Below are 55,280 nucleotides of genomic sequence, written 5' to 3'. Positions count from 1 at the left end.
CCAGGAACTGGTGGACCTCCGGGGCCTACTGGGCCTACCGGCATAACCGGAGCAACCGGGCCTTCTGGTGGACCTCCGGGGCCTACTGGACCTACCGGAATAACAGGAGCAACCGGACCTTCTGGTGGACCTCCAGGACCTACTGGACCTACCGGACCTACCGGATTTCCAGGAACTGCTGGAGCTACTGGGCCTACCGGACTTACAGTATCTGGGTTATCTCATTATGCTTATGTTTTCAATACATCAGCTCAAGTTGTTGCCTTAGAAGCACCTATTCTTTTTAATTCACATGGTAGAATGACATCTGGTTTTACTCATACGCTGGGAACTTCTCAATTAATGGTTCTTAATGCAGGAGATTATAAAATTTCTTTTTCTGTATCAGGAGTTGAGCCTAATCAATTCACACTTTTTTTAAATGGCGCTCCGGTTACCAACGCAGTTTATGGATCAGGTGCAGGAACTCAACCAAACAACGGCCAAACAATCCTCGCTTTAGCTGCAGGTGATATTATTACCCTTAATAATCATACTTCCGCTGCTGCAGTTACTTTGCAGACTTTGGCAGGTGGAACACAAACAAATATAAATGCTTCGATTGTAATTGAAAAATTAAATTAATTTAATCATTTATTTCTTGAAACTCTGGCAGTAAATAACCTAGAGTGGATTCTTTTTTAACAAGCAGTTAGCTTTTGCTAGCTGCTCTTTTAATTAAAATAACGATTTTATTTGAACCCATTCACCAATTTCATACTTTTACATACTATAAATACTACCTTTCTATATAATGCGCGCTCGTCATTTTCATTATGATTAGGCATAAAGAGTGCTCTCAATCAGCGCTCTTTTTTATTACTTTGAATACATTATTACCAATCCATGGAATACACAGGTTTCTCTGGACCAGTTACCTTGTATTCCTTGTATTCCTTGTATTCCTTGTACACAGAACCCGTTATAACTAGCGGGTTCTGTTTATTTTTATCTATACAATAACTATTTTGTTTAATTTATAAAATACAAGCGCTTGTCCATTTCATTTTGTTCTACCCCTACATTTACTATTAGTAATAAGAACTGAACTTTTCAGAGGTGAAAATATAATGGACGAGTTTTTATCTTCTACTTCAATAAACCCTAATTTAGTTGGACCTACTTTACCACCCGTTCCACCATTCACACTACCGACTGGACCAACTGGACCCTCTGGATCACTATCAGTAGCTTATGGAACTTTTTAGCAAACAGAAATCATTACAGTCCCTTTCGAATCCCCTTTTTCTTTTAATCAGGCTGACCCTATGGTGGGGGAATTTCTCTGTTAAATCCAACCACAATTAATATCACCCAAGCTGGGGATTATCGAATTTCTTTCATTTCCTCGATTAACTTGACTGTAGCCCTTTCATTTCCTTATTCGCCTACCATTTCTATACTATTAAATAACAGTCTGATTCCAAATTTCAAAGCTACTATGCTGAACTTAAGGAAAAAGGACTATCAAATGGTACAATCAGCAATATCCATCGCTCCCTAAGATGCATTTTCAAACATGCTGTAGAATGGGAAATCATACATGATAATATAATGAATAAAGTAAAAAAACCACGTGAAGAGCAAGGTGAGATGAAAACATGGTCGAGCGAAGAATGTAATCGATTCCTCCAGTATCTAAAAGAAAAAAATATTAAGTACCATATGTTCTTCTTACTTGCAATCTATACAGGTATGAGACGTGGAGAATTACTTGCACTAACATGGAAAGATATTGACTTTGATAATAAACGTATCCTGGTTAATAAATCACTTGTAAAAACAGAAAAAGGACTATTTAAAGCTGCTACAAAAACTAAATCTTCAAATAGAAGCGTTAGTATCTCTTCTTTTGTTATAGGGAAGTTACAATCCTACTACTCTTATAAAAAGAAAGAATTTTTCCGCTGGGGTATACACTTGAATGAAGAAGCCTTTATTTTCACCGACAATACGATACATTCACCCTTACATATAGATGCTCCTCATCGCTTTTTGAATGATCACTATAAAAAAGCTGGTGTTCCTCGAATTCGTATACACGACTTACGACATACTCACGCTACACTCATGCTTCAGGCTGGAGAACACCCTAAAATCGTACAAGATCGCTTAGGGCATTCCTCTATTCAAATGACTTTAGACAAGTATAGTCACATCACACAGAACATGCAGCAACAAGCAGCAGAAAACTTCGAGAGTATAATAAAATCTAATGAAAACACCTGATAAAAAATGAAAATACTTAATGTGAGCAAAATGTGAGCATCCAGGAAAATCACCACTTAGAAACCCTGATATAATAAGGTTTTCCATACTATCTCGTTGAATCTTGGGAGAAGAATGAGCAGTTTTAGAATTGTTGATTTTAAAAAACATAAAAACCTCAAAAATGCCAAATCCCTTATGTCACAAAGGATTTGGCATTTTTAAGTTTCTAGAAAAACCCGCTAAATATAAAGAGGAATTAAAAGTCATAAATCCGGTACAATACTGTATCCACGCCCAAGAAACTGTCAAATGAAATAACGTGTCTAACTTTTTGGAGTTTATTGACCTTTTCAAATCCCCTTATATTAATGCTCGCTATTAAGACCTTCTCCTTCTAGGACCTACAATTAATTTGATTGCTGTTCTTTCTTGATTATCGATAGTAACCTCTTGAAACGCTGGAACAAGAACCAAGTCAATGCCACTTGGAGCTACAAAACCTCTTGCAATCGCAATTGCTTTAATCGCTTGATTTAAAGAACCAGCTCCAATCACTTGGATTTCTACTTTGCCACTTGCTCTTAGTACGCCCGCTATTGCACCTGCCACTGAATTCGGACTTGATTTTGAGGATACCTTTAATATATTTTCCATGTAAGTTGCTCCCTCTATTATTTAATCTCTCTTTTCTTACTGTTTGAAATATAACTAACGTATCTTTAACTACTATTCGAAATAAATACAAACAATTCTGTATAATTACATTTATTCGATATTTTTTGCCTTCTTCCTGCACAACTACATAAATAAAAAGCGACGACTAAGTTAAAAACTTAATCATCGCTTTATCCATTTCTCTGTTTCACTAAAATGCTGTCCTTTAAATACTTCTCTTCTTTACTTTGGCGATATACTATCTTAAAGTTTAAATACTTCAACATTTTAAAACCTTGGATAGAGTTATCTGCTAAATATTCATCCTTTTTCTTCTCCAAAATTCATTACATAGAATATTCTAACTCCATTTTTTTGAAAACTATATTTCCTCATTAGAGCACTTTATATTATGCCAGCTTTTTATCCCAAATCTATTACCTTATATATGGACAAGTATACACGCCAATTGCTTTTCGATTGCATAAACTACTATGTGTTATACATTTATTAATAATAGGAGGTAATATATTGGGTTCATACTATCATTCTTCAAGTTCATATAAAAGATCTTCATGCCACTCTTCTTCTAGTTCATATAAAAAATGTTCGTGTCATCAATCTTCCAGTTCGTATAAAAAATGTTCATGCGACCATTCACATAAATCATCTAAGCCTGCTTACGGCACTTTTTGGCAAACTGAGTTTATAACTGTTCCTTTTGGCGGTTCTTTTCCGTTTAATCACGTTGGCCCTTTGGCAGGAGGAGTTTCCTTATTAAATCCGACTACTATACAATTTAGTAAAGCTGGTGATTATAGAATTTCTTTCATTTCAAGTATTAACACTACGTTAAATCCTGTATTTCCCCATATTCCAGTCATCACTATATTTTTAAATAATAATCCACTTGCTAATAGTCAAGGTGATTTCGCTTTTCAAATGAATACTTCATCAAATAACGAATGCCTTCAACTAGTTGGCGAAACTATTGTTACGGTGCCTGCTAATTCAACTCTTCAACTTAGAAATAATAGTGGTTTCAATCATCAAAGTATTGTAACTTGTGATAATGGTATAAATTCAGTTGAATTAACAGTTACAAAACTAAGTTAATACTATTCCCTCACATTCAGATGCTAATTCAGCATCTTTTTTATTGCATAACGTTTTTTTGATTCCTATCGTCCTCTTATAGAACATAAACTCCTATTTCACTTTTCTATTCATCTAATAAACATGAAAAAGTGCCGAAATCCTTCTTCCACAAGAATTCGGCACTTTTTTTATTAAAATCGATTCATTCTTTCCTACTTCTCCACATAAACCGATTTAACTATCGTACGATTATAAGGTTGTCCTTCCTTATTCATTCCTTTCATATCAATTGTAACGTTATATACACCTGGCTGTTCTATATTTTTCAAAGCACCTGTAAATGTAGTTGTATTAATATTTTTCGATTCATTTGATTCAGAAACTAATTTTCCATCTTTATTAATTACTCGTACTGTTACTGAAAGATCGCCTTTCATTTCTGGAGCTACAGGTGATTTTTTGAGTTTATACTCTGCTTTATTTACTTTAACCTTTGCCGGCATTTGAAGGACGAACTGAGCATCTTTTTTGTAATCGGTCACGATTAAATATGCATCTTTCGGCTGCTTCGCCATCATTTTAACTTGCCATTCTCCTGCTTCCATTTTATCAAATTTAAATGTTCTTATAGTGGCTCCTTTAAAGAGAGATTCACCTTCACCAGTAGATACAGCACTATCTTTATTTGTATAAACTTTTCCTTTTGGAGATATTAGTTGTATTTCTACATCTGAAGAAGCTGTTAAAATAGAAACTACCCCTTCTGCTTTTTTATCAACTGCGACAGTTTGTCCTACCCACTCATTTTGTGACAACTCTCCTCCTAAAATAGCTTGATTAGAAGTTGTGTTTAATTGTTCTACCTTATCCTCTGAACTATTACTCGGGGCTAATAAAGCTGGTACTGGCACATTTACTGTCCGTAAATATGGTTCAATTCGTGCGAAAACGGCTGAACCTTTTCGTATATTATCATGATCAAATCGTGAATCTGTAAATAAATGTGTTCCATATGGTAACTTAGCACTCCATTCGTTCACCAATCCATCATTAGAACCGTATGATGACAAATACAACCCGCCCATAGATAGTGCTGAAAAAACAGGTCCCCAGCTTGTCCCAGTAGCCGTATAGTAACGGTTTAATTTAGCTGCAGGATTATTATCTATTGTAGAACGAAACTTTGCCATTTCACCTATTTGCAATGAATATGTCCCATCATCTTTTTGACCTAATATAGAGGCAAGCCATCCTGCCCACCAACTATATGATAAATCCGCTAAATTGGATCCGTAATGTGGAGTGGCAAGAGTAATAACATTTCCAACAAATCGATTCGCTCCATATCCAACTAACGCAGCTTGTGTATCAATACCACCTTTACTGTGAGCTACAATATTTACTTTTTTGCCAAAATGATTATAAATCTCTTCAAGCTTTTGTGCTAACAATTTTCCATTGTCCCATTGGCTAGCTGATCCTTTGCCCGCGGCATCATATAATTGAATAAATACAGTTTGATAGCCTGCTTTCAAAGCATAATCGTACATATCATTCATCTCATGATATACTGTCTTTCCATACCAACTATCCGCATTACCATTTCTTCCTTGTACAAAGAGAATTGGTGTTTTATTCTCATCATAATTAGCAGGTTTCTGACCTAAAAACCATTCTCCAGGAGTAAATACTTCTTGATCTGGAAAGCCAGTCTTAAGTTCTGTTACAACCTCCGCGTGTACATTTGCACTAAAAACCAGCGGACTCATAAAACAAAGTACAATAAATAATGCGATACTCCTTTTCATAATTCCCATTAACATCCCCCTTTTTCTCCTGAAAGAAAACGCTGCCATTCCGTTGAACACCAATTGTTTTAAATCCCATTTAATCAATTACTTTTACGTTACAATATAATAAGAAATTAATAGCCGCATTCCTTTCTTATCAAACGTTATTCTCTCAACATTTCTTCATTCCTTTTTACAATAAGCGTTTTGAATATTTCTCAATAAAACTTTCTCTTTACAAAAAAACTGCGTATAAAAGGTCTCTTTAATAACCTTTTATACGCAGCTTCTTTGTTTAAAACTCGATGATGTACTCATCATCATATTTATCGTATTGCAAACCCGCTCCTATTTTGAATTCTGTAACTTGATCTCTTAGAAATGGTGCATCTTCTATTTTACTAGTTGCTATTTCAATCCCATATTTTTTTGTTAAATGCGCTAATTCTATTAAAAACCATTCTCTTCGTAATACGACTGGAATATCATACGTTCGTCTTTTCATATATACTAGCACCTCTTCTATTTTCATTATTGAAAAGAATATCACTTCTACTTTCGATACACTTTTTAAAACTATCGTTCATCATCAAAGGCCAATGAAACATTATAGTATATGCATGTCCGTTTTAAACGTGCTATGGCAAAAATAATATTAAAAAACTTAAAAAGTCTTATTTAGTTTACATAAAAAAATTATGTAATAGTAAAAGGGGAAGGCTTGTCCCTCATCCTTTTACTATCAAAAGCTAAATTAAGAACATCTTGGTACACCTAAAGCTAAGAATAAACCTGCTACTCCCGCAGTAATCGGTACTTTTAACGTAATAACATCGTCTACTTTCGTTACTAAAAAGAAAGCATTACCTTCTTGTAATATACAAGTTACCAATAATTGAAATTCCATTTAAACCCCCCCTCCTTTTAATCGATATATTATACTTTATGAATTCTACTTAAAAATGTAATAGGAAATATATCTATTTTTCCTTATATATAAAATAAATGTTTATAAGTCTATTAAAAATACTAATTTTCTAAATTTATATAAATCGTGTAATATCCAATAAGTTCCTATATAATCAATAGTGAAAATCTTACAAATGGAGGTATAAAAATGGCGATTTTGAGTAATATTGGTGCAGCTTTATTTTTTATTGCTTTTATTCTTTTAATACTATGTATTATTTCATTCTTTAAGAAAACTGGAAAAACAAAACAATATGGTCGTCCTACTGTTATTCTTTTTATGATTTCAATTCTCTTAATAGGAATGGGCACTACAAAATCTGAACACCCAGTCATCGATTTTTTTGCTACTTTAAGTTTAATTTTATTTATTTTTTTCCTTGTTCTAGCAATCTTATCCGTAATTAAAAAGACAGGTGTAGCAAAAAAACAATTTATTATCACTGCTATTTTATTTGTCATTTTTGTTGCATTATCAAGTATTTCAGCTCCTTCTTCTGAAAAGACGGCAGCCACTAGTAAAAAAGTTGCTTCTAACAATGCAGAACAAAAAGAGAGCGAGAAGAAAAAAGAATTAGAAAAGAAAGAAGCGGAAGAACAAGCTCTTAAGCAAGAAGATGAAAAGCGTCTAGCTGATGAACAAGCTCGTAAACAACAAGAAGAGCAAAAACGTCTAGCTGATGAACAGGCTCGTAAACAACAAGAAGAGCAAAAACGTCTAGCTGATGAACAGGAAAGGACACGCCGAGGAACAGGCTCGTAAACAACAAGAAAACGCCAGGCTGATGAACAAGCTCGCAAACAACAAGAAGAGCAAAAACGCCAAGCTGATGAACAAGCTCGCAAACAACAAGAGGATCAGCAAAAAGCACAGCAAGCTCAAACACAACCAGCTGCAAGTAACAATAGTAATGTAACTTACAAAAATTGTACTGAAGTTAAAAATGCTGGAAAAGCTCCATTATATAGAGATCAACCAGGTTATAGCTCTAAACTTGATCGTGATGGCGATGGAGTTGCATGTGAAAAATAGTAGTAAAAAAGAAGCTTCTAGTAAGCTTCTTTTTTTATTATCAGAAACTATTGCGACGAATTACCCTCCCTCTCCCTTTTATAAAACTCATTTTATTATTCTCAAAAATGACAAATAATAAGTGATTTAAATCACCACATTGATTTTAATTTATCGCTATTCTTGATTTAGATATTACATTTAAATTTTATGGAGGCATTCATATGAAGCATACATTTACTGAAACTTCAATTATCGGTGAGATTGTAACACAATTCCCGAAAGCTAGTGATCTTTTTAAATCATATAGAATAGACTTTTGTTGTGGTGGTAGTAGACCACTTATTGATGCAATTAATGAAAGAAATTTATCAGTAACAGAGGTAATCACAGAGTTAAATACGCTTTATAATAATACGAAACTATTAAACGAATCTGAAATTGATTGGAAAAATGCTTCTTATCAAGAATTGATTGATTATGTTGTAAATAAGCATCATCGCTATTTAAATGAAGAATTGCCACAGTTAAGTCCATATGTGACGAAAGTATTACGCGTTCATGGGGTAAGTCAGCATCATTTAGCTCAAATTCATAAACTATTTCATGAACTTAAAATTGAATTAGAACAACATTTAATTAAAGAAGAAACGGAAGATTTCCCATTAATTTTAGAATTCGAGCAAAATCCAACTGATGAAAACTATGCAAAGTTACGTAAAGTAGTAGATGAGTTGGAGAATGAACATAACCACGCTGGCAATATTATTAAAGAACTTCGTAAGGTGACAAATGACTTTACTCCACCAGAAGGAGCTTGCGGCACTTATCGCCTTGTTTACCAGCGCCTTGAAGCCATTGAATCTGATTTATTTGAGCATATTCATTTAGAAAATAATATTTTATTTCCGCGTGCAATTTCAAGAGCATAAATAAAGTGCAGGACATGAGTATAAATGCTCATGTCCTGCTTTTTCATTGTGTGAAAAATATTCACGCTTCCCCCGCCTTTTCACTGAGTAGCTTGATATAATCTAATTTATTGAAGGAATATGTTAGATTGCATTAAGGAGTTGTATTTATGAAAGAAAAAATGATTAAACAACATTTACGAGAGGTCTTCCTCTTTTAAGAGATTTCAGAAGAAGAACTACATCCTGCCTCTCTTCTTTAATCCCACTAAAAAACAAGTCCTCTCATAAAGTAAAACTTCTAATCAAATGTTCACTCCTTTAATACGTCTCTCTTACATACCCTTACTATAAGGGGGGGGAAAATACAGATGTGACATTTCGCACAGTTCAAGAGATTGTCAAAAATTCAGTAGAAAATAAGTTTGAGAGAAATTATTCGGAAACAAAGGTTTCTTTGTTCGGTTGTGAAGTTTTAGGATCACCCGTGATTATTAGGAGAATAGGAATTAGAGGCTACACCTATTTTGCAAAAGAAAAAACGCAGGAGACATTCCTACGTTTTTCTTTATAAATATAAAAAAAGTTTTGATATTATTTCAAAAATGCTATAAGAAAAAGATTATAAATTGTATGTAAGGAATTTATTTTTTTCAACGCTCCTATTTTATATCAAGACATACTTTACACAAAACTACAAATCATTATTTACTTTATTGCTCTTAGTTACGGAAACAATTATACTAGATGTAATCTGATTAATAATCTGAATATTCTTTTAATTCAGAGTGAGATTTCCTTTGAGGGCATAGAAATTGTAGAGTATATCACCATGATTTTTTAACATTTAAGTTTTTCCTATTTATATAAGTTCTCAATATGAACTTATATAAACCATTCCTACTTACCTCTTAGATTACTATTATACTGCATTAAAATGAAGGAACTCCTTTTCTTTAACATAAAAATGAATTAGAAGCGATAATAAAATTAGGAGGATTACGATGCCCCAGCTTGATTCATTACATCCCATAGTAGAAAAAATAATCACCAATATTGAAAAATTAATGGTCGGAAAACGAAAAGAAACGATCTTAGCTTTGACAGCTCTCTTAGCTGAAGGTCATGTACTATTAGAAGATGTTCCTGGCGTTGGGAAAACAATGCTAGTACGTGCTCTTTCTAAATCCATTGATGCCGATTACAAGCGTATTCAATTCACACCTGATTTACTGCCGTCAGATGTAACAGGTGTTTCTATTTATAATCCAAAAGAACTCCAATTTGAGTTCAAGCCTGGACCGATTATGGGGAATTTTGTACTTGCTGATGAAATTAATCGTACATCTCCAAAGACACAATCTGCCTTACTTGAAAGTATGGAAGAAGGCACTATCACAATAGATGGCATTACAAGATCGTTACCAAAACCTTTCTTTGTAATGGCTACACAAAATCCGGTCGAATATGAGGGAACATATCCTTTACCAGAAGCTCAGCTCGATCGTTTCTTGTTGAAGCTAAGAATGGGATATCCTACACCAGAAGAAGAATTTGAAATTTTAAACCGGATGGAAAAAACAAATCCACTCTCTCATTTACAAGCTATTACTACAATAAAAGAATTACTTTATTTACAACAAAGCGTACGGGAAGTAAGCATGGACAAAGCAATCAAGCATTACATTGTAAAGCTTGTTAGTCAGACTCGTTCTTATAGTTCTATACAGCTAGGTGCAAGTCCACGCGGCTCAATCGCTTTAATGAAAGCTTCACAAGCTTATGCATTCATCCATGGCAGAAATTATGTTATTCCAGACGATGTTAAATTTTTAGCGCCTTACGTTTTAGCTCACAGACTGATTCTAAAAATGGAAGCAAAATTTGAAGGAATAACAGGAGAACAAGTTATCGCCAAAATCGTTGCACGAACTACCGTGCCGACTCAAAGGACGAAAAACCTTTGATGAAACGACTACTACGAGCACTATATCACGTTACGAAGTTATTGCTAATACCTCTATGCCTATTCTTAACATTTGTATACGCTATGCTTCAAGGAGGATTTGTAAGTTGGTTTTTGTTTTACAGTACGATTCCTATTGGCCTTTATTCACTACTACTTCCCTTCTACGCTTTACGAGACGCTGAAGTAAAACGAATAACAAACCAAAATGAATATGCAGCAGGAGAACAATTTTTAAGCACTATTACAATAAAAAGAAGATTTCCTTTTCCCTTACTTTATTTAATTATAGAAGATGAACTGCCATCACAATTTACAAATTGTAGACAAACGAAGGTGAATAAGGTAATACTCTTTCCAGGATTCAAAAGGAATATTTCGTTTCAATATGTTATTGACACAATCCCTAGAGGAGAGCACACTTTTTCAAGTGTACGTGTCAAAACTGGTGATCTATTCGGTATGATGGAGAAAGAAGTAACTTTTTCAGTTCCAGATACATTTTTAATCTATCCCCAGTACGTAGATATAACATATCGACAATTGGAAAATCATTTCGAACAAGGAGCGCTTTCAGCAAATATAAATTTAGCAAAAGACTCTACAATCTCTGTCGGTGTCAGAGACTATAAACCTGGTGACCGCTTTTCATGGATTGACTGGAAAGCAACTGCCCGAACAAACAATATTATGACGAAAGAGTTTGAACAACAGCGCAGCCATAATATCATGATATTCATGGACAGAACTGAGTCCCCTCTATTCGAATCAGTCGTAACGTTTACTGCCTCTATTGTGAGGGCTGTCTTGAAGCAAAATTCACCAGCGTCATTCGTGTCTGTCGGAAAAGAACAAACTATTTTCCCTTTAAACAATGGAGATACTCAGTTGCAACAAATCTTTTGTCATTTAGCGAAAGTGCAAGCAGACAGTATATTCCCGCTCTCTCGAAGTGTAGAAATGGAATTAAGAAAAATTTATGAGCCCGTAACAATTATACTCGTGACAAGCGATCTTTCTCCCGATATTCAAAAGGCGGCTAATTTTGCTGCTATAAAAAACAGAAAATTAATGGTGTTTGTCGTGAAAGAAAAAGCAAATCAACTCTCCCATCGAGAACTAAGTATTCTAGAAACTCTACAAAAACGAAAAATATTTGTAAATGTGGTTTATGGGAACCGGTATACAAACGCGTTTTTTGAGGTGAGCAAATGATAACATTACAAACAAAATACAAATGGGATATGAGCAGATTTTTCATGCATGCATGCGCATTTTTACTTTTACTAGAATGGCTAAGACCCCTTATAGGTATTACAAACGTAGGTAGATTAGATATTTTTGTAATATTTATAGGAATTTGCTTCACTCTCTCTTTTTTTCAAACAAGGTGGCAGATTCCAATAAAGATCGTCACGATCTTATTCATCATTCATTTCCTGTATTATAAAAATGCTTTTATAAATCCATCTTGGCTAACAAAATTTTTTGCTGATATTTCTCGAAATTCCTCTCTGTTTTTCCAGGGGGATTTGCTAGATATTTCTCCAGTTTTTCCAACATTATTATTTTTTCTATCATTTTGGTTTTTGAGTTCTTTCAGCTCTTTTTGGGTTATTCATAAAAAACGTGGGTTGTTATTTCTTGCATTGACTATTATTTATATCACAACTTTTCATAACTTACATTTATACAATGCAAACTACGCTATTATTCGTACTGTTGTCATCGGCTTTTTTATACTTAGTCTTCTTCAAATAGAACGAATAAAAAAGATGGAACACTTACAAAATTATGCTAGAGCAATCTCAAAATTACTTAGACCTCTTACAATATTTATTGTATTGTCAGCAACCATCGCATACTGTGCTCCAAAATTTGGCCCTCAATGGCCAAACCCAATGGATTTTTTGAAATTCAACACATCTGAAGCAAGTAAAGAACAAGCAGTTTCTAAAATTGGATATGGTCTAGATGACTCGCAATTAGGCGGTCCTTTTAAGCCGGATAATACAATTATTTTTACAGCACAAACGCAAAACAAACAATATTGGAGAGTAGAAACAAAAGATTTTTATACAGGAAAAGGTTGGGATGTTTCTGAAAATCGAAAAAAAGTTTCTTTTAAAAATAAAAACGACGTCGTGAGCTGGTACGAACCAAATACAAAAACGGAGATAACTGAGGCAACAATCACCATGCAAAAAAGTTATCCTCACCTTACCTATCCAGCAGGATTAGTATCAGTTGAGGCTTCTTCTGATGTATCATACAGCGTTGACCCATTTTCAGAAAAAATCTATACGATGCACGGAGACTCTTCTACTACTTTAAATTCGTATAAAGTAACATATGAGGTTCCGGAGTTTTCCATAGAAAATTTGAAATCTGTAAAAACGAATGAAGGTCATGAAACAAGTCCTTATTTCATGACAAAGTACACACAACTTCCCGAATCATTACCGCAGCGAGTAAAAGACTTGGCTGTCAATCTTACAAATGATAAAGACAACCGATATGATAAAGTATTAGCTATTGAAAATTACTTTACAGACAATTCTTTTGTATACGAAACAATGAATGTCTTATACCCTGCCAAAAACCAAGACTATGTAGATCAATTCCTTTTCGATACAAAAAGCGGTTACTGCAATAATTTTTCGACATCTATGATCGTGTTACTTCGTTCTGCTGGGATTCCTGCTCGCTGGGTAAAAGGATTTACAGAAGGAACTCTGGAGAATACACTTGCCTCTGCAGAAGGTGAGAATGTTTATACAATCGCGAACAATAACGCACACTCTTGGGTCGAAGTATATTTCCCAGGATACGGATGGATTCCATTCGAACCAACAAAAGGATTTACCAATCCCTATAATTTTACAAATAATACTCCTGCTTCTACTTCACAAAATAACGAAGTAAATAATTCTAATAACGAGCCAATACACCAACGGAACAATGAAGCAAAGCTCAAAAGTTTAATAGAAAATACAGAAGAAGCCTCTACTAAAAAGATTACAAATTCCAAAAATGATTTTTCTTGGTGGTACGTATTCCTCTCTACGATACCGATTAGTATCATCGGATACATTCTCTTCACCACTAGAATGAAATGGATTACATTTTTTATTATTCTTTTCTATAAATACCGAAAAGATGATGCTGTTTATCAAAAAGCTTACGGTGCACTTTTAAAACAATTTGCGAGAATCGGCATACCACGGGGTGAAAGTCAAACATTCCGAGAATACGCTCTCCACATCGATACACTTTACAATTCGGCCGATATGCAACAACTTACTTTCAGTTATGAGAACGCTATGTATCAAAAGGAACAGGCCGCAGCCGCATGGAAGACATCCGTACACTTATGGGAAGTGCTTATGAAAAAAGCAGCTTCTCTGCCTAAATCAAACGACTACGATAGAGTGATTTAATCTTGATAATGTGAGTTTAAAGAAAACACCTCAAAGAACTACATTGTTCTTTGAGGCGTTTTTTAATAAAGTGAAACTCCTAATTATTCCCCAAGCACCTTCTCAATCTCAACCTCTAAATCCATCGGCTTCGTCTGTGGTGCAAAACGGCCTACTATTTTCCCGTCTTTTCCAATTAGAAACTTAGTAAAGTTCCATTTCACTGCTTTCATACCGAGTAAACCTGGTGCTTGTTCTGTCATGTATGTATAAAGTGGATGAGCCTTGTCACCTTTTACATCAACCTTTGCAAACATCGGGAAGTTTACACCGTAGTTTAATTCACAAAAACTAGTAATATCAGCTTCCGTTCCCGGTTCTTGTCCTCCAAATTGATTACAAGGAAAACCGAGTATTTCTAGTCCTTGGTCTTTATATTTATCATATACTTCCTGTAACCCTTTATATTGTGGTGTAAATCCACATTTACTAGCTACATTTACAATAAGAAGTGCTTTTCCTTCGTAATCTTTTAACGATTTTTCTTCTCCTGTTATTGTTTTAGCTGAAAAATCATAAACTGTCATTGTTCATACCCCTCTCTTCACTATCATTCTATGTTTATACTATACTACATTCGTGAATATACAGCTCTTATTACGTACTCACATACCGAAATGATAGCGCTTTATTTCCGTTCGAAAATTCGACACAATATACTAGACTTTTATGATGGAAAGTTTTACAATTAATTTGTGAACAAAATGTGACAGTTTATATTTCCATTATAATAGAAAAGGATGGTGTTCATTATGAAAACTGCACAACATGAAACGATTTCAAATCGCGAGTTTTATTTCGTACTATATATGATGTTATTGTATGTTATTGGCTGGGTAATCGATGTAAATGGTTTATTTTTAAGCTCCTACTTTAATTTAGCAGGAGAAATTATGCTTCCGATCGTTGGCGGCATTGTTGGACTGTTCGTTATGTCTATCAATAAAGAACAAACAAAATAACTACATTACAAAAGGGCAGAAGACGAGCTTTCGTTTTCTGTCTTTTTCTATTTTTAGCGTATAATAGATACATACCGTATATAAGGAGTGGTAAGTATGAAAAAAGTAGAACAACTATCTTCTCATCTATATCTTATTGATGATTATGACTTACAACATGATGAACGCACCGGTACATACGTTTTATTAGGTGACGATATTACTTTAATTGAAACTTGTGCGGCCCCTTCTCTTCCCTATATTTTAGACGGCTTACAGCAATTACATATTAATTTAAATGATGTAAAAAACATTATCGTTACACATGTTCATTTAGATCACGCAGGCGCAGCAGGGTTAATGATGGAAAAGTGCCCAAATGCTACTCTATTTGTGCATCCGCGCGGGGCTCGTCATATGATTGATCCAACAAAACTAATTCTTGGTGCAAAAGCTGTGTACAAAGAAGATTTTGATAAACTTTTTGATCCAATTCTTCCAATTGAAGAAGAACGTGTTCATATTGTACAAAATGGTGATACATTAAAAATTGCAGAAGACCGTACACTCACATTTTATGATACACCGGGACATGCGAAGCACCATATTAGCATTCACGATTCATTAACAAACGGCATTTTTACTGGCGATACAATAGGAATTTATTATAGAGAACTCGCAGACCTTGATGTAGAACTATATCTACCATCAACGTCTCCTTCACAATTCCAGCCAGATGAGATGATTGCTTCTAAAAATCATATTCAAAGTATGAATGTAGATACTATTTATTTCGGTCATTACGGCGCATCATCCAATGTTACAGAAGTATATAACCAACTTGAACATTGGTTACCTATTTTCGTTGGTACTGGTAAAGAAGTCTTTGAAAAGTATAATGATTTCGATGAAGCGACTAAAGCTTTACAAACTTTATTAATGGATAAAATCTCTTCTCATCTTACAAAGTTAAACGTTCCATCAAATCATTCCGTTTATAACATTTTACATCTAGATATAGAAATTAGTGCAATGGGCATTATTGATTATTTCACGAAGCAAGAGAAATCAAATTCCACTATTAACTAACAGTAAAAGAAGAGATATACAAACAGCAGTTATTGTATATCTCTTCTTTTTTTGAATATATTTTGAGTAAAGGATGGTGGAATACAATGCAAAAAGTGATGCTACACCTCTGCTTCACATTATTTATCGTCTTATTATTATTTGTCGGAGTAAAAATTCAATTTTATTTAGATACAGACGCGCAAGTGAATTTTAACGTTTATCCAAGATTATTCTACTTTACACTCTTCCCTCTTATAGTTGGCATTTTATTACGATTCCTTCAATCTATTAATCATTCAATGAATAAACAAAACTGGAGCTTTCAACCGGATAAATTTATTGCTATTACAGTGCCTACACTATTCATTTCCTTTTCCCCTGCATTACTCTTTTCACCAGTTGGTGAATACCTACCTTATTTAACTAATATTATTCTTGTGAATACAACTTTCGTTACCATTATTAGTTTAATAGCTGGTTACTCGCTTTTAGATTGTTTTATACAAAAAGACAAGGAGAATAGTAAGGAATATAACTAAGTGATTTCTCACTTTCACTTTATTAAGCAAGTCAAGGTAATTCTGCCCCTGACTTGTATGCAAAAGAACCTAATGTTCAATTTTTAAATGTCGTTGGTTATGGTGGTTTATTTATAAGCGCAATACATGCGGTAAGGAAATTTAAGTAATAACAAAACGAGTATGAAATCGCATAGATTTTATACTCGTTTTTTATTGTTCATATATTTAATTGGTAATAGGAAATTTATGTTAAACTAAAGGAAATCGTGCGCTAAGTCAAAATACATTTCAACCAAGGGAGATTTATTATGTATAAATTAGGGACTTTCTCGTTTCTAACGTTTATCACAAGTATATGTTCTTTCTTTGTTTTAAGAGGACCTAATGCAAATTTAACATTAATTATTGTGCTTCTAAGTATTCTTTCATTACTCGGTATTATTTTTGCGATCGCATCAAAGAATTGGCTATTTAAAATAGTTGGTACGACATTAAATGGAGTCATACTAATATTTGTATATTTCTTATTGCTAGCAAAAGGAATAGGTGGTTAATATATTTACGTTTCAATAAGAAAAGCTCACCTTTTCATCTACATACTCCATAAACTGTTCTGCTTTAATAAATCTTTCTTTATACGCTTCAGGTACTTCTTCTACTGTTATCCCACCGCTCGATTTCGCTTTTACTAATACGGTTTGATATGACATTAACGCTTCCATATATTGTTCATACTCTTCTGAAGTTAATACTTCTTTACTAGATTTATGGCCATTTAATTTATCAAAATACGGCTGAAGCTCCATTTCTACCTTTTTCAATTCCTCTTTTTTAGCTGGTGATAATTGATCATAATCAATATTACCATTCGAATCCCCATACTCAAGCTTTGCATTCGTTAATTTCTTTAGTTCTTTTGTAAACTCTTTATATTCTTTTGCACCCATTTCATCTTTCGCTTGTGATAACTTTGCATTAAAACGCATGTATCCTTCTAATGTTATAGCTCCGGCATGCTTCTTTAAATTTTCAAACGACCCGTATATACCATCTGCCATAATAGATTGATAAGCAAAACCAGTTGTCGGAATTAAAAATGCGGCTGCAAGCACTCCTGCGATAAGGCGCTTCTTCCTTTTACTTCCACCGCGCTTCATTTTAATTTGAACGATTACTTTTTCTTTTAACTCCGGCGGGGCAATAATCCCCTTCGCTTCTTCTTGTATAGATTCTCTAACTCTACAATCTAAGCTCATTTCACATTCCCTACCTCTCCTAAAAAGATTTCTTCTACTTGTTCTTTTTGGCGTAGTTTCTTTAATGCCGCATGAATTCTAGACTTCACTGTACCGATTGGAATATGTAATATTTGTGCTACTTCTTCTTGTGAGTAATCATGTAAGTATCTTAAGATAATAACTTGTTTCAATTTATACGGTAATTTATGAATGAGTTCAATTAATTTTTGGTTTGATATTTTACTTACAACATCGCTAGAAAAATCAATTTGTACTGGTTTTCTTTGCTCTTCTGCTTTTATTACAATTCGTAGTCGCATCCACCTCTTTCTTCTATAAGAATGAATTTGTTTAATCGCAAGTCCAATTAGCCAAGGTCTAAATGGCTTCTCGCTATCATATTTACGAAGCGATTCATATAGCTGTATGTATATTTCTTGAACGACATCATCTACATCTGCTTTGTCTTCTATTAAAAAATGTGCTGTCTTATATATTTCTTGAATCGTTTTATCATACAATTCGCTATATGCTTCTTTATTGCCTGATAAAGTTAATTGGATTAAATCTGAATACACTGTTTCCCCCTTCATGTACCATCCCTCCTTTGTCCTACACTATATATTGGCAAGAAAACGATATTTCGTTCGATTTCTTTCAAAGTTTTTTCAAATAAATTAATATAATGATGCAATGACTTCATAAGCTTCACTTATAACCCTGCATAACAATTATATAATTTTCCAATTTCTAATAAAGATTTAAAATAAAATATATATTCAAATTTAGGAGGATGTATATGAAAGCTATCGTTGTAACTTCGTTCGGTGGTCCTGAAGTGATGAAATATACAGATGTGGAGATGCCGGCTATTTCAGACAATCAAGTTTTAATTCGTGTTGTTGCTACTAGTGTTAATTTCGCCGATATTAAATCACGCTATGGCAAAAAAGGAAACAAAGCATTACCTTTTATTCCAGGTATAGATGTAGCTGGTATTGTAGAACACGTAGGTTCTCAAGTGAAAAATATTCATTCTGGACAACGTGTCATCGCTTTCCCTCAAAACGGATCTTACGCAGAATACGTTGTCGCAAACGAAAATCTTACTTTCGTTTTACCTGATGAAGTCGATTTTCAAGCTGCAGCTGCCTGCCCTATCGTATCTTTTACAAGCTACAATTTACTTGCAAATGTTGCAAGACTTCAGCAAGGTGAATCTGTTCTAATTCATGCCGCTGCTGGAGGAATTGGTACTACCGCGATTCAACTCGCAAAATTATTAGGGGCTAAAAAAGTAATCGGTACTGTTGGAAGTGAAGCAAAAAGAAAAATTGCTTTAGATGCTGGCGCTGATTATGTTATTTGTCATCAAGATGAAGATTTTGTAGAGAGGGTAGATCAGCTTACAAACGGAGAAGGCGTTAATATTGTTTTAGATTCTATTTCTGGTACTGTGTCCGAAAGAAGTTTAGAATGCCTTGCTTATTACGGTCGTCTCGTCCATTTCGGCAATGCTAGCGGAGAAGTTGGTAGTTTTCAAACGAAAGATTTACACGCAAGTTGCCGTTCTATACTCGGTTTCAGCTTTGGCACTACACGGAAAAAACGTCCTGAATTGCTTCAAGAAACTGCGAATCAAGTTTTCCGTTATTTACGCGATGGAAGTTTACAAATTAAAGCTACGAAATCTTTTCCTCTTCAAGATGCAGGGAAAGCACATGAATGGATCGAAAGTAGACAAAGTACAGGGAAAGTAATACTCCACGTTCAGACAGCTCCCTAAAATGAATACATGAAATAGAGGTGTTATTCATGGGATCACGAATTATGCATATCATTATCGCGAGCGGTATTGCAGAGAAACTATCTATTCAAGATAAAACTTCTTTCTTACTTGGTGGTGTAGCTCCTGATGCTGTTCATTCAAAAAAAGAAAAAGGAACTTCACATTTTTACGCTGGTACAACGAAGAACTATACGAGAAGAATAGATTATGATTCATTTATTCATAAATACGAAGATCATCTGGATTCCCCTTATATTTTAGGTTATTATACCCACCTCATTGCCGATGATAATTGGCTAAGCGGCTTTTTTCTACCTTGGCTTAAAAACAGAATAGAAAACGACGAAACTATCGCACCTATGTACTATAACGATTTTAAATTATTGAACGCACAATTGTTGCATCATTACGATAAAGAACAGCAGCTCTTCGCCCTACTTAATCAAGAGGCTAACATTGTGAATATAGAGGAGATTTCTAGAAAGAATGTTTTAGCTTTTCGGCAATATATTTTTGAAGATATGCTATATCCTGAGCAACACTTGCACGAAAACTTACAAGTGTTTTCATTTGATCAAATCGTTGGTTATATTGAGACTGCAATTGAAAAAGGAACATTTTTTATAGAACAACTCGTTAATAAAAAATTGACTTCAAATATTTAATCCCCCTCATTATTTACGAGGGGGATTTTCACATAACTATATAATTATTTATTTTTTCCCATTACTGCAAAGTAATTCCCTTCACTATCAGCAAAGTTAAACAATTTACCAGTAGGCATAGTTACGTCTTTCTCATTATTTATCTAGGCTTTTTCTTACCAGTAAAAGCTGGTTTCTTTTTCTTTGGTGCTGGTGGTTTCGATTCTACAAATGTTCCTTTGAACATTTCTTGTTTCGTAAACACGATACCTAATTTTTTCGCAAATTGAAGTAATTTACGCTCTTCTTGTTCTGTTACAAGAGAAACAACTGTTCCTTCTTTGCCCATACGTCCAGTACGTCCTGAGCGGTGAATATATTGGTCTACTGTGTCTGGTAACTCTAAGTGGATTACGTGTGTTAAATCATCGATATCTAATCCACGTGCTGCAATATCAGTAGCAAGTAATATTTCTAATTTCCCGCTACGGAACGCGCGCATCGTTACTTCACGCTCTTGTTTGCTTGCCTCTGCATGAAGTGCTGCTGCTTTCATTTTACGGAACTTCAGTTTTTGAGTAATTTCATCTAAACGGAATGGATCATTTAAGAAGGCAACTGCTTTTACATTTCCCATATGCATAACTCTTCTAATATAATCATTTTTTTCACGACGCTCACAAACGATATACGTATGTTCAACTAGGCTCTGTGCCTCTGAACGTGTTACACGTACTAATTGTGGTTCAACTGTCAAATCACGTGCCGCATCTTCTGCAGCTTTTGTTATTGTCGCCGAGCAGAATACTAATTGACGATCGCGCATCGTTGATTTAATTACATCAAGTACAGCACCCATCATCTTTTGTTTTACAATTTGATCAAACTCATCAAATACAATCGTTTTCACTTCATGCATCTTTAATTTTTTCATGCGAATCAACTCTAAAATACGTCCTGGTGAACCGACAATAACTCTCGGATGTTTCTTTAATTTTTCAACTTGGCGCTTAATATCCGCACCACCAATTAAAGACGCACCTGAAATATCCGTTCCTGCTGTAAACTTTTGAACCTCTTCATGAATTTGCATAACAAGTTCACGAGTTGGCGCTAAAATTACAACTTGAGGTTGTTTAACTTCAGGATTAATTTTATGTAAAAGTGGTAATAAGTACGCTAATGTTTTTCCTGTTCCAGTTGGAGATTCAGCAATAACGTCTTGTCCTTCTAAAATAGTTGGAATCGCTTGTTTTTGAATTTCAGTAAATTCTTTAAAACCAGCCTTTTCCCAAGCTTGTTGTAAAAATGGTTGCATATCTTTTATCATTTGTTTTTCTCCTTTATCTCTATTTTTGAAGAAAATGTTGTATTGTTCGCACCGTTTCTATCATGTGTGAAATAACAGCTATTAAATCATCAACATGGTCTTCTGTAATCGATTTTTGAAATAGAACCTCTACCTTATTATGATATGAAATCGCTCGCTTATTATATTCGTATGAAATTTTTTGCGTAATCATTCGCTCTTTTCCCCATATAGAATGCAATAAAGTTTCAATTTCTTCGCATCCTATCTCTGGTTGCTCCATTTCGAACGAGAATTCCAGCTTCATTTCACAACCTGGTATAAACTGAGGTACTTCTAATATTTCACCTGATAAATTCTTTGCATCAACAGATAGTGAAAATGTCGCCTCTACCATCGTTTTAAATGTTTCTGTTAGTTGAAATGAAATACTATACATACGACTTAATGAAGCAAGGTCCATCACATCTTTTCGATCCGTTACGAGAATATCACCGTGTAAATCGAAATCATAGACAGCTCCTTCCACAATTACCTTTAAATTTTCAAAAGCAGTTGGATCAAACATAATTTCCTCCAAAAAACAGGCGCCTTTCGATGGAAAGGCGCCACTTGATGTATATATAGTTTACAGATAAACGAGATGAATTACAACCTTTTAGAATAAACCTACTGCTTTTCCATCTTCATTTACATCCATTTGTAGTGCTGCTGGTTGTTTAGGAAGGCCTGGCATTGTTAACATTGTTCCTGTTAACGCAACGATAAACCCTGCACCGATAGATGGTTTTAATTCACGAATTGTAACGATAAAGTCAGATGGGCGACCTAATTTTGTTGCATCATCTGAAAGAGAGTATTGTGTTTTCGCCATACAAATCGGTAGGTTACTCCAACCTTCTCCCTCATATTGAGCTAATTGCTTACGTGCTTTCGGAGCAAATTCAATATCTTTTGCGCCGTAAACTTTTTGAGCAATTGTACGAATTTTTTCTTCTAATGGTAATTCTAATTCATAAAGTGGTGCGTAGTTGTTTTCACCTTTTTCAATTTCTTTTAACACTTTCTCAGCAAGGTCAACTCCGCCTTGGCCACCTTTCTCCCAAACTTCTGTTAAGGATACTGCATAGCCACGCTCATTGCACCATTCTTGTAAGTATGCAACTTCTGCATCTGTATCAGTAATGAATTTGTTAATGGCAATTACGAAAGGAACACCGAAGCTTTGAATTGTTTCAACATGCTTCTGTAAGTTCTCCATACCTTTTGCTAACGCATCTACATTTTCTTCTTTTAATTGATCTCTCGCCACACCACCGTGCATTTTAAGCGCACGAATAGTCGCAACAATAACTACCGCTTCTGGTTTAATACCAGCTGCACGTGCTTTAATATCTAAAAACTTCTCGGCACCTAAATCTGCACCGAATCCAGCTTCTGTAATAACATAATCACCTAATTTTGCTGCCATTGTCGTAGCGATAACACTGTTACAACCGTGAGCGATATTCGCAAATGGTCCGCCATGAATGATAGCTGGTGTATTTTCTAATGTTTGTACTAAGTTCGGTTTTAATGCATCTTTTAATAGAAGTGTTAACGCTCCTTCTACTCCTAAATCTTTAACTGTTACAGGTTGATTTGAAAAATTATAAGCGACAACAATGCGAGATAGACGTGATTTTAAATCTTGAATATCTGTTGCAAGGCAGAATACGGCCATAATTTCAGATGCTACTGTAATATCAAAACCGTCTTCACGTGGTACACCTTGAACCGGTCCACCAAGGCCAATTACTACGTTACGAAGGGCACGATCATTTAAGTCAACACAGCGTTTCCAAACGATTTTACGCGTATCAATTCCAAGTGTGTTTCCTTGTTGGATATGATTATCAATAAACGCCGCTAATGCGTTATTGGCAGTTGTAATCGCATGAATATCTCCAGTAAAGTGAAGGTTAATGTCTTCCATTGGTACTACTTGAGAATAACCGCCACCTGCTGCTCCGCCTTTTAATCCCATTGTTGGTCCAAGAGATGGTTCGCGAAGTGCAATTACTGTTTTCTTACCAATTTTATTAAAAGCTTGGCCTAAACCAACTGTTACTGTTGATTTACCTTCTCCTGCTGGAGTTGGGTTAATCGCTGTTACTAAAACAACTTTACCGTCTTTCTCATCTTGTAAACGCTTAAAAATATCAAGAGATAACTTGCCTTTATAATGTCCGTATGGCTCTAGTTCTTCTTCTAAAATATTTAAATTAGCTGCAATTTCTTGAATCTTCTTCATACTTGCTTCTTGTGCGATTTCAATATCAGATTTAACTGTTGTAGTAGTTGTCATATACCCTAGTCCCCCTTTAATTGATTCTGATGATATTGTATCAGTTTTTTGTATTTTCTGCACTTATTTACCTCCTAAAACCCTTCAATTTTGTTATACGTTTTTTAACATAAATACCCATAAAAATGTTAACGCTTGTTGTAACTCTGTAGGTAGCTGACCTAACATCTTCTCATTTACTCCGCGCTTATATACGCCGGTACCATCTACAACTTCAAATCCTTGTTCTTTTGCTAACTGTTCAAATTCCCAAGGCATCATCGTATTGCAAACAACGTCTTTGCCATATAGGCGCGGATAACTGTTCTCTCTCGGTTTTGCTGTCGGTCCTAAAATTGCAATACATGCGTATCCATCTTTCTTTAAAACACGCTTTATTTCATTTAATGCTCGCAACGGCTCCTCGGTCCATTCTAAAGAATTAATTGCCATAATTGCTTCAAATTTCTCATTTTCAAATGGTAATGAAGAAAGATCACCTTTTATAAAAGATAAGTTTGGGTCTTCTCCGCGCTCCTTACCCTTTTGAATCATAACTTCCGATAAGTCCACCCCAACCGCTTTGTAGCCAGTAAGACTTAATTTATATGTACCATACCCATCACCACAGCCAACATCTAACACTTGTACTTCCTTTTCCACGTACTGCTCAAAAAATGGAATGATTGTACTCCTGCTCCCGCTATCCCACATTTCTTGACTATTTTGATTCCAAAACTCTGCATCGTTATCCCATTTTTTCTCTGCCGATTCATGCCAATTAAACTTCGCCATACATTCCCCTACCTTCACGTATTATCATTCATTTCATTCTACATCATGTTCCAAAATCCCTGTTTATCTTCATAAGGAGATAAAGTGAAACTTTAATCAGTGGGGGTGTTTGTTCGCCCCCACTGATTATTATTTGAACCAATCGGGCTTTTATTGGCAGCCCGACTCCCATCTAACTTCTTTGCTCCAGCCGAATTTTGAGGTGGGGGTCTTACTGCACGGCAAATAGCGGGATAAACAGGATAACAACGGAATCTATTTTCTCCAATTTTTGCTTTACTTGGGTTTAACTCATACTCATGTTCTGCTCCTTATGAAAGATACTATAGATACACCCAATTGAAAGAGAGGGATGTACATGCGAAGAAAGAGAAATCATCATTTTAAAAGTGGTGAAAAAAACGAAGAGTATGCAGCTGAAATATCTCCGGCTGGTATTCCGATTAGACATGAGCGCAAAGAAATTGCAAATGAAATAGAAGGTACAAATACCGGTGCAATGATTGGCTATGTCGCATTATTTCTTTCGTTATTCTCCATTGCTTTTTATCCTGTTACACTCGGCTCCCTTGCTATTTTAGTTGGCTTATTAGCTGTCAATTTTGGAGCGAGAACACTTGGATATACCGCAATTGGTTTTGGTAGTTTTTCTGTTTTATTTACTTTACTCTATCCGCTTGCTTTGTCAGCGTTTTAAAAAAAACACACCAAGTTATACTTGGTGTGTTCATTCATGATACAACATGATATGACCGCATCCACAACAATGCTTCGCTGTAATTTCTTGAAAAACTGGATAATTTTCTTCATCTCTATGCTCAATAAACACCTTTTCAAATCGGTACATGTTTGGCGCATATGCCCAATCTTGTTTCGTACGTGCATATAATGTTGAAGAAAAAAACTCCTCACCACCACAAACGATACATCCCTTCTTCATCAATACCCCTCCTACGCTTGTCTTACTTCATCTATATGAACATAAACATAAAAAAAAGACCTTCTATTACTAGAAAGTCTTCTCTGAAACAAAAAGAAATGTACCGAATATACCTACTCCGCTATATTCTTTCATAACACCAGCTTCTGTTTTATACGTTTGCTTTACAGTCATAAAGAAAACACCATTTCGTGCATCAATACTTTCAAACTGTAATTTCTCTTTTTTTTCATCTACATTTTGCGTGCATTCAAAGCTACTCTCGTCACATTCCAATGCATACTTATCCTCTAAATACAATTTAAAATCTGATTCTTTCGGACAAGTTATAAGTAATATTGCCACGAGAATAATACTTACAATACCCACAATTGTATAATATTTCTTCATTTGTTCTCCTTTCAAAAGACAAGAAAACTTGACTTCATGCGCCAAGTTTTCTTAGTCTACAACCCATTGCCACTCTTGTTCTTTCTTATCAAAAATGAGCCAACCCGTTTCTGTTGCTTCCGCTTTCAATTCATCGATATTATCTAGTACCTCATCCGTACTTTCGAATGATCCTACTACATATACCGGAATTTCAAGACCTCTTCTCGACTCAATTTTCCCCGCTAAATCAATGTATAATCCATCTTCCATTAACGGCATAAGCCCAAGGATAACTTCCTTTGAAATTGCTGGGAAAATTTTTGATTTTTGGAAGAAAGTAAAACGTTTCTTTCCAAACGAACCGAGTTTATATGGAATCACTTTACTCAGCATTCCTACAAAATCACCGATTCTACGGTAATACACTTTGTTGTACCAACCGTCATCATGTGAAAAATAAACGAATCTATTCTTCAACAATGGGAAGAACGTTCTTCCAAGTGGTTCTTTTTTGTGAGCCAAATATAATAATTCTGCAATTTCTTTTGGCTCTAACTCATCTAAATCGCTTGCATCATCGAAATCTACCCAACAAAATTCATCAAATTCATCAATCTCTGCTTGAATGAGTTTATGTATGTTTTCTTCCTCAACATATTCAAATAAAGTATGATAATGAAAATCTGTCCACTCAAAATTATGCTTTAAAAGCAATACTTGATGAAGCGGTGAAGGGATGTTACTTGCAAACTCTTTAAACGTAATTCCAGATGTAATAAAACAATGACCCCGACGATTACCATTAATATATATCATATTGTTTACTTGGTCAGATCCTCCAGACAAAGCACCTAGCCACCTTCGTTTTATATGTTTCAATTCTATAGCATATTTTAACATGAAAAATTTTAGAAACATAGAAAAAACTTCAAAAACTATTTACAATTTCATGTGTTTTATTACATACTGATTACAAGAAAAAACGCCTGCTTATGAGCAGGCGTTTTTAAAGGATTTCATCTGGGTTTTGAGGGTGATGATTTCCCTCTTTCTTTTCATCTGTTTGGAACATCGATTGAATTTTATCAATTGTTTGTGGAGCTAATTCAATTATTTTTTCTGCTAAATGTGTCGCATTTTGTAAATGAAGAATATTTACCCCATCTTTATTCACGACTAGAAATGCTACTGGTGTAATTGACACACCACCCGCACTACCGCCACCAAATGCAGGGTTACCATTCGCTCTTTGTCCATCATTCGTCTGGAAATCAGAACCTCCTGCTCCAAAACCGAACGCTACTTTAGAAACTGTTAACACTACACCACCGTCAGCCGTTTGAACAGGCTCCCCAACAATCGTATTTACATCGACCATTTCCTTTAAATTTTCCATCGCTGCTTTCATTAACCCTTGAATTGGATGATCCACCGTTCATAACCTCCTTTGTCATATCTTTCCTAGTTTTTCCGAAAGTTTGTGAACTAAACATAAAATTTTATATTGATTTCAAAAACATAAAGTTATAATATTTAGAAAAAAGAAAAAAAAAAAAAAAAGAGGTAGTTTGTTATGATACGAAAATTAACAAAGAAAGATCATGAACAAGTATTTTCTTTTCTAAAAGAAGAAGTAGCCCTTAACTTGTTTATTATTGGAGATATTGAGGCTTTTGGTTACGAAACAGACTTTCAAGAGTTATGGGGAGCATTTGAAGAAAGCGGAACATTAAAATCTATTTTACTTCGCTTTCATGATGCGTTTATACCTTATAGTAAAGAAGAGTTTGTGGTTACTGACTATGAGGCACTTCTTTCAGCATATAAGCCGCTTAAACTCTCTGGTAAGGCAACTATTGTAGAAAGATTTGAAACTGCTCCAAGTATACAACTGGGGGCCAAAAATGAAATGTATTTTTGTGAATGTCTAGATGACAATAACTTACCTAACACACCAATTCATGAAACAATTAAACTTGCCTCACTAGATGATATAGAACGAATTATGCAATTACGAAGTAACATCTCTGAATTCCCGACCGCTAATGAATCAGAAAAAATGTTAAGGCAAGCTATCGAAACAACTACAGGACGTACATATTATATTGAAAAAGACGGTGCAATCATCGCATCCGCCTCTACTTCCGCTGAAAATTCATTATCCGCTATGGTAGTTGGCGTATGTACACATTCGAATTATCGCGGAAACGGATATGCTTCACTCATATTACAGAAAATGATTCAGGACTTTACGAAAGAAGGCCGAACACTTTGCCTATTTTATAACAATCCAACTGCTGGACGAATTTATAAACGACTAGGGTTTAAAGATATTGGAATGTGGACGATGTATCGATAAGCTTTTTCTCAACAAAATTAAAAGGAGTCGCACCGTTTTATATTAACTAAACGAGTGCGACTTCTTTTTGCTAAGTTGATGCTTTCTTTTGTACCTATATCTCATCATTTCTTCTTATTCCCTATGCTACTAAATTCTTTTTTGTACTCTTTATATTTATCTTTGGCAGTTTCAGTGTTATCTTTTTTACTACTAAAATACACATATATTTGCTGACTATGTGTTAACATTTTACCTTCATCATTTTTCTTCTCATAGTCAATTGAAATTGTTAATTCTGTTATTTGCATTGGGTGTTTTTCATTATCTATTGAATCATTAAAGTTAAGTACAATTGATGTATTTCCAAATTTATCATATTGCAATTTTAATTTATCATTAATTATTTCTTGAAATTGTGCTTCTGTTAAAGTGAATCCAACTGAATTTGGTTCATTTAATTTTTTTCTATTACCACCTGTTTTCAGTTGTAATTTCCCTACACCGTGTAATCTATTAAATATCAATTTCACAGGAGAAACATCCAAATTTGAAGCCGAACCTTGAACTTTTCCGTTTTGATACATAAAGTTTGTATTATATTTTTCTTCCTCTTTATAATTAATATCCTTATGTCTATCCTTTTCATCTATTGTTTTACTTGTTATTCTTTGAGACGTTTTTCCATATAACAATTTTTCTTTCAAATTATATATACCTTCAGTAGTTTGATATAACGTATTATAATGGTTTTCATCACCACTTGTTTCTATAGTAAAATCAACAATCCGCTCTTTCACATAAGCATACCCATCATCACTAGCAGACATAACGTTTCCCATGTCACCTTCATCCAATGCCTTAACAAATGACTCATACTCTATCTTTTTTTCAAAAAAGCTACATGCTTGTAGTAGGATGATTGCTACTATTATAGTAATCATTTTAGAAGCCCTTTTTTTGTTCATTTCATCATCACACTACTCTCTCTCTATTCAATCAGATAAGCTTTATCTTACTTAGTTGAAGAAGAATCATTTTTTCACTTCTATATTCATTGCAACTATTTTTCAATATACTTATTCCACTATATTTTATACTTAGCAACGAATTACTCTTTAATAATGAATAAGGTTCCACCATGACTTTATCCCTTCAATTCACACACTCACTTAATCACTTATCATTTTTATATTGTTTTTCATAATTCACATAATCTTTTTTAGCTTCCTGATCATTATCCTTTTTATCACTAAAATTCACAGATATTTGCTGAGTATGTGTTAATAATTTCCCCTCACTATTTTTCTTTTCATATACAATTAAAATTGTTAATTGTATTATTTGCATTGGATGCTGTTTCGTATCTTTAGAATCGTTAAAATTAAATGCAATTGATGCTTTTTCAAAACTATCATATTGTAAATTCAATTTATCGTTAATTATTTCTTGAAATTGTGATTCCGTTAACATAAAACCAACTGTATTTGGTTCATTAACTTTCTTTTTATCTCCCTCTACTTTCAGTTGTAAATTCCCAACACCTTGCAATCTATTAAAAATTAGTTTTACATGTGAAACATCCAAGCTCGAATCAGAACCGTAAGCCTTTCTATCTTTATACATGAACCTAGTGCTATATTTTTCTTCTTCTTTATATTTATTATCCTTATGTCTATCTTTTATGTTCGTAATATCACTTGTTATTTTTTGATTGGTTTCTCCATATAATAAATTTTCTTTCAAATTAAATATACCTTCAGAAGTTTGATATAGCGTATTATGAATTCTGTCATCACCATTTTTTTCTGTGGTAAAGTCAATAACCCGTTCTTTCACATACGCATATCCATCATCACTCGCAGACATAACCGTCTTCATATCACCTTCATCCAATGCCTTTACTAATCTCTCATACTCTATCTTCGTCTCCCCAAAACCACATCCACTTAATAAACTTGATACTATTGACAGAACTATCATCATCTTAGCTTTCTTCTTTAACTTCATACTGACACCCCGTTGATTTCTCTAGGCATTTTTAAGTTCATTATGTTCTTTTTTGGAAAGTAATACATTTCACCTTTACTTACTGGTATTTTTTCACTTATATGAATTATATTAAAGATACTTTAATTTTTAATACCATCGATATATATACAATCCTTAATTGTTTATATAATATGTTCGAATTTTCAGAAATCAAAACTTATTTTATTTCTTTCGCTTTCTTTTCCTCTCTCTCTTTATAACGCTTTAAGAATTCCTGGCGTTCCCTATCATGTTCCTCCCATGAAATATAAAATGATGGAAATTTAAATCTGCAATAGGCTAATAATTGGAACTCTGCTGCACCTATGGCTACCGCGTACATGATGAACGTAAATATAAAGTAACCAAACATTATGCTCAATGAGTAATTATTTTGTATATAAATTAAAACAAGAAGAATTAGTACATAAATTGCCACACCAAACATTACATTTTTCTTTACCTTATTAAAAAATGAAGTAAATCTTTCTCCCATACTAAATGCACCTTTACTTGCTTGTTTAAAAGTATCAACTGTTGTTACACCATGAACAAGTATTGCTCCTAATACTAGTAAACCTACATAAATAAGCGTAGTAAAATTAATAGAATAATTACTCATCCCTGGAAGAACAAATGCCGTAAGACCTATAGTACCTAACTGAAACGCATATAATAATATCACCAATGTCTGGAGCTTTTGAAATTTAAAACGTACCTTAGGGATCAGATATATAATAAAAAAGATTACTTGTAGGCTATGTAACAACAATTCCATTCTGACTATTACTGTGTCAAAAAGAGTCGGATAGTAATCCCAGCCAAATCTAATTAATGCTCCAAAAATAAAAAGCATCAATAACGAACTATAAAGCATTCCACCAAACATAAACAACATAGCTCCTTCAGGGCTTAAACGATTTCTACATGTAATTCTAAATTCATCTAAATCTTCTTCTTTTATATCCCACATCCAAGTTTCCCACCTTTAACTACCTTTACTTAAATCATGTAGATTTAAAATAAAAACCTTCTCATTTACATGAAAAGAGAAGGTTCTATTGGCACCATATAGCTTTATACTATTCAAAACTATCTCTTTTGAGATGCTTCATTTATAACAGATAAAAAATTTTTCAAAAATGAAATCAAGTTACTGCTCCTATTATATTACTGCGCTTCATCTTCTGGAGCTAAAACGTTCATATGATATTCTTCTAGCTTAGCAACTAATGTTTCTCTGTCTATTTCTAATAAGTTCATATGAATATTAAACGGTACAAATCCAGTACGCTTATTAATTCGATACATCCGTTGCGCTTTCGTTGGTAAAGAAGCTATATATTGCTCTTCAACATCATCCTCTATCAAAACTCCTAAGAACGACTGCCTGCGAATTTTATAGGGTAAAATACTATTTACATCTTTTAAAGCGATTTTCACAGGATATTTAGCATCATTAATAACCGTAATATACTCTGATTCTAAAATGGCTACTGGTGTTCTATTCATAATCTTCTTAAATATTTTCCACAAAGCAACTAACATGATTAATGCACCGATCCCAACTATAGCCCCCCTTACATAGTAAGCTTCCTCAGACGAGAAAGTGAATATAACAAAAATAAGCAACAAAACTTCAATTACAACGAATAAAAAAAACCTTCTGATTAATTTAACTTTCGATTCATAAATATAATATTTTTCCATATGATTCTCCTATTAATTTCGGTATTATAAATCTATTTTGATTTGTGCCTCTACATCACAACACGTTCTTGATTTATCCTATCATCATGTAACTCCTACTTAATCTCCCGACATGTTTAAACTATCGCTCTTTCTGCCCATGCTATTTCTAAGATAAAAAATGAAGGAACGGGCTAAGATCAGATACGTATAGCTGGACAGTAGGGTGTATGACATACTTTAAATAATGATTAAAAGCCAAACCGATATACAGACAAAAGAAGATAATCAACCACAAATAATAGGTGATTATCTGTCTTTTAATAGACTTTTTTTATTTTCACTTCGTTCATGTAATAATTATATTTTTGTAGATAAATTTAACGCCGCACAAAAAGCTTTTTTAGTTTGCAACATAGAATTAACCCTTTTTACTTTTTCTAACAAACACAAAATACATCGATAGCATTATTATTAAGCCTATCCCACCAACCAATACACCTCCATATTCTTTCTGATATAAAAAAATAAACATAGTAACAATAAAGCTCGGTATTGACAAGATAATGAGCCATTTCCCCAGAAACTCTGCTACTTTATATAAAATTAAAAAAATAAACATAATCCCGACAATAATAGGTGCTATTACACTTTCAAATAAACCTTTTTCTGTTTTTGCAGTTTTAGGATCTTTATCCAAGGCGTTACATTCCTCTCTCTACTATTTAACTTATAAATAATGTTTTCATTCCATTTTCAAAATTCCCTTTTGATAATTGAGATAAAGTAAATGTACTATTATCGTCTAGTTGTGATAAATCAAATATAGTACTATCTTCTAAATGAGATAATATCCATTGTGTATGTGCTGTTTCAATAATAAAGAAACCTTTATCTGAAATAACCTCACCTTTGTCTTGTGTATCAAGTCGCATAACACTGTATATACTTTTTGTTGTTTTTATATCATTTAGGAAAACTTCTGCATGTGAAGGTTTTACACCGTTCTCAATTAAAATATTTTTCCCCTCTTCAATAGACAAAGTAATAAGATTACCAATTTCTTGTACTACATGATTTGGTAAAGTTTCTTCTAAATCAATATTTATATTTTGTTTTTCAATCTCAATTTGCAATAGATTTTTTGCTTCTGCATACAATTCATAATCTGATAAATTTTTAATTGTATGTACAATTCCATTCGTACTTTGATATGAAATATTAAAGTCACCTTGATTATAAATATTACCAGTGATTGTTATATCATTTTGAAAATCAATTTTTTGCAATAAAATAGAAATAGATGGACGATTAAAAATATTAAATAATATTTCTACATCAGGCTTTGGAAATACTTCTTGTTTTTGTTCATCAAATGTTAGTAAATTCCTTGCTAATAAGGAATGTGCTGCTGTTAAAAAGATCTTTTCTGTTTCCGTTTCTTTAAGCTCATCATAAACTATTTGTAATAGTGATTTGGCAAAGGGTTGATTATCTTTATAATTTAATAGGAATGCTAATTCTTCTAAAGAAAACGTATATTTTTTTTCCATAACTGTTAAAAAGTCTAGTTAAAAGACTTTTATTCCCCTCTTTTCTTTAATAAGTTTATTCAAACCATTTTTTTATAGATTTTGTAAAATTCGATGCATATTCTTTCATTTTTTTTCGTGGTGCAATATATTCAAATGCTTTACTAAACACTGTACTTCCTACAGTAGCTCCAATTATTCCACCTGCAATAGCTCCAACAGCAGTACCGATACCAGGGCAAATTAGTGTACCTAATGCACCTCCCGCTTCTACACCACCTACACCTCCAGCCCACGAAAAGTAAGTATTACCTGCAACTTTTGCTACAGAATAAGTGACGTCGGTTGCCTGCTCAACCCCGGTTTTGTCTGATTTAAGAGCTGTATGAAGTTCACCTACTTCAAATGCAGAGTTTATTAATACCGCCGGTATACCAAAAGGTTTCAAATTTTTTATTATATGTTTTGGAACATTAATTACTTTAATACTGTTCTCAGGTAATGAGTGATTTAAATTCCCTACTTTTGCAGCTACTTTCTCAATTGTGGAAAATTCTTGTGCAACTTTCCCCATAGTTGTAACTGCCTTCCCGACTAATGGAATTTCCTTTAGCCCTTTCCCAAAAAGACTCTTAGAACTTGCTACAGAGAACGCTGAATTTACCCCTTTAAGCCATTTACTCCATGTATTCGCGATTTTTCCATTCGCTAAGAAACCTTTTTGAATATCAATAAGATCAGCACGTTTAGGTTTAGCATTTTGAACAAAATTTAATGCTCCTAATACGAATCCCATTTTTCCAGTTATAACTGTTCCTTTCGTTGCAAGCATTAAAAGAATATCTCCAATGCTCAATCCATCTCCTGAATTTCCATTACTCCCCCCCGTAGTGCTATTATTTATGGTTCCGTACCACTTGCTAGACATAATTTTTTCTATTGAACTACTAGAAAAATCTCCACTATTAGTTCGTATTTGATTCATTCCACTGTCTAATGCATGCATCATTTCACGAAACGCTTGCAGGTCATTTTGTTGACTGTTATAAGTTTCTAACTTTTCAAGCGTGTCACTAATTTCTTTTTGGCTTTTTACAGATCCTTCCGTAATTCCTGAGGATGATGGATATTGAATTGCAATAATATCACTAATGGATCCTACCGTTTGTCTCGCTTCGTCATTAGAGTGATTAAACCCTTCATTGTATCCATTAATTCTTTTCTTTACATCATCCAAATAAATTCCGTAAATTTTGACATCTGCATCACTGTCAACCGTAGAACTGAAATCCTCCATTGTTTTTTGAAATTGACCTTTTAATAACTCAGCTGATTCCATATAACTAGAAATAATTTTCCCATGAACCATGGCTAAATACCCTTTAATTCCATCAGCTGTTTTCCCTTGAAAAGAGCTAATTTGTGTAACACCCATTATTTTTTGTAATACTGATTCGAAATGTTGATTTAACTCTTCAACATTTGAATTAAAGCGCGTTTGAAGTTCTTTCACTTCCTGTAATTCAATATTTTTGTCCACCTTACATCCCCCCTATTTCAAAATTAATGGCCCGGAATGCTGCTTAAACTTTTTTCAAGTTGTTCATCTTGTTCGACTATTTTCTCCCCGGCTTGTTGTATGTTATTTAAATCATTTTCTAATAACTGTTCATATTGCTGCACCTTTTGAGATAACATTTCGATTGCTTCACAAAATTGAGTTAATCTAGTCAAATTCGTACGACTCAACTTCATATCATTAAATTTCGTTTTCCCTAAATCACTAGCACCACTTTTCAAATCACTTACTTTCGCATCAAATACCCCTTTATTTAATTTAATTTCCCCCATTTATCATTTCCCCGCCTTCTGTACTTCTACTTGAATACTAGCGTCAACCATTGAAACACTTCTACTTAAAGAAAGAATACTAGACTCACATGCAGCGATTTCTCTTTCAAGCCGCCGTATAGCTTGATCGATGTCTTCTTGCACTCTCCCTAGTTCTCCAATAAACCTCCCCAAATTAGAAATAACTTGTTGTTCATACGTTTCTTTAAAAGTAGTTGCTCTTTGCCCTTTCCAACTACTCTCGTTTATTTCTAAAGACTTAAACTGCTCTTGATTTTGTTTAATTGCTTCAAGATTATTTACAAATTTCCCTTTAGCAGTTATTAGCCTTCGTAGTTTCATTTGTAATTCAGCCAATTGCCCTTGTTGATGACTTATACTACTTAATAAACCAGATTTTTGACTATTTAATTCCTCTATCCCCATGCAAATCCCCCCTTAAATAGTTGGCACTTTAATTCTAGTAGCAAAACGATTTTCAACAAAATACCCTTCAAATGGATTTAATTTTGTACTACTTAAATCTTTATTAGATACATCAAAGACCATTTGGCCTGATGATTTTCTAAGTAAAATAACATGAGATTGCGTTTTTATTGTTTTTGAAACTAAGTCGTATCGACTGTCAATTGAATCAACATCACAGCCAATTACGAAGTGGATGCCCATAAATGCACCATTTGTGATTAATTCCGCTAAACTATATATATCGCTATCTTCTAAATTACTTAAAATATCATTTACATCTGCAATTACGATTACAATCGGCTTAAATTTCTTAATAAATTCAGCTGGGTTCACTGTTTCACTTGATGCTTCCTGCTCTTCTTTAAACGCCGCTTCTCTCGATTTATAAGCATTTGTAACTTGTTTAATCGTTTTCTCAATTCCTGTTTTTTCAGCTACATATAAAGCAGCACTCTCTCTATAGTTTGAGAAATTACGTGTTCTTGTATCAATTAAACCTAGGTCAAAGTGTCCACTACCAGCTAATTGTTGAAGGAATTGATGAACTACATTTTCAACTTCATCTTTCTTGATTCCCCCTACAACAATATTAGACGCTTCTGTTAAATCTAATTCGAGAGGCGTAACGCTTTCTGTCTCTACACCAAATGTTAGTTTGCCTGCTTCAATAATTTTCCTTGTTTCTGGCCATGCAATAAATTCTTTGTATTCCAGAACTTCAGGTACCATAGGAATTGCTTTCGGTCTTTCTCCATCCCAGAAGGAATCCATCTCTTTTCCTTCAGCTTGTATATTTTCAATTCGAGTAAGTACATCTTCTCCATCTGTCGGTAAAGCTGTTTGGAAGATTGTTGGTTCGTCAATTTTAACTAAACCACGGCCTGCTAATTCTTCAATTTTTAACTCTGTTCTTCCTACAATAGCTCTAGATTCTGCCTCATCTATCATATATAGAGCAATTTGTAGTTTAATATTTGTATTTACTTGTACTCTCAATGCATTTTGACGTGTAGCCGTAAGCATTAAATGAATTCCTACCGCTGCCCCTTCACGTACAATTTGTGCAACAATGCGTTCAAAGTCTTCGACAAATCCAGCCTCTCTAACAGCATCATAGTTATCTAACGTAATTAATACTGTTGGTAATACTTCTTTACTAGCTCTCTCATACATTTCAAGACTTGCAACGCCATATTTACTTAGCAATTGCTTTCTATCTTTTAATAGGTCTTCTATGCGGCGAAGAAACTTCTCACATTTTTCAACTTGGTCTAGTGTAATGATGTCTGCCACATGCGGTAAAGATTTTAATGGCATTAAACCATTTGTTCCGAAGTCTAATAAATACACATGCAAATGCTCCGGACTATGCTGACGAGCTACATCCATAATGACTGATTGTAAGAATGTTGATTTTCCGTAGCCTGGACTTGAGAAGACCGCTACGTGTCCGTCTTTACTAATATCTAGTGTTAATGGTGTTTGTGATTGTAATTCAGGCTGATCTAGTAGACCAACTGTTGCTTTTAATGGTTTCTTTTCTTTCGTCCATGCTTCTTTGAACTGAATAGCGTGTAAGTCTTGTAAATATACGCTTTCTGGAAGTGGTGGTAACCACGGTCTAGCTAACGCTTCAATTTCATTTATTTCTGCGTAATCGTGAATGTAGTCAATAACAGCATCAAGTTCAGATGGTACGCTTATTACTTCTTTACTACTACCAAGTCCACTTAAGTCTTTACTTAATATTTCATATTGTCCTAGATCATTTATTGCATAGATCGTTGCGTCTAAATGTTCTTTATCCTCTTTGTTTTCTACATAGTCTGCTCCGCTCCAAGCTGATTGGAATAGTTCATAAATTTCATTATTCCCAACTTGTAAGTAAGCACGTCCTGGTAATGTAATTTCAGCAGCATCTGGTGTTTTTAAAATTTCATTACTATCTGACGTATTTTGAACTTTTAGTGCTAGTTTGAATTTCGAGTTACTCCAAATTTGATCATCTACAACACCACTCGGTTTTTGAGTAGCTAAAATTAAATGAATTCCGAGTGAACGCCCAATACGAGCTGTTGAAACTAACTCTTTCATAAATTCTGGTTGTTCTGACTTCAATTCCGCGAATTCATCACTAATTAAAAATAGATGTGGCATCGGTTCACTTACTAAGCCTTCTTTATACAATTTTTGATACTGATTAATATGGTTTACATCATTTTCCCCAAATAATCGTTGTCTTTTTTGTAATTCAGCTTTAATTGATGCGAGCGCTCTCATACTTTGTGCTCCATCTAAGTTCGTAATTGTTCCTAATAAATGCGGTAAGTTTTTAAATAAATTCGCCATACCGCCGCCTTTATAGTCAATTAGTAAAAAGGCAACTTCGTAAGGATGGAAATTGACTGCTAGAGATAAAATATACGATTGTATAATTTCCGACTTACCTGAACCGGTTGTACCTGCTATTAAGCCGTGTGGCCCGTGAGCTTTTTCATGTAAGTTTAAGTTTACGATATCTTCTTTACCACGTAATCCAAGTGGTACAGCTAAAGATTTATGTGCTGCATTTTTCTCCCAACGACTTGTGATATTCAGTTCTTTTATTTTTTCAACACCATACATTTCTAGGAATGTTACGCTTTCTGGAATACTATTTTTTAAGTTTTGCAAATGGTTTAACGGTGCCAATGCACGTGAGACATCTTCTAAATTGAACCCTTTCGGTACATGATTCAATTTAAATTGACGGTTAACAAGCTCTCCTTGCTCTAAGATGATGTTCCCTTGTTTTGCATCTCTTATATCAATTACCGTTTTCACGTGCTCCGGTAAACTTTGCATAACATCTTGTACAAATACAAGTGATACACCTAATTGACTCGGATCATCATTAAAGAATTCCATAACAACATGGTCTAGTATTAGTTTTTCATCTGTAATGAGAACGACATAGTGCGGTGCAAAGTACATTTTTTCATTAGTTGAACTTTTTTCATCTAGTTTTAATTTTCGTTCTTTCAATATTTGATACAAACTATTTAACACTTGATCACGACTACGATCATGGTATACAAATCCACGTACATTTATATCTCGAACACTTCCATGAGGTAGCCAGCGCATCCAATCCCATTTTTCTTTTTCTTCTTCAGGAAAAATAGTAATAAACTGCAAGTCATAATAACTATGGAATAACGCGGTTTGCACAACTAATAATTGTAATTGTTCTAACACTAAAGAGCGTTGTCCAATATAGCCAACCGGTCCATTTATCAAATCTGTTACAACAGGTACATCTTCCAAAGAAAGATAACGCTGTCTTAGTTCACGTGCTATATCAATTAATTCATCTTTCGTTTGACTAAATTCTTCTTCATTAAATTGGATTTCAAAACTCGTATTAGCTTGTCCTGTCCCAACGCTAAATGTTAAGAAATCATGATGTAGCATTGTTTTTTCATATATACGTGGATTTACTTGCACAGCCATATTACGTATTACTTCAACATTTGGATTATGAAATTGTAATGCATGACGCTGCTTTTCACTTTCTGCATGTAAATCTTTCGTTTTTTGTTTTATATACGCTCTATAACTTTTATCACGTTCAACAATGTCAATTTTATATTGCTTTAAATTTTTTATATAAGATGTGACAGAAACAATAATCGTTACTAATGTCATCGCTATCGATGCAATAATAAACATTCCATATTTCATAAAGATAGCGAGTAATACCGTTACGACAATCATGACAAGAGATGGTGCAATAATTCTCGCCAAATGCTCAGTCGGTTTTGACGGCATACTTGAAGGTTTTGCAATTGTCATTTTCTCTTCTGGTTCACGGTAAATAATACGTGGTGAACGATGATAGTCTGGATAACCACTTTGATAATTCGTTTCGGATTCTACTAAAATAGGTAACGTAGATTTAACGTTCTCTTCTGAAGACAATACTTGAATATCTTCACTGCCTATCTCTACTAAAACACCATCAAAATATAATTGATCTCCTGCTTCTAACATAGCGCTATCTTTTAGCTTCGTATAATTATGAAATACATCCCCTTCATATACGTTTACTCTAAAAGAATCGTACAACGTTTCACGAGATAGCATTAAATCCACATTTGTCCCGATAATAGAAATATCATCATAACTGTTTTGACTAATTGTAAGAGAATGTTTCGTTCCGATATCAAACACTTTAGTTGTACCAATAATAGATATAAAGATTTTCAAGCTCACATCTTTAGTTTTTCCAATCTCAAATTCCTTATTGAACTCTATTAATTGATTTTGTACCATCCAAGCGTTCACTTCATTATTCCACTTTAATTCTACTTCTTGTTCTAAACTTGGATTCGTAATATCATTTGTCCACTCTTTTCCAATCGACACTATTGATTGCTCATTTGGATGTAATGTGCACTTATATATTTTGTCTCCATAAGTCAATACTAATAGTTGCTCCATCCGTGTTCACTGCTCCTTTTCAACTGTCTCATCAAGTCCTTGCTTACTCTTTTTTCTCTGTGGCCGACAAGTCTTTATCGCTTGATGAATTACCATATTTCTTTTTATACTCATCTAATTGTTGCTCATATGTTTTTAACTTTTGATCACGCTCTTCTCCTGACAAGTCCGGATTATTTTTCAGCGATTCAATTTGTTTAACAAGGCCGTACATAATAAGCTGCGGATCATCAAGTGTCTTAGCTAAATCTAATGATTTATCAAAATCACCTTTTCCGTTATACATCCAATAAAGTAAATACTTTTCATCACTTTTCAAACTAATATTTTTCATAATTGCTTTCTTTTGATTTTCACCTAGTTTTTCAGCTGTAATGTATGCAAATGCTAACTCATATTTAGACGCAACCGGTAATGATTCAAATTCCTCTTCATTTAATTGAGTAATTACTTTGTCATAATCAGTTGCTATGAAACTCGCATTTGCTTCTAATAATTTATTTTGATAAGGAAATTTTATAAAAGTGAAATATATTAAAGGAGCAGCTAAAATCACAGTCGCCGCTATGAAGGAAAAAGCTAAGTATTTAAACGATTTATAGCTTTTTTTAGGTACTAACTGCATATTTTTTTCTGTTTTTGTTTGTTCCTTCTCAAAGCTGTCATCAAGAAATTGCAGTAATGCATCTAAGCTTTCCATTTGAGCAACCGTCTGTTCAAATGTTGTTTCTTTTGCATCTTTTAGTAACCCAGCATACAAATCATCAAAATTGTGCTTTTGGGAGAATAAAGCGATAATTAGACACTTATATTGTGTTAAAAATTGCTCTTCTAACAACGGGGTTGGTGGAACAATATCTCGAATTCCTCTATGTATAATACTTGGCATTAAATTAGCATTAAAAACTATATTGTCCGGATGTAAAAAGAACGTGATTCGTTTATTTAAATATTTACGAAACTGCGCAACATTTCGAAGCAGTCTTAATTTCTCATTTCTTCCAAAACGGCTAAGATCATCCCACTTATATAATTTTTTATCCACTTGAAATATAAAGGTAAACATATCATCCGTTTCCTCTATCGTTAATGGTACAAATTCAGATGATGCGCCCGTAATTACATCAAATTGACGGAAGTCTTTTATACGTGTTTGAGATTTTGTCATCTCCAATTTCCAATTTTCCTTTTCTATTTGAAATTGATAGTTCATTGCATCAATTTGAATTGTTTTTTCCGTCATTTTTATCCTCTTCTCCTTTTCTTTATAACCCGTAATAACTTATTTTCAAATAACTAAAAGTAAACATATTCTTTATAAAACTTGTAAAATATCTCCATCTGTTATTTGGTGATCGATTAAACGATCATTATCTGTTAAAACAATTGACTTATTCTTTACTTTAATTACAAAATGTGAACCTTCATGATTATCAATCTTTAGCGTATCTAATAAATTTTTCAACAAATATTTAATAGATTGATGATTCGGAATACGTAAATCATATGTATTTTCATTCCATTTACTAAAATCTACCGTTACATTAATATGTGTTTGTATTGCCATTACTTTACCTCCAACTTTTGCGAAGAACTGTATAAATACCGATGCAAATAAGTACAATGCCACCGCCAAATAATAATATTATTGTTGTACTAATTGGCTTTTCATTCATTGTTTCATTATTCGCTACTTCATCTGCACTTTTTCTGACAACGTATTCACTGCTAAACAAACTATTTTTCGTATCTTTAACACTATTTATTTCTTTTTGTTTTATAAAAAGAGAATCTCGTAAAACTTCCATATCTTTTTGTTCTTTCTTTTTCTTTTTCTGAATTTCTTCTTCTATTTCTTTATTAAATAACTCAATCGATGCTTTATCTAATTCCGTTTCCTTATGTTCCTTTTTATTTTTTTCTTGGTCGCTTTCTTCAAGTCGATCCACTTTAAACTTAATCTTCCCATCATCACCAAGATAACTGTCAGCCGCGCTCCTTATCGGTAGCGCGACAAACAGTAAAAGGATAGAGAGAAATGATAACTTAGCCACTATGCTCCATTGTTTGATCATTTACTTCTTTTTCCTCCCATTTCTTATGCCATACAAATAGATTACTAACTAATCCGATAATGGCAATTACAAACAACACGATGAAAATAACTTTTCCAGTATCTTTACCGCTAATAAAATCATTTAGAAAACTTTCTATATACTGAAGTGGTGAGAACTGACGTACCTTTCCAACAGACGACATTTGATCTACTTTACTTCCAACTGCTTCAGTTAAAAATAGGTACATACTTAAAAATACTAATAGAATAAACATCCCTACCATTTTTATTTGTCGTAATAAGTATGTTGAGACCAATACAAACGCCATCATAATGATTGTGATAAACGCAATCCATAATAAACTTTGATCTTGACCGAACTGTAAAAGACGTCCAGAAATGATACCTATACTAATTCCTTCCACAATTGATATACCGAATGCCACTACTGTAGTTGGTACATTCATATCAATTAATGAGAACTTCTCTTCAAAATGATCTGATTGCGTTCGTTTCTTTTCTTGATTCGCAATTGCGTATGCTGTAAATAACGCAACAATAAAACAAGTTAATACAATTAAATATGGTGTAAAAGCATTACCAGCTACAATGACTCCATCATTTTGTTTCTGAACTGGACTAGATAAAAATTGATATAACATTTCATTTTGGCGATCACCAATTCGGCTATTAGCCAAAATTTTAGTAAAGTTTTTGGAGAATGATTTATCATCGTCCATTTTCTTTGTAAAGTCATTTAATAATGAATCAGCCTTTGAAACAATTGTCGTTCCACTGTCTTGAATTTCTTTTGCTTGTCCATTAATTTGATCAAATGTTTTATATACATCGTCTGATGTTGTTAAACTATGCTTCGAACTCTCGACCAATGACTGACTTTGCATCATTAATGATTTAATACCAGAATCTAACGATAAAACAGCTGTTTGCTCACCAGTATTATTTGTTGTTAGCACTTGCTGTTCTTCAACTAGCTTTAAGCTACTCTCACGCCATTTCGCTAAACCTTTTAAATACTCTCCTAAATTTTCATTCATACTAGTTGCTTGCTGCGTCGTTACATTTAATTTCTCCGCTAGTAGCATTGAATTTTGATCCGCACTAGTAATGAATTGTTGATAAGAGTCTATTTTTTGTTTTAAACCTGTCATATCTTGCTTTACTTCTGTCGTAATACTTGATGAAACAAGATTTGAAATTAAATCAATTAAGCTTTGTTTATTTAATACGTAGTACAAAGATTGTTCAGTTGCAATTGCATCTAAACTTCCCTCTTCTAGCTTAGGACCTACATCTTTCGTTCTTAAATCAATCCCATAATACATTTCGTACAGACTAATTAAACCTTGATAACTTTCAACTGTATCTACTGCTTCTTTTATTAATACACTAGATATATTTTTTGTTAATTCTTCTGATTTTTGATGTACAACTTGATTCGTCGTACTTTCAATAGTCGTTGAGTTACCACCTTGATTTTGGTTTCCTCCGTTACCTGTTCCAGGGTCTGGGTTTCCTCCATTACCTGTTCCAGGGTCTGGGTTTCCTCCATTACCTGTTCCAGGGTCTGGGTTTCCTCCATTACCTGTTCCAGGGTTTGGGTTTCCTCCATTACCTGTTCCAGGGTCTGGGTTTCCTCCATTACCTGTTCCAGGGTCTGGTTTTTTTCCTTTTCCAGTTTTTGGGTTTCCTCCATTACCTGTTCCAGGGTTTGGGTTTCCTCCATTCCAGGGTTTGGGTTTCCTCCGTTACCTGTCCCAGTTCCACCTTCTTGGTTTTCTCCGTTACCTATTCCAGATCCACCTTCTTGGCTTCCTCCGTTATTCCCTGTTGTATTTTCCATTTTTTTGATAATAGGTTTTTTAGCATTGTGTACTAACGGCATTATGCCATACTGTGATTTATGAACCACATTTTCCACCTTGCTGTTTTCAGTTTGTGTTCCTTTATCTTCTTTATTAGGTTCTTCTTTTTCAGAACTAGTTTCTTTTTTATGATTCCCACTCAATTTCCAGTCCCACATTACAGGAGAGAAAACATCTATATTGATGTTTGTATTTTTTAACTTCACATGCAGATTAATCTTTATATCCCCTTCATTACGAGGAGGTATTGTAATTTCTCCTGCTTCGCTTTGAAGAAAGTCACTTGTACGATCCACATCATCAATATGTAAAGCCTCAGTATTTCCATATAGTTCAAATTCTTCTGGAATATTTATCTTCAAGGTTTGTGTAGATTCCATTTTAATTACGTTCGCCGTATCACTAAATGTAATTCCCTCTTTATAAAGTCTATCCTTTACTTCTTTAATGGCATTTCCTAAAGATATTTTATTTACAGGGTCATAATAAAAATTATTTTCTTTATTATATTTATTTGTAAATTGGATTACATTTTGCAGTTGTAATTTCGTTGCATCTGGCAATTCACTTTGAACGATTTCTTCCATGTTTAAACTAGGTAATTTTGCAATTAAACTTTCGATTTGTTTCTTTATTCGAACATCTGGTTGTTTCATTAATGTATTTATAAAGATTTCTTGCTTTCCATCGTTCGACATAGATTGCTTTAACTTTTTAATTATCGTCCCTTGAATATCACTTTCTAACTTTCCTGCAAGTTCTGTATCATATTCTGACACTTGTTTTTTTACATCTGTTAAATATTTTTGAATTGCTGAAGCATCAGCTAAAATATTTGGTTCTTTCTCTGAAAGCGTAAATTGATTTGTAATAACTTTATTAGCAGATTCTAATGCGCTTAACTGCTTTAAAACATCGCCTGTATTCATATCACTCATGTATTGATTAAATTGATTCGTGAAATTATTCGCTAACAGATTATTATCAGTTTGCATTTTTTGAAAGTTATTAAAACCATCTAAATACGTATTGTTAGATTTATTCCCTTCATCTAACGCTAAACCGAAACCTTTTAAAACATCCTGAAATCCTTTGAAACTAGTAACAGAAACCCCAGTATAATCTTGCACTGTTTTAAATTGATTTGTATAATTTGCCAAAGGACTATGTACATCTTTTTTGTACATAGTTGTTTGAACGTTTCCTTTTTCAATTATTTTGCCTATATTATCTTGTGCACCTTGCAACTTACCGATAATACTTGCAAAATAAACGTCGATGATTTGCTTATTGAAATCCTCTAAAATTGTAGACGCCGTATTTTCAGCCTCAGCTTTCAAATCTTTATTCCCAGTTGCATTTACTTTGTAGTTTAACGTTAATTTCTCTGGTAGTTCTGAATCAATCGCAACAGCTTTCCTAGAAAAATCATTAGGTATTACAATCATCATATTGTAATTATTATTTTTCAAACCATTTTCTGCTACTCCGCGACTAACTACGTACCATTCTTGTTTCGTATTTTTATTTACATTTTTAACAAATTGATCTCCAAACGCTATTTTATTCCCTTCAAATACAGTTCCTTGATCTTCATTTACTAATGCAACTGTCATTTTTGGCGTGCTATTCTCATTAGCTTTCTTAACATTTTGATTTAATGCTAAATAGGAGACTCCTGTTGATAGCACAAGAGCTAAAATAATAAACAACAAGATGCTCCACTTAAACTTTTTCACTACTTATCACTCCTGCGGCTGCGAGTCTATTAAGTTAAGGACTCCTTATCTTACTCTAGTTTTAAAGCAATTTAGCCATACAACAAAAGTTGCATGGCTAAATTATATATTTCTTTTGCCCGTTTTTATTGTAGACCGAAATTACGAGAAAGATCTTCGTCGTGTCTAGCAACAGCCTCTGCAGTTTTATTAAGCTGCATATTAATTTCTTGTAATAGCTCTGCGAAGTTTTGTACTTTTGGTTTTAATTGATTGAACTGTTGATCAAAACCTTCGAAAGCACGACCTTCCCATTCTCCTCTTAATTCATTTTGTAAGTTTTGTAACTGACGTAAAATGTCCTCAATTTGATTTGCACCTTGTCCATATCGAGTCGCTTTTGATTTAAGCTCCTCTGGTGACATACGAATTTGTCCTGCCATTATTAAATCCCCCTTAAAATTTTAAAATAGTAAAATTAACCCAAAATCAATTCTACAAATTGATTATATCAATAATTTAAAAATTTCTAAACAAAAAAATGATATTTTTCCAAAATTTCTCTTTTAACATAATAACATTATATTATATAATATAAATTTATTGTTTTTTTAAAAGGACTGCTAAGCGTTTCTACCTCTATTTAATAATAAAAAGAAAACTTTTTTTACCCAAAATTCAGAATATAAACTTTACAAATTACATACTCATTTTCTTTTTCTTGTTTCTTCGCCCACTTAAAATCGTTTTCTCACTTCAACGTCATGATTACTTGTCTTTCAACGAAGCCAAAATCTTCGTACATTTCTTTTGCAAAGTTCCCTGTAAATACATTCAAGCGAATTTCTGAATACTTTTCTTGTAGTTCCTTGATCCCAGCTTTCATTAGTTTTCGTGATAATCCTCTCCCGCGATACTCTGAAAAAACATACAATTCATAAATAAAACCGAGTTTTTCACGAGAGAAATAGTCCACATTTTCTCCTATTAGTATCCATCCCACTACTTTATTTTCTTCCTTTGTAACTATATAATATGCCCCTTTTTCTACTAAAGGTTTTGTAATTTCAATCGCTTTTTCCGTACTTAGTTGACAATTCCCTCTCGTTCCTTCGAAAAGTGATTGAGCTGCATAATGTAATATTTGTTGCGTTTCTTCCTCATCTGCTTTTGTAATCATTCCTTTCTCCCTCCTGCCCTCTAATCATCATTGAAATACCATTTTCAAGACCGTCTGACTCAATTACAATTGCCATCAATCCTTTTTCCGTACTCGTTTCATGTAACTCTCCCTTCGCCCAAAACGCAGCTTGTCCAGCTCCTATCTTCACTTTTTCTTTATCTGATCCGCAAACAAATCCTTCTCCTTGTACAACTAGAAGCAGTTGAGATACAACTGCTTCATGATATCCAATAACTCCATTCGGTTGTAGATGCATAGAACCGATATGTATATTCCCTTTATGTTTTAATATTTTTGACATTATAAAGTTAGATTGAAATGCTGATATATGCTCTCCCACTTTTTCACTGAAATCAAAAATTTTCATTTCTGATCCTCCTTATATGTATAAAACCATTCTCACTGTTTGCAGCATATGCCCTTCGAAATCTTCTTCAAATTGCTCTAAAGCCGCAAAACCTTTTGCTTCATAAAATCGTTTTCCTTTTTCATTTTCCGCTTCTACATGAATGTACATTTTTCGAATCCCTTTTAACGTCGTAATCCCTTTTTGTAACAAAGCTGTCCCTATCCCTTTCCCTTGCTGATCTGGCAACAAATAAATCGCACCTAATTCTGCTTCGTTTTGCAGTCTAATTGGTGAAAAATTTGCAAAGCCAATTACTTCTCCCTCTTCTTCCGCAACAAATAAATGTGTATTTTCAAGGCGATATTTCATTTTTTCATCGGAATACGCTTCATTTAAAAAGTTGTCTTGAATCTCTCCCGGAATAATTCCTTCGTAAGTATCATGCCAAGCTATTTTCGCTACGTTTTGTACAGCATGAATATCTTCTTGCTTCATTTCTCTAATTACATATGTCATCTCGATGTCTCCATTCTCTTTAAATTACACTCTGCTAAAATACTAGAAGAAATGGCAAAACCATCTTCATAACTTACCTTAATTAATTTTAACTTCTCAATCGAAGCTAGTGTAACATCAAACTTTTCATATATATATTCCATTACACTTAAAAATTGATTTGAATTCAACCCATTAGCAATCGTGCAATGCGGAACCCATTTTCCTGGTACGTAATATGACTGTAGATTATCATGAAAAACTTTGAAATAATCATGATAAGAATGATGAAGTCTTAATAACTCATCAGTAATGGTTGGTGCTAGAAAGATCGTTCTATTAGTAGGAAAAGTTCCAACAGAAGGAAAAGTTACAGCAGCAATGTTCTCTTGAAAAACTACAAACTCCTCTAACTTCTCAGTATATAAATTAACATCTAACTCATTATAATCAGCCAATGTAATATGTGGTTCTACTCCGGCTAGTGGATTTGTTCCAATTATATTTGTTAATTCATTTTGCAATTCTCTAATTTTATTAGTGAACACACAATCAAATGTAGCAATGATAGCGTACATGCTTCCTCACCCCTTCGTTACACATAGCACTTCCCATTCTTCACGAATCATTCCCATTCGAATAGAATCATAGTATGTCCCGTTATAATATCGGCATTTTCGCATTCTTCCTTCTAAGCTCATTCCTATTTTCTCTGCTACTTTCATCATTCTTTCATTGCCAGACCAAGTTGTAAGCCCTACTCTACCAATCTCCATATTTTCAAATAGTAAGTCCCTATATAATGTTAATGCTTCTGTACCATATCCACCATTCCAGTATGCTGGGTCATAAATTACGATTCCCATTTCTAACCAACGCGTCGGTTTATGCTCCCAATAAAATCCGACTGTCCCTATAATTTGACCGTCATTTTCGACAATTAAATTCGATAGCGGCTCTTCTATTAAACGTTTTTGTGAGTTTTCTTTATATCGCGTATATTCTTGCATTGTTATTGGAAAGTATGGTGCATCCCATTTTTTCCACTCTGGATTTTCTTCTTTATATATGAAGCTCCATAATGTTTTGATATCTGATTCTTCTATTGTACGAATTGTAACTTTGTTCCCCTTTAATATAACGTTTTGCATAATTTCCTCCTACATTCCTCTTTATTTCATATACAATTATAATATTTTTTCAGAAAAATCAAAACAAAACTCCACTCTATTTTATATAATTTTGTTATATGATACGAATTATTTATATAAATTAGCCAATTTTTTCGAGTTTAATTTAGAAACTGAACTTCGGAAAAAATTGGATGAAGTACGAGCTCGTAGCATAGTTAATAAAAAACAGGAGGTTATATCCCTCCCATTTTAGCTAAATATTGCATTTCCCTTCTTTTCTACCTCAAGTAGAATTCCTTTCTCTATCCAGCCTTCTACACCATCTTTTTTAATTAAATCATATCCCATGCAGCTACCATCAATGAGAGAAACGATATCCCCTTTTCTAACGCCTATTTGCGCACAAGAAATATCCGTTTTCACTGTATACTCACCTGATTCAAGTTGCTTTATATACTCGTTTTTCACATAAAGTAGTTCATTTGTTCCTATTTGTTTACATACAGTAAAATCTTTCATTCTCTTCACAGGCTCTATGTAATAATGCGGATATGTAACCCCGCCCTGCATTACTGAATTCGCATTAAAATCGGCCAATACTTCATACTGCGGAAAATGATCTACATATGTATAGGAAAATGTATCATTTAAAATATCTCGATGAATAATAAATGCATTTAATTGCCCTGCTTCTTTAATCGCATTACCACCATCAATCGCAATAATTTTTTTCTCCTTATCAATAACTGGATTATTAGACGGCGCTTCTTCAGAATAGTTCACAACAGGCCAATGTCCAACAATTACGTACTTATCCGCTCGGTGTGACTTATTAAAAAACTCTGGCATTGCAATTGCATTTTTCCTGTCTGTTTGTCTCCAATTCTCTCTATCTTCAAGGCCAGCATGTACAAAGATATAATCATCAGTTTCAATAGCAGTTGGCAATTCTGTTAGCCACTTTATTTCTTTTGAAAAACGGCCCATCAATATGTTTTTCACTTCACAAATATCACTTTCTTCATTAACGGTAACGTTCAATTTCGCTAGCCATTCATTAAAAATTGTATTCTTTCTCGTACATAAATAATTTATTAGCGCAGGATTTTCATTTACAAACGCTTCAACTACAGCTTCACAATTCCCTTCAATTACATAAACATTTGGCTTGCTAACTACTAAATCCATCACATAGTTTACGACGCCAATGCTATCGTTCCCCTTCTCACAAAGGTCGCCATTTATAATTAAATAATCATCATCTTTAAAATTAACTTTATGTAATAATTCCTTTAAAAGATTTAATTCGCCATGAATATCAGATATTACGATAACTCTTACACCTTTTGGGATTAATAGTTTCTGAATTTTTTCCAAGTATAAACTCCCCTAACCTTCTTTTAATTCAATATTATCGTCTCAATTATAAAGAGACTATTCGACAAAATAAGTAATTAACCCTCCTCATTCTTCAATTCTAAATTAAAAGGGGGTTCCATATGTTCTCACACATAGAACCCCCTTAATATTATAATTCTTTATAAAAAGAATAACTTACCTTATCATAGCCTTCTCTTTCATAAAAACGATGGGCATCAACTCTTGGAAACGCTGATGTAAGAACGATAGAACTGCACCCTTTTTCTCTCCCCCATTTTTCTACATATGACAGAAGAACTTTACCATATCCTTTCGATCTGTGAGCTTCCGCAGTTACAAGGTCATATACGAAAACATGTTTCTCATTATAAAAGTTCGTACAAATTGCTACACCAGCAAGACAAACAACTTCATCATCTTCATTCTGTAACGAAAGTAGTTTATAATTTTCTTCTTTCATTTTTTGAAATAAAGAACTTGCTTCTTCTCTTGAAAGTTTCGTTCGTAATTGCTGTAATACGGGGAATACATCATGTAAATCAGCTTCTGTTACTACTTCTCTAATATTCATTATGATTCTCTCCTTACTATTTATAAAATTTTCTAAATGTTATATCATTATTATAAAAAGTAACTGCCCCTCACTTAAGTGACAGTTCGATTATTTTTTATATGGCCAGTTTTTAAAGGAGAATTCATAAAATGGATCTTACTATCCCATTGCAATTAGAAAGTAAAACACCAATTTATTTACAAATTTACGAATATATGAAACGAGAAATCTCTCAGGGACCACTGCCTGCCGGTACACGCCTTCCTTCTCACAGAAACTTAGCGGTACAACTTAATGTTAGCCGTATTACTGTTGAATCTGCTTATCAACAATTACTAGCTGAAGGTTATGTAGAAAGTAAACCGAAACGTGGGATTTTTGTTGCAGAAGTTGATATTGATGTCATTCAAAATAAACAACAAGTTGTGTCAAACAGCGCTAACAATATAAAAAAAGAACAATATGACTATGATTGTAGCCAAGGGCTGATTGATCAAAAAGCTTTTCCAATTACAAACTGGAAAAGAGCATTACAAGAAACTTTATTCCAGTATGAAAATGAATTATTTGCTAGAGAAGATTCTCAAGGTGAGTTCGTTTTACGAGAGCATATTTCAAAATATTTATACCATGCCCGCGGGGTACATTCTTCACCTGATCAAATTATTATCGGAGCCGGTACGCAGCCTCTTCTTTGGCTACTACTTCAACTACTTGGTTCAAAAAAAGAATATGGAATCGAAAACCCTGGATTTCACCGTATAACTGCCATGATTCAAAGTTCTGGTCTTCCTGTTCACCCTATTTCATTAGACGATAAAGGGATTCGTATTTCAGCTTTACGTGAATCACGTTCCAATGTAGCATACGTCACTCCATCACACCAATTTCCTCTTGGAATGATTATGCCATTATCTAGAAGGCTCGAATTATTAAGATGGGCCAATGATTGCGGAGGATTTATTATTGAAGATGATTATGACGGAGAATTTCGTTATGTAGGAAAACCTATTCCCTCTTTACAAGGACTAGATTCAAATGAACGCGTTATTTATATGGGAACTTTCTCGAAATCCTTCTTACCTTCTTTGCGAATGGGGTATATCGTTTTACCAACTCATCTATTAAAAATCTATACAGAGCTTGAAGGTAAGTTTAAACAAACTGTTTCTACAATACAGCAACTCGCTTTTGCAACCTTTATTCACAATGGTGATTGGGAGCGCCATTTGAACCGTAGTCGTACGTTATATAAAAGAAAGCACACACTACTAGTTAAATCTATCAAAAATGACATGGGATCTCGTGTTCAAATACTTGGCGAACAGTCTGGACTGCATATCGTACTTCATGTTCATAATGGTATGAACGAACAAGAACTTATTCATACTGCTGCAAACCAACAAATCAAATTATACCCACTCTCTACATATGATTCTGTACATAATTTAAGAGAGGCGTCCTATGTACTACTCGGTTTCGGCAGCATTCCCGAAGATAGTATCGAAATTGTAGTCAAATTACTAAAGGAAGCCTGGTTCCCTAAGTAAAATAACTCCACATAAGTTTACTTATCGTGGAGTCCTTCCTGGACGCTTAACACCAGTTGTTTCTGTTGAATAGGAAGCTTCAATTATAGCGGTTGGATCTACAGAGAGAACGAGATCTTTCATTTTTGGATAAATGAAACGGTTTGTAATACAATAAATGATTTTCTTGTGCTCTCCTAAAAAACCACCTTCTCCATGTAGATACGTAACGGATAATTGCAATTCTTTCATAAACAAATCGCCTATTTCTTTATTTTTCCCAGAAATAATCATAACGCTCTTTCCTTGATTAATACCATCTAATATGAAATCAATCATTTTCGTAACCATATAGAAAATTGCTAATGAGAACATCGCTTGCTCAATTGAAAATAAAATAGCAACAAATACAAAAATAACCGCATTTACAGCAAGTAAAAATGTACTAATTGGTACTTTAAAATGCTTGTTCATCCAAACAGCTAACATTTCTGACCCATCAATTGCTCCACCCATTTTTACAACAATCCCAACACCAACACCAAATAGAACTCCTCCATAAAGTACAATTAATAATTCCGAAGTTGTAATTGCTGGAAATGGCTTTAAATAAATCAATCCAAGTGTTGTAACAACATTTGCATAAGACGTACGGATAAAGAACTTCTTACCCATTACTTTTGCAGTAAATAGTAAAATTGGGATATTAAGTCCTAAAAATACTCCATAAAGCGGTAATCCAGCAACTTTATTTGCCATAATAGCAATGGCCGTTACCCCGCCATCTACTAATCCATTAGGTGCTAAAATAAGCTCTAATGAACCCGCTACAATAATGGAGCCAATTGTTAATAATACGTATTCAAATACTCTTTTCATTCATTACCCCCAAAACATATATATTTTCTCAGTATTATTTTAACGTAATTTTACTACTAATTCAAAGATATCAGTTTATATACACAAAAGTTTCACCTTTATAGTGATTTTTTATGTAATTTATTTATAAAAACACACTTACGTATTTCAGTAAGTGTGCTCCAAACATTTATTTAAGTTTTAAGTATGAATTCACTTTCATTTTAAATATTTCATCAACTGCTCTATTATACCCACCAGCATTTCGAAGTGACTCTCCAACTTTACGACTATTTTCCTTAAACGTTACATCATACATTACTTTCTTTACAGTCTCACGTAACAATTCAGAAGTTAATTCTTTACGATTAAGCCTTATTCCAGCTCCTACTTCACTCACTCGTTTCGCAACTAAAGGCTGATCTCCTGTTACCGGAATTACAACTAACGGGACACCGTAATATAGTGCTTCACTCGAACTATTCATACCACCGTGTGTCACGAATACATCAGCGTACTGTAATACTTCTAATTGCGGCACATAATTATACAACTTAAAGTTATTCGGAATGTTTTCAAATTGACTTATATTTATCTTCTTACCAACAACTACTACGACTGTCGCTTCTACATCTTTAAACGCTTCAAAACATTTTTCATATAACTCAGGTTGTTCATTAAAAACTGTTCCCATAGAAATGAAAATCAATTGTTTATCTTTTAAATCTTCCATAGGAAAGCTATCTACTTCTTTTCGAGTAGCAATTGATGGACCGACAAACTTATACGATTCATCGAATACATCTGAACGCGGCTGATATTCCTTTGAAGTATATACAATAGTAATATCACCAGGATGATTCATAATATCATACATATTAATACATTTCATTCCATACTGCCTATTCCATTTTTCCATTCCCGCTAAACAAGATTGATATAATGGATTAGTTTCATCTACTTGTCTCGATTCTTGTTCATCATTAAAAGTAATGTACTGATTAAAAGCAAACGTTGTACAAGAAGAAACGCTAGGTAATTTTAAAACATTCGCTATAATACGTCCTACTGGAAAATGATTATCGTATATCAAGTAATCGTACTTTTCCCCTTTTGTTTCTTCTACAATTTGAGTAACAATACGCTCTGATGCTTCAATCATATGAGATAGCATCGTCAAAGGACTCCCACCTTCATTTACTCGTTCCATAATATTAATTTGAGAGAGGAAATTCTCAAACACTCGGAATTCTGCACCTGTTGCTTCAATCTTCTTTCTATAATCTTCAATACAATACGAAACAACTGTTTCCCCTCGCCGAATTAACTCACTTACAATAGCTAAAGTCGGATTTATATGACCTTCTCCAGGGAAATTTATTACGAGTACATTTGCCATAATATTCTCTCCTATCTAATATAATCAATAGTTAATCATATTAATTAATTTAAAACTATTAAGTAATCTATTCTACTTCTTCATATTTTTCTCTTCATTTTATTATTGAGAAATATTTTTCATAACCTACATTATAACTCTTATAAAAGTAGACTTAACCTTTCATTTATTGAAAAATACGGGATTTACATTCAGGCATTTTTCAGATTTATCATCAGAAACATTATTTTGATAATTCATACAAAACTAGAAAAATACAATTTTCACACTGATTT

54 protein-coding genes and 5 pseudogenes are annotated in these 55,280 nt (G+C 33.7%); 18 read left to right on the top strand and 41 right to left on the bottom strand.

Going from position 1 to position 55,280, the window contains the following annotated elements; translation table 11 throughout:
- From DN408_RS29610 to DN408_RS29600, 3 genes and pseudogenes are all read left to right on the top strand, one after another.
- Positions 1–624, top strand: a 624-nt coding sequence (locus DN408_RS29610; protein ID WP_472926209.1) for a BclA C-terminal domain-containing protein, incomplete at its 5' end; no start/stop codon positions are given.
- Between the two features lie 485 nt (positions 625–1,109).
- Positions 1,110–1,480: pseudogene (locus DN408_RS32360) on the top strand (exosporium leader peptide-containing protein); the annotation flags it as partial.
- A pseudogene (locus tag DN408_RS29600) lies at positions 1,471–2,268 on the top strand (tyrosine-type recombinase/integrase); the annotation flags it as partial. The pseudogenes DN408_RS32360 and DN408_RS29600, both read left to right, overlap by 10 nt.
- Positions 2,269–2,628: 360 nt before the next feature.
- On the opposite strand, the gene DN408_RS29595 reads toward DN408_RS29600, so the two are convergent.
- Entirely contained in the window at positions 2,629–2,904 is a 276-nt protein-coding gene (locus DN408_RS29595; protein WP_002035358.1) for a stage V sporulation protein S, read from the bottom strand.
- Between the two features lie 191 nt (positions 2,905–3,095).
- On the bottom strand, positions 3,096–3,245 hold the full coding sequence (locus tag DN408_RS31695; RefSeq protein WP_002012544.1) for a hypothetical protein: 150 nt from the start codon (positions 3,243–3,245) through the stop codon (positions 3,096–3,098).
- A gap of 190 nt (positions 3,246–3,435) precedes the next feature.
- Between DN408_RS31695 and DN408_RS29590 the strand changes: the two genes are divergently transcribed.
- Entirely contained in the window at positions 3,436–4,020 is a 585-nt protein-coding gene (locus tag DN408_RS29590) for a hypothetical protein (protein ID WP_002127124.1), read from the top strand.
- Between the two features lie 194 nt (positions 4,021–4,214).
- Here DN408_RS29590 and DN408_RS29585 read toward each other — a convergent pair whose 3' ends face one another.
- From DN408_RS29585 to exsG, 3 genes are all read right to left on the bottom strand, one after another.
- Positions 4,215–5,825 carry a lipase family alpha/beta hydrolase gene (locus DN408_RS29585; protein ID WP_002127122.1) on the bottom strand — a complete coding sequence of 537 codons (1,611 nt, stop codon included), beginning with the start codon at positions 5,823–5,825 and terminating at the stop codon, positions 4,215–4,217.
- A gap of 262 nt (positions 5,826–6,087) precedes the next feature.
- Positions 6,088–6,297 (bottom strand): hypothetical protein, encoded by a 210-nt coding sequence (locus DN408_RS29580; protein WP_002085943.1) that lies wholly within the window; start codon positions 6,295–6,297, stop codon positions 6,088–6,090.
- Between the two features lie 249 nt (positions 6,298–6,546).
- Positions 6,547–6,699: an exosporium protein ExsG gene (gene exsG, locus DN408_RS29575; protein ID WP_000395678.1), complete on the bottom strand. Its 153-nt coding sequence runs from the start codon at positions 6,697–6,699 to the stop codon at positions 6,547–6,549.
- A 210-nt stretch (positions 6,700–6,909) separates the two neighbouring features.
- Here exsG and DN408_RS29570 point away from each other — a divergent pair.
- The 5 genes and pseudogenes from DN408_RS29570 to DN408_RS29545 all read left to right on the top strand — a co-directional run bounded on the left by DN408_RS29570 (position 6,910) and on the right by DN408_RS29545 (position 14,090).
- Positions 6,910–7,794: pseudogene (locus DN408_RS29570) on the top strand (excalibur calcium-binding domain-containing protein).
- A 203-nt stretch (positions 7,795–7,997) separates the two neighbouring features.
- Positions 7,998–8,705 (top strand): iron-sulfur cluster repair di-iron protein, encoded by a 708-nt coding sequence (gene ric, locus DN408_RS29565; RefSeq protein WP_078178748.1) that lies wholly within the window; start codon positions 7,998–8,000, stop codon positions 8,703–8,705.
- Positions 8,706–9,688: 983 nt separating this feature from the next.
- The gene (locus tag DN408_RS29555; RefSeq protein WP_033733892.1) at positions 9,689–10,651 is read left to right on the top strand and encodes an AAA family ATPase; all 963 of its coding nucleotides are present in this window, start codon (positions 9,689–9,691) and stop codon (positions 10,649–10,651) included.
- On the top strand, positions 10,651–11,865 hold the full coding sequence (locus tag DN408_RS29550) for a DUF58 domain-containing protein (RefSeq protein WP_078178747.1): 1,215 nt from the start codon (positions 10,651–10,653) through the stop codon (positions 11,863–11,865). Before DN408_RS29555 ends, DN408_RS29550 begins: the two co-directional genes overlap by 1 nt.
- Positions 11,862–14,090: a transglutaminase TgpA family protein gene (locus DN408_RS29545; RefSeq protein ID WP_050001449.1), complete on the top strand. Its 2,229-nt coding sequence runs from the start codon at positions 11,862–11,864 to the stop codon at positions 14,088–14,090. Before DN408_RS29550 ends, DN408_RS29545 begins: the two co-directional genes overlap by 4 nt.
- An 83-nt stretch (positions 14,091–14,173) precedes the next feature.
- On the opposite strand, the gene bsaA is transcribed toward DN408_RS29545, so the two are convergent.
- A complete protein-coding gene (bsaA, locus tag DN408_RS29540; protein WP_078178746.1) occupies positions 14,174–14,656 on the bottom strand; it encodes a glutathione peroxidase in 483 nt (160 codons plus the stop codon).
- A gap of 225 nt (positions 14,657–14,881) precedes the next feature.
- On the opposite strand from bsaA, the gene DN408_RS29535 reads away from it, so the two are divergent.
- The 4 genes from DN408_RS29535 to DN408_RS29515 all read left to right on the top strand — a co-directional run bounded on the left by DN408_RS29535 (position 14,882) and on the right by DN408_RS29515 (position 17,216).
- Positions 14,882–15,091 carry a DUF3925 family protein gene (locus tag DN408_RS29535; RefSeq protein ID WP_002127081.1) on the top strand — a complete coding sequence of 70 codons (210 nt, stop codon included), beginning with the start codon at positions 14,882–14,884 and terminating at the stop codon, positions 15,089–15,091.
- Positions 15,092–15,187: 96 nt separating this feature from the next.
- A complete protein-coding gene (locus DN408_RS29530) occupies positions 15,188–16,159 on the top strand; it encodes an MBL fold metallo-hydrolase (RefSeq protein WP_078178745.1) in 972 nt (323 codons plus the stop codon).
- 86 nt (positions 16,160–16,245) lie between these two features.
- Positions 16,246–16,680: a hypothetical protein gene (locus tag DN408_RS29525; protein WP_078178744.1), complete on the top strand. Its 435-nt coding sequence runs from the start codon at positions 16,246–16,248 to the stop codon at positions 16,678–16,680.
- A 290-nt stretch (positions 16,681–16,970) separates the two neighbouring features.
- Positions 16,971–17,216 carry a hypothetical protein gene (locus DN408_RS29515; protein WP_078178742.1) on the top strand — a complete coding sequence of 82 codons (246 nt, stop codon included), beginning with the start codon at positions 16,971–16,973 and terminating at the stop codon, positions 17,214–17,216.
- A gap of 12 nt (positions 17,217–17,228) precedes the next feature.
- On the opposite strand, the gene DN408_RS29510 is transcribed toward DN408_RS29515, so the two are convergent.
- Together DN408_RS29510 and DN408_RS29505 are read right to left on the bottom strand one after the other, a co-directional pair.
- Entirely contained in the window at positions 17,229–17,918 is a 690-nt protein-coding gene (locus tag DN408_RS29510; RefSeq protein ID WP_078178741.1) for a DUF3600 domain-containing protein, read from the bottom strand.
- Positions 17,915–18,493, bottom strand: a complete 579-nt coding sequence (locus tag DN408_RS29505; RefSeq protein ID WP_078178740.1) for a sigma-70 family RNA polymerase sigma factor — start codon at positions 18,491–18,493, stop codon at positions 17,915–17,917. Before DN408_RS29505 ends, DN408_RS29510 begins: the two co-directional genes overlap by 4 nt.
- 206 nt (positions 18,494–18,699) lie before the next feature.
- Here DN408_RS29505 and DN408_RS29500 point away from each other — a divergent pair, with 206 nt between their 5' ends.
- Complete coding sequence (locus DN408_RS29500; protein WP_078178739.1) at positions 18,700–19,686, top strand: quinone oxidoreductase family protein; 987 nt, start codon at positions 18,700–18,702, stop codon at positions 19,684–19,686.
- Between the two features lie 29 nt (positions 19,687–19,715).
- Positions 19,716–20,354, top strand: a complete 639-nt coding sequence (locus tag DN408_RS29495) for a zinc dependent phospholipase C family protein (RefSeq protein WP_002135913.1) — start codon at positions 19,716–19,718, stop codon at positions 20,352–20,354.
- A gap of 44 nt (positions 20,355–20,398) precedes the next feature.
- Here the strand turns inward: DN408_RS29495 and DN408_RS29490 are convergent.
- The 5 genes and pseudogenes from DN408_RS29490 to DN408_RS29470 form a co-directional block, all read right to left on the bottom strand.
- Positions 20,399–20,479: pseudogene (locus DN408_RS29490) on the bottom strand (VOC family protein); the annotation flags it as partial.
- A 14-nt stretch (positions 20,480–20,493) separates the two neighbouring features.
- Positions 20,494–21,663 carry a DEAD/DEAH box helicase gene (locus tag DN408_RS29485; protein ID WP_002012513.1) on the bottom strand — a complete coding sequence of 390 codons (1,170 nt, stop codon included), beginning with the start codon at positions 21,661–21,663 and terminating at the stop codon, positions 20,494–20,496.
- Positions 21,664–21,682: 19 nt separating this feature from the next.
- Positions 21,683–22,210, bottom strand: a complete 528-nt coding sequence (locus tag DN408_RS29480) for a hypothetical protein (RefSeq protein WP_061689841.1) — start codon at positions 22,208–22,210, stop codon at positions 21,683–21,685.
- Positions 22,211–22,300: 90 nt separating this feature from the next.
- A complete protein-coding gene (locus DN408_RS29475; protein ID WP_002031556.1) occupies positions 22,301–23,989 on the bottom strand; it encodes a formate--tetrahydrofolate ligase in 1,689 nt (562 codons plus the stop codon).
- Positions 23,990–24,082: 93 nt separating this feature from the next.
- Positions 24,083–24,763: a class I SAM-dependent methyltransferase gene (locus DN408_RS29470; RefSeq protein WP_002186017.1), complete on the bottom strand. Its 681-nt coding sequence runs from the start codon at positions 24,761–24,763 to the stop codon at positions 24,083–24,085.
- Positions 24,764–25,121: 358 nt separating this feature from the next.
- Between DN408_RS29470 and DN408_RS29465 the strand changes: the two genes are divergently transcribed.
- Positions 25,122–25,460: a hypothetical protein gene (locus tag DN408_RS29465; RefSeq protein WP_001253195.1), complete on the top strand. Its 339-nt coding sequence runs from the start codon at positions 25,122–25,124 to the stop codon at positions 25,458–25,460.
- 30 nt (positions 25,461–25,490) lie between these two features.
- Here the strand turns inward: DN408_RS29465 and DN408_RS29460 are convergent, their stop codons facing one another.
- The 4 genes from DN408_RS29460 to ytfJ form a co-directional block, all read right to left on the bottom strand.
- On the bottom strand, positions 25,491–25,703 hold the full coding sequence (locus tag DN408_RS29460) for a hypothetical protein (protein WP_002012518.1): 213 nt from the start codon (positions 25,701–25,703) through the stop codon (positions 25,491–25,493).
- A 69-nt stretch (positions 25,704–25,772) separates the two neighbouring features.
- Positions 25,773–26,093 carry a hypothetical protein gene (locus DN408_RS29455; protein ID WP_078178738.1) on the bottom strand — a complete coding sequence of 107 codons (321 nt, stop codon included), beginning with the start codon at positions 26,091–26,093 and terminating at the stop codon, positions 25,773–25,775.
- A 51-nt stretch (positions 26,094–26,144) separates the two neighbouring features.
- Positions 26,145–26,921, bottom strand: a complete 777-nt coding sequence (locus DN408_RS29450; protein WP_002085994.1) for a hypothetical protein — start codon at positions 26,919–26,921, stop codon at positions 26,145–26,147.
- Positions 26,922–27,081: 160 nt separating this feature from the next.
- Complete coding sequence (gene ytfJ, locus DN408_RS29445) at positions 27,082–27,507, bottom strand: GerW family sporulation protein (protein WP_002127061.1); 426 nt, start codon at positions 27,505–27,507, stop codon at positions 27,082–27,084.
- 141 nt (positions 27,508–27,648) lie between these two features.
- Between ytfJ and DN408_RS29440 the strand changes: the two genes are divergently transcribed.
- Positions 27,649–28,434 (top strand): GNAT family N-acetyltransferase, encoded by a 786-nt coding sequence (locus DN408_RS29440; protein WP_078179282.1) that lies wholly within the window; start codon positions 27,649–27,651, stop codon positions 28,432–28,434.
- A 104-nt stretch (positions 28,435–28,538) separates the two neighbouring features.
- Here DN408_RS29440 and DN408_RS29435 read toward each other — a convergent pair whose 3' ends face one another.
- From DN408_RS29435 to DN408_RS29330, 22 genes and pseudogenes are all read right to left on the bottom strand, one after another.
- A complete protein-coding gene (locus DN408_RS29435; RefSeq protein ID WP_078179281.1) occupies positions 28,539–29,381 on the bottom strand; it encodes a DUF3952 domain-containing protein in 843 nt (280 codons plus the stop codon).
- A 208-nt stretch (positions 29,382–29,589) separates the two neighbouring features.
- Positions 29,590–30,423 (bottom strand): DUF3952 domain-containing protein, encoded by an 834-nt coding sequence (locus DN408_RS29430; protein ID WP_050000277.1) that lies wholly within the window; start codon positions 30,421–30,423, stop codon positions 29,590–29,592.
- Positions 30,424–30,622: 199 nt separating this feature from the next.
- Positions 30,623–31,417: a hypothetical protein gene (locus DN408_RS29425; RefSeq protein ID WP_078179228.1), complete on the bottom strand. Its 795-nt coding sequence runs from the start codon at positions 31,415–31,417 to the stop codon at positions 30,623–30,625.
- Positions 31,418–31,614: 197 nt separating this feature from the next.
- On the bottom strand, positions 31,615–32,154 hold the full coding sequence (locus DN408_RS29420) for an STM3941 family protein (RefSeq protein WP_003193390.1): 540 nt from the start codon (positions 32,152–32,154) through the stop codon (positions 31,615–31,617).
- A 400-nt stretch (positions 32,155–32,554) separates the two neighbouring features.
- Positions 32,555–32,833: a hypothetical protein gene (locus DN408_RS29415; protein ID WP_003193391.1), complete on the bottom strand. Its 279-nt coding sequence runs from the start codon at positions 32,831–32,833 to the stop codon at positions 32,555–32,557.
- A gap of 25 nt (positions 32,834–32,858) precedes the next feature.
- Positions 32,859–33,686 carry a hypothetical protein gene (locus DN408_RS29410; RefSeq protein WP_003193393.1) on the bottom strand — a complete coding sequence of 276 codons (828 nt, stop codon included), beginning with the start codon at positions 33,684–33,686 and terminating at the stop codon, positions 32,859–32,861.
- 55 nt (positions 33,687–33,741) lie between these two features.
- The gene (locus tag DN408_RS29405) at positions 33,742–35,205 is read right to left on the bottom strand and encodes a T7SS effector LXG polymorphic toxin (RefSeq protein WP_078179096.1); all 1,464 of its coding nucleotides are present in this window, start codon (positions 35,203–35,205) and stop codon (positions 33,742–33,744) included.
- A 23-nt stretch (positions 35,206–35,228) separates the two neighbouring features.
- Positions 35,229–35,516 carry a TIGR04197 family type VII secretion effector gene (locus tag DN408_RS29400; protein ID WP_003193397.1) on the bottom strand — a complete coding sequence of 96 codons (288 nt, stop codon included), beginning with the start codon at positions 35,514–35,516 and terminating at the stop codon, positions 35,229–35,231.
- A gap of 3 nt (positions 35,517–35,519) precedes the next feature.
- Positions 35,520–35,942 carry a YwqH-like family protein gene (locus tag DN408_RS29395; RefSeq protein ID WP_002127046.1) on the bottom strand — a complete coding sequence of 141 codons (423 nt, stop codon included), beginning with the start codon at positions 35,940–35,942 and terminating at the stop codon, positions 35,520–35,522.
- A 12-nt stretch (positions 35,943–35,954) separates the two neighbouring features.
- Positions 35,955–40,466 carry a type VII secretion protein EssC gene (essC, locus tag DN408_RS29390; RefSeq protein ID WP_078179095.1) on the bottom strand — a complete coding sequence of 1,504 codons (4,512 nt, stop codon included), beginning with the start codon at positions 40,464–40,466 and terminating at the stop codon, positions 35,955–35,957.
- A 43-nt stretch (positions 40,467–40,509) separates the two neighbouring features.
- Complete coding sequence (gene essB, locus DN408_RS29385) at positions 40,510–41,709, bottom strand: type VII secretion protein EssB (protein ID WP_002127042.1); 1,200 nt, start codon at positions 41,707–41,709, stop codon at positions 40,510–40,512.
- 72 nt (positions 41,710–41,781) lie between these two features.
- On the bottom strand, positions 41,782–42,033 hold the full coding sequence (locus DN408_RS29380) for an EsaB/YukD family protein (protein ID WP_016120098.1): 252 nt from the start codon (positions 42,031–42,033) through the stop codon (positions 41,782–41,784).
- Between the two features lie 4 nt (positions 42,034–42,037).
- A complete protein-coding gene (gene essA, locus DN408_RS29375; RefSeq protein WP_050000257.1) occupies positions 42,038–42,541 on the bottom strand; it encodes a type VII secretion protein EssA in 504 nt (167 codons plus the stop codon).
- Positions 42,513–46,120, bottom strand: a pseudogene (esaA, locus tag DN408_RS29370) (type VII secretion protein EsaA). Before esaA ends, essA begins: the two are co-directional and overlap by 29 nt.
- A 152-nt stretch (positions 46,121–46,272) precedes the next feature.
- Positions 46,273–46,569 carry a WXG100 family type VII secretion target gene (locus DN408_RS29365; protein ID WP_000918598.1) on the bottom strand — a complete coding sequence of 99 codons (297 nt, stop codon included), beginning with the start codon at positions 46,567–46,569 and terminating at the stop codon, positions 46,273–46,275.
- A 308-nt stretch (positions 46,570–46,877) separates the two neighbouring features.
- Complete coding sequence (locus tag DN408_RS29360; RefSeq protein ID WP_033733883.1) at positions 46,878–47,306, bottom strand: GNAT family N-acetyltransferase; 429 nt, start codon at positions 47,304–47,306, stop codon at positions 46,878–46,880.
- Positions 47,287–47,676, bottom strand: a complete 390-nt coding sequence (locus tag DN408_RS29355) for a cupin domain-containing protein (protein WP_003188858.1) — start codon at positions 47,674–47,676, stop codon at positions 47,287–47,289. The genes DN408_RS29360 and DN408_RS29355 overlap by 20 nt, the downstream gene beginning before the upstream one ends.
- A 12-nt stretch (positions 47,677–47,688) precedes the next feature.
- The gene (locus tag DN408_RS29350) at positions 47,689–48,174 is read right to left on the bottom strand and encodes a GNAT family N-acetyltransferase (protein ID WP_002127033.1); all 486 of its coding nucleotides are present in this window, start codon (positions 48,172–48,174) and stop codon (positions 47,689–47,691) included.
- Positions 48,171–48,731 (bottom strand): 2'-5' RNA ligase family protein, encoded by a 561-nt coding sequence (locus DN408_RS29345; RefSeq protein WP_078179261.1) that lies wholly within the window; start codon positions 48,729–48,731, stop codon positions 48,171–48,173. Before DN408_RS29345 ends, DN408_RS29350 begins: the two co-directional genes overlap by 4 nt.
- Before the next feature lie 6 nt (positions 48,732–48,737).
- Positions 48,738–49,304, bottom strand: coding sequence for a GNAT family N-acetyltransferase (locus DN408_RS29340; protein WP_002012489.1), 567 nt, complete (start codon positions 49,302–49,304; stop codon positions 48,738–48,740).
- 231 nt (positions 49,305–49,535) lie between these two features.
- On the bottom strand, positions 49,536–50,663 hold the full coding sequence (locus DN408_RS29335) for a metallophosphoesterase (protein ID WP_078179168.1): 1,128 nt from the start codon (positions 50,661–50,663) through the stop codon (positions 49,536–49,538).
- A gap of 151 nt (positions 50,664–50,814) precedes the next feature.
- A complete protein-coding gene (locus DN408_RS29330; RefSeq protein WP_003188852.1) occupies positions 50,815–51,237 on the bottom strand; it encodes a GNAT family N-acetyltransferase in 423 nt (140 codons plus the stop codon).
- Positions 51,238–51,368: 131 nt separating this feature from the next.
- On the opposite strand from DN408_RS29330, the gene pdxR reads away from it, so the two are divergent.
- Positions 51,369–52,769: a MocR-like pyridoxine biosynthesis transcription factor PdxR gene (pdxR, locus tag DN408_RS29325; protein WP_003188850.1), complete on the top strand. Its 1,401-nt coding sequence runs from the start codon at positions 51,369–51,371 to the stop codon at positions 52,767–52,769.
- Positions 52,770–52,790: 21 nt separating this feature from the next.
- Here pdxR and DN408_RS29320 read toward each other — a convergent pair whose 3' ends face one another.
- Together DN408_RS29320 and DN408_RS29315 are read right to left on the bottom strand one after the other, a co-directional pair.
- A complete protein-coding gene (locus DN408_RS29320) occupies positions 52,791–53,627 on the bottom strand; it encodes a YitT family protein (RefSeq protein WP_147740501.1) in 837 nt (278 codons plus the stop codon).
- 169 nt (positions 53,628–53,796) lie between these two features.
- Entirely contained in the window at positions 53,797–55,005 is a 1,209-nt protein-coding gene (locus tag DN408_RS29315; RefSeq protein ID WP_078179165.1) for a macrolide family glycosyltransferase, read from the bottom strand.
- Positions 55,006–55,280 lie beyond the last annotated feature (275 nt).

The sequence above is a fragment of the Bacillus sp. AR13-1 genome, from assembly GCF_008042285.1.
Lineage (GTDB): Bacteria > Bacillota > Bacilli > Bacillales > Bacillaceae_G > Bacillus_A > Bacillus_A mycoides.
Note: the sequence above shows the minus strand (reverse complement) of the source record. Positions and strands in the feature narration are given on the sequence as shown.

What these genes read in the sequence shown, in the direction of transcription:
- DN408_RS29595 (WP_002035358.1), bottom strand. Translation starts at nt 2,904, where the DNA reads ATGGAAAATATATTAAAGGTATCCTCAAAATCAAGTCCGAATTCAGTG.
- DN408_RS29585 (WP_002127122.1), bottom strand. Translation starts at nt 5,825, where the DNA reads ATGTTAATGGGAATTATGAAAAGGAGTATCGCATTATTTATTGTACTT.
- DN408_RS29580 (WP_002085943.1), bottom strand. Translation starts at nt 6,297, where the DNA reads ATGAAAAGACGAACGTATGATATTCCAGTCGTATTACGAAGAGAATGG.
- exsG (WP_000395678.1), bottom strand. Translation starts at nt 6,699, where the DNA reads ATGGAATTTCAATTATTGGTAACTTGTATATTACAAGAAGGTAATGCT.
- ric (WP_078178748.1), top strand. Translation starts at nt 7,998, where the DNA reads ATGAAGCATACATTTACTGAAACTTCAATTATCGGTGAGATTGTAACA.
- DN408_RS29555 (WP_033733892.1), top strand. Translation starts at nt 9,689, where the DNA reads ATGCCCCAGCTTGATTCATTACATCCCATAGTAGAAAAAATAATCACC.
- DN408_RS29550 (WP_078178747.1), top strand. Translation starts at nt 10,651, where the DNA reads ATGAAACGACTACTACGAGCACTATATCACGTTACGAAGTTATTGCTA.
- DN408_RS29545 (WP_050001449.1), top strand. Translation starts at nt 11,862, where the DNA reads ATGATAACATTACAAACAAAATACAAATGGGATATGAGCAGATTTTTC.
- bsaA (WP_078178746.1), bottom strand. Translation starts at nt 14,656, where the DNA reads ATGACAGTTTATGATTTTTCAGCTAAAACAATAACAGGAGAAGAAAAA.
- DN408_RS29535 (WP_002127081.1), top strand. Translation starts at nt 14,882, where the DNA reads ATGAAAACTGCACAACATGAAACGATTTCAAATCGCGAGTTTTATTTC.
- DN408_RS29530 (WP_078178745.1), top strand. Translation starts at nt 15,188, where the DNA reads ATGAAAAAAGTAGAACAACTATCTTCTCATCTATATCTTATTGATGAT.
- DN408_RS29525 (WP_078178744.1), top strand. Translation starts at nt 16,246, where the DNA reads ATGCAAAAAGTGATGCTACACCTCTGCTTCACATTATTTATCGTCTTA.
- DN408_RS29515 (WP_078178742.1), top strand. Translation starts at nt 16,971, where the DNA reads ATGTATAAATTAGGGACTTTCTCGTTTCTAACGTTTATCACAAGTATA.
- DN408_RS29510 (WP_078178741.1), bottom strand. Translation starts at nt 17,918, where the DNA reads ATGAGCTTAGATTGTAGAGTTAGAGAATCTATACAAGAAGAAGCGAAG.
- DN408_RS29505 (WP_078178740.1), bottom strand. Translation starts at nt 18,493, where the DNA reads ATGAAGGGGGAAACAGTGTATTCAGATTTAATCCAATTAACTTTATCA.
- DN408_RS29500 (WP_078178739.1), top strand. Translation starts at nt 18,700, where the DNA reads ATGAAAGCTATCGTTGTAACTTCGTTCGGTGGTCCTGAAGTGATGAAA.
- DN408_RS29495 (WP_002135913.1), top strand. Translation starts at nt 19,716, where the DNA reads ATGGGATCACGAATTATGCATATCATTATCGCGAGCGGTATTGCAGAG.
- DN408_RS29485 (WP_002012513.1), bottom strand. Translation starts at nt 21,663, where the DNA reads ATGATAAAAGATATGCAACCATTTTTACAACAAGCTTGGGAAAAGGCT.
- DN408_RS29480 (WP_061689841.1), bottom strand. Translation starts at nt 22,210, where the DNA reads ATGTTTGATCCAACTGCTTTTGAAAATTTAAAGGTAATTGTGGAAGGA.
- DN408_RS29475 (WP_002031556.1), bottom strand. Translation starts at nt 23,989, where the DNA reads ATGACAACTACTACAACAGTTAAATCTGATATTGAAATCGCACAAGAA.
- DN408_RS29470 (WP_002186017.1), bottom strand. Translation starts at nt 24,763, where the DNA reads ATGGCGAAGTTTAATTGGCATGAATCGGCAGAGAAAAAATGGGATAAC.
- DN408_RS29465 (WP_001253195.1), top strand. Translation starts at nt 25,122, where the DNA reads ATGCGAAGAAAGAGAAATCATCATTTTAAAAGTGGTGAAAAAAACGAA.
- DN408_RS29460 (WP_002012518.1), bottom strand. Translation starts at nt 25,703, where the DNA reads ATGAAGAAGGGATGTATCGTTTGTGGTGGTGAGGAGTTTTTTTCTTCA.
- DN408_RS29455 (WP_078178738.1), bottom strand. Translation starts at nt 26,093, where the DNA reads ATGAAGAAATATTATACAATTGTGGGTATTGTAAGTATTATTCTCGTG.
- DN408_RS29440 (WP_078179282.1), top strand. Translation starts at nt 27,649, where the DNA reads ATGATACGAAAATTAACAAAGAAAGATCATGAACAAGTATTTTCTTTT.
- DN408_RS29435 (WP_078179281.1), bottom strand. Translation starts at nt 29,381, where the DNA reads ATGAACAAAAAAAGGGCTTCTAAAATGATTACTATAATAGTAGCAATC.
- DN408_RS29430 (WP_050000277.1), bottom strand. Translation starts at nt 30,423, where the DNA reads ATGAAGTTAAAGAAGAAAGCTAAGATGATGATAGTTCTGTCAATAGTA.
- DN408_RS29425 (WP_078179228.1), bottom strand. Translation starts at nt 31,417, where the DNA reads ATGTGGGATATAAAAGAAGAAGATTTAGATGAATTTAGAATTACATGT.
- DN408_RS29420 (WP_003193390.1), bottom strand. Translation starts at nt 32,154, where the DNA reads ATGGAAAAATATTATATTTATGAATCGAAAGTTAAATTAATCAGAAGG.
- DN408_RS29410 (WP_003193393.1), bottom strand. Translation starts at nt 33,686, where the DNA reads ATGGAAAAAAAATATACGTTTTCTTTAGAAGAATTAGCATTCCTATTA.
- DN408_RS29400 (WP_003193397.1), bottom strand. Translation starts at nt 35,516, where the DNA reads ATGGGGGAAATTAAATTAAATAAAGGGGTATTTGATGCGAAAGTAAGT.
- DN408_RS29395 (WP_002127046.1), bottom strand. Translation starts at nt 35,942, where the DNA reads ATGGGGATAGAGGAATTAAATAGTCAAAAATCTGGTTTATTAAGTAGT.
- essC (WP_078179095.1), bottom strand. Translation starts at nt 40,466, where the DNA reads ATGGAGCAACTATTAGTATTGACTTATGGAGACAAAATATATAAGTGC.
- essB (WP_002127042.1), bottom strand. Translation starts at nt 41,709, where the DNA reads ATGACGGAAAAAACAATTCAAATTGATGCAATGAACTATCAATTTCAA.
- DN408_RS29380 (WP_016120098.1), bottom strand. Translation starts at nt 42,033, where the DNA reads ATGGCAATACAAACACATATTAATGTAACGGTAGATTTTAGTAAATGG.
- essA (WP_050000257.1), bottom strand. Translation starts at nt 42,541, where the DNA reads ATGATCAAACAATGGAGCATAGTGGCTAAGTTATCATTTCTCTCTATC.
- DN408_RS29365 (WP_000918598.1), bottom strand. Translation starts at nt 46,569, where the DNA reads ATGGCAGGACAAATTCGTATGTCACCAGAGGAGCTTAAATCAAAAGCG.
- DN408_RS29360 (WP_033733883.1), bottom strand. Translation starts at nt 47,306, where the DNA reads ATGATTACAAAAGCAGATGAGGAAGAAACGCAACAAATATTACATTAT.
- DN408_RS29355 (WP_003188858.1), bottom strand. Translation starts at nt 47,676, where the DNA reads ATGAAAATTTTTGATTTCAGTGAAAAAGTGGGAGAGCATATATCAGCA.
- DN408_RS29350 (WP_002127033.1), bottom strand. Translation starts at nt 48,174, where the DNA reads ATGACATATGTAATTAGAGAAATGAAGCAAGAAGATATTCATGCTGTA.
- DN408_RS29345 (WP_078179261.1), bottom strand. Translation starts at nt 48,731, where the DNA reads ATGTACGCTATCATTGCTACATTTGATTGTGTGTTCACTAATAAAATT.
- DN408_RS29340 (WP_002012489.1), bottom strand. Translation starts at nt 49,304, where the DNA reads ATGCAAAACGTTATATTAAAGGGGAACAAAGTTACAATTCGTACAATA.
- DN408_RS29330 (WP_003188852.1), bottom strand. Translation starts at nt 51,237, where the DNA reads ATGAATATTAGAGAAGTAGTAACAGAAGCTGATTTACATGATGTATTC.
- pdxR (WP_003188850.1), top strand. Translation starts at nt 51,369, where the DNA reads ATGGATCTTACTATCCCATTGCAATTAGAAAGTAAAACACCAATTTAT.
- DN408_RS29320 (WP_147740501.1), bottom strand. Translation starts at nt 53,627, where the DNA reads ATGAAAAGAGTATTTGAATACGTATTATTAACAATTGGCTCCATTATT.
- DN408_RS29315 (WP_078179165.1), bottom strand. Translation starts at nt 55,005, where the DNA reads ATGGCAAATGTACTCGTAATAAATTTCCCTGGAGAAGGTCATATAAAT.